Annotated in this window: 57 protein-coding genes, 4 tRNA genes and 1 other RNA gene (1 of these 62 running past the window's edge); 42 read left to right on the forward strand and 20 right to left on the reverse strand. The window is 41.6% G+C overall.

All coding sequences use genetic code 11. From position 1 onward, the window contains the following. The 6 genes from AN391_RS09805 to AN391_RS09830 all read left to right on the forward strand — a co-directional run bounded on the left by AN391_RS09805 (position 1) and on the right by AN391_RS09830 (position 7,211). Positions 1 to 68: transfer RNA gene (locus AN391_RS09805), tRNA-Thr, on the forward strand. Positions 69 to 192: 124 nt separating this feature from the next. Next, positions 193 to 268: transfer RNA gene (locus AN391_RS09810), tRNA-Phe, on the forward strand. Between the two features lie 295 nt (positions 269 to 563). After that, positions 564 to 1,196 carry a putative quinol monooxygenase gene (locus tag AN391_RS09815; protein ID WP_055015250.1) on the forward strand — a complete coding sequence of 211 codons (633 nt, stop codon included), beginning with the start codon at positions 564 to 566 and terminating at the stop codon, positions 1,194 to 1,196. Positions 1,197 to 1,418: 222 nt separating this feature from the next. Beyond that, positions 1,419 to 2,834 carry a TolC family protein gene (locus AN391_RS09820; protein ID WP_055015251.1) on the forward strand — a complete coding sequence of 472 codons (1,416 nt, stop codon included), beginning with the start codon at positions 1,419 to 1,421 and terminating at the stop codon, positions 2,832 to 2,834. Beyond that, positions 2,824 to 4,131 carry an efflux RND transporter periplasmic adaptor subunit gene (locus AN391_RS09825; protein ID WP_055015252.1) on the forward strand — a complete coding sequence of 436 codons (1,308 nt, stop codon included), beginning with the start codon at positions 2,824 to 2,826 and terminating at the stop codon, positions 4,129 to 4,131. Before AN391_RS09820 ends, AN391_RS09825 begins: the two co-directional genes overlap by 11 nt. After that, positions 4,128 to 7,211, forward strand: coding sequence for an efflux RND transporter permease subunit (locus tag AN391_RS09830; protein ID WP_055015253.1), 3,084 nt, complete (start codon positions 4,128 to 4,130; stop codon positions 7,209 to 7,211). Before AN391_RS09825 ends, AN391_RS09830 begins: the two co-directional genes overlap by 4 nt. A 139-nt stretch (positions 7,212 to 7,350) precedes the next feature. Here AN391_RS09830 and ssrS read toward each other — a convergent pair. After that, a non-coding RNA gene (gene ssrS, locus AN391_RS20390) (6S RNA) lies at positions 7,351 to 7,534 on the reverse strand. A 193-nt stretch (positions 7,535 to 7,727) separates the two neighbouring features. Here ssrS and AN391_RS09835 point away from each other — a divergent pair. The 4 genes from AN391_RS09835 to AN391_RS09850 are packed head-to-tail and all read left to right on the forward strand — an operon-like array spanning position 7,728 to position 11,996. Further along, on the forward strand, positions 7,728 to 8,282 hold the full coding sequence (locus AN391_RS09835) for a UPF0149 family protein (protein WP_004589599.1): 555 nt from the start codon (positions 7,728 to 7,730) through the stop codon (positions 8,280 to 8,282). 26 nt (positions 8,283 to 8,308) lie between these two features. After that, a complete protein-coding gene (gene pepP / locus AN391_RS09840; RefSeq protein WP_055015254.1) occupies positions 8,309 to 9,631 on the forward strand; it encodes a Xaa-Pro aminopeptidase in 1,323 nt (440 codons plus the stop codon). A 14-nt stretch (positions 9,632 to 9,645) separates the two neighbouring features. Then, on the forward strand, positions 9,646 to 10,833 hold the full coding sequence (gene ubiH / locus AN391_RS09845) for a 2-octaprenyl-6-methoxyphenyl hydroxylase (RefSeq protein WP_055015334.1): 1,188 nt from the start codon (positions 9,646 to 9,648) through the stop codon (positions 10,831 to 10,833). Further along, positions 10,830 to 11,996, forward strand: coding sequence for an FAD-dependent monooxygenase (locus AN391_RS09850; RefSeq protein WP_055015255.1), 1,167 nt, complete (start codon positions 10,830 to 10,832; stop codon positions 11,994 to 11,996). The genes ubiH and AN391_RS09850 overlap by 4 nt, the downstream gene beginning before the upstream one ends. Positions 11,997 to 12,279: 283 nt before the next feature. Here AN391_RS09850 and AN391_RS09855 read toward each other — a convergent pair whose 3' ends face one another. Continuing rightward, the gene (locus tag AN391_RS09855) at positions 12,280 to 13,479 is read right to left on the reverse strand and encodes an alpha/beta hydrolase-fold protein (protein WP_055015256.1); all 1,200 of its coding nucleotides are present in this window, start codon (positions 13,477 to 13,479) and stop codon (positions 12,280 to 12,282) included. A 361-nt stretch (positions 13,480 to 13,840) separates the two neighbouring features. Between AN391_RS09855 and rpsF the strand changes: the two genes are divergently transcribed. From rpsF to alr, 9 genes are all read left to right on the forward strand, one after another. Beyond that, positions 13,841 to 14,182 carry a 30S ribosomal protein S6 gene (gene rpsF, locus AN391_RS09865; protein ID WP_004588455.1) on the forward strand — a complete coding sequence of 114 codons (342 nt, stop codon included), beginning with the start codon at positions 13,841 to 13,843 and terminating at the stop codon, positions 14,180 to 14,182. Between the two features lie 43 nt (positions 14,183 to 14,225). Further along, positions 14,226 to 14,543, forward strand: coding sequence for a primosomal replication protein N (gene priB / locus AN391_RS09870; RefSeq protein WP_004588456.1), 318 nt, complete (start codon positions 14,226 to 14,228; stop codon positions 14,541 to 14,543). Positions 14,544 to 14,555: 12 nt separating this feature from the next. Then, positions 14,556 to 14,783, forward strand: coding sequence for a 30S ribosomal protein S18 (gene rpsR / locus AN391_RS09875; protein WP_002962753.1), 228 nt, complete (start codon positions 14,556 to 14,558; stop codon positions 14,781 to 14,783). Positions 14,784 to 14,818: 35 nt separating this feature from the next. Then, the gene (gene rplI, locus AN391_RS09880) at positions 14,819 to 15,271 is read left to right on the forward strand and encodes a 50S ribosomal protein L9 (protein WP_004588457.1); all 453 of its coding nucleotides are present in this window, start codon (positions 14,819 to 14,821) and stop codon (positions 15,269 to 15,271) included. Between the two features lie 210 nt (positions 15,272 to 15,481). Next, positions 15,482 to 16,030, forward strand: a complete 549-nt coding sequence (locus tag AN391_RS09885; RefSeq protein WP_055015258.1) for an RNA polymerase sigma factor — start codon at positions 15,482 to 15,484, stop codon at positions 16,028 to 16,030. Continuing rightward, the gene (locus AN391_RS09890) at positions 16,023 to 16,499 is read left to right on the forward strand and encodes a hypothetical protein (protein WP_055015259.1); all 477 of its coding nucleotides are present in this window, start codon (positions 16,023 to 16,025) and stop codon (positions 16,497 to 16,499) included. Before AN391_RS09885 ends, AN391_RS09890 begins: the two co-directional genes overlap by 8 nt. 9 nt (positions 16,500 to 16,508) lie before the next feature. Continuing rightward, on the forward strand, positions 16,509 to 17,447 hold the full coding sequence (locus AN391_RS09895; protein WP_055015260.1) for a DUF4097 family beta strand repeat-containing protein: 939 nt from the start codon (positions 16,509 to 16,511) through the stop codon (positions 17,445 to 17,447). Between the two features lie 113 nt (positions 17,448 to 17,560). Beyond that, positions 17,561 to 18,940, forward strand: a complete 1,380-nt coding sequence (dnaB, locus tag AN391_RS09900) for a replicative DNA helicase (protein WP_055015261.1) — start codon at positions 17,561 to 17,563, stop codon at positions 18,938 to 18,940. Further along, positions 18,940 to 20,019 carry an alanine racemase gene (gene alr / locus AN391_RS09905; protein ID WP_055015262.1) on the forward strand — a complete coding sequence of 360 codons (1,080 nt, stop codon included), beginning with the start codon at positions 18,940 to 18,942 and terminating at the stop codon, positions 20,017 to 20,019. Before dnaB ends, alr begins: the two co-directional genes overlap by 1 nt. Before the next feature lie 14 nt (positions 20,020 to 20,033). Here the strand turns inward: alr and AN391_RS09910 are convergent, their stop codons facing one another. Beyond that, positions 20,034 to 20,273: a DUF2960 domain-containing protein gene (locus AN391_RS09910; protein WP_004588463.1), complete on the reverse strand. Its 240-nt coding sequence runs from the start codon at positions 20,271 to 20,273 to the stop codon at positions 20,034 to 20,036. A gap of 98 nt (positions 20,274 to 20,371) precedes the next feature. Between AN391_RS09910 and AN391_RS09915 the strand changes: the two genes are divergently transcribed. The 3 genes from AN391_RS09915 to AN391_RS09925 are packed head-to-tail and all read left to right on the forward strand — an operon-like array spanning position 20,372 to position 22,092. After that, positions 20,372 to 20,623 carry a hypothetical protein gene (locus tag AN391_RS09915; RefSeq protein ID WP_055015263.1) on the forward strand — a complete coding sequence of 84 codons (252 nt, stop codon included), beginning with the start codon at positions 20,372 to 20,374 and terminating at the stop codon, positions 20,621 to 20,623. 41 nt (positions 20,624 to 20,664) lie between these two features. Then, positions 20,665 to 21,282, forward strand: coding sequence for a nicotinamide riboside transporter PnuC (gene pnuC, locus AN391_RS09920; protein ID WP_055015264.1), 618 nt, complete (start codon positions 20,665 to 20,667; stop codon positions 21,280 to 21,282). Positions 21,283 to 21,285: 3 nt separating this feature from the next. Further along, on the forward strand, positions 21,286 to 22,092 hold the full coding sequence (locus AN391_RS09925) for a phosphotransferase family protein (RefSeq protein ID WP_055015265.1): 807 nt from the start codon (positions 21,286 to 21,288) through the stop codon (positions 22,090 to 22,092). Here the strand turns inward: AN391_RS09925 and AN391_RS09930 are convergent. Further along, entirely contained in the window at positions 22,089 to 22,271 is a 183-nt protein-coding gene (locus AN391_RS09930; protein ID WP_055015266.1) for a hypothetical protein, read from the reverse strand. The genes AN391_RS09925 and AN391_RS09930 overlap by 4 nt on opposite strands. 233 nt (positions 22,272 to 22,504) lie before the next feature. Here AN391_RS09930 and AN391_RS09935 point away from each other — a divergent pair. Both AN391_RS09935 and AN391_RS09940 read left to right on the forward strand, forming a co-directional pair. Continuing rightward, positions 22,505 to 22,579: transfer RNA gene (locus AN391_RS09935), tRNA-Arg, on the forward strand. 149 nt (positions 22,580 to 22,728) lie between these two features. Next, complete coding sequence (locus AN391_RS09940; protein WP_055015267.1) at positions 22,729 to 23,955, forward strand: HD domain-containing phosphohydrolase; 1,227 nt, start codon at positions 22,729 to 22,731, stop codon at positions 23,953 to 23,955. Here AN391_RS09940 and AN391_RS09945 read toward each other — a convergent pair. After that, entirely contained in the window at positions 23,915 to 24,238 is a 324-nt protein-coding gene (locus tag AN391_RS09945; protein WP_055015268.1) for a hypothetical protein, read from the reverse strand. The two genes, AN391_RS09940 and AN391_RS09945, sit on opposite strands and share 41 nt — an antisense overlap. Before the next feature lie 281 nt (positions 24,239 to 24,519). On the opposite strand from AN391_RS09945, the gene AN391_RS09950 reads away from it, so the two are divergent. Continuing rightward, positions 24,520 to 25,788 (forward strand): outer membrane protein transport protein, encoded by a 1,269-nt coding sequence (locus AN391_RS09950; protein ID WP_055015269.1) that lies wholly within the window; start codon positions 24,520 to 24,522, stop codon positions 25,786 to 25,788. A gap of 112 nt (positions 25,789 to 25,900) precedes the next feature. On the opposite strand, the gene AN391_RS09955 is transcribed toward AN391_RS09950, so the two are convergent. The 3 genes from AN391_RS09955 to pepA form a co-directional block, all read right to left on the reverse strand. Further along, positions 25,901 to 28,753 (reverse strand): valine--tRNA ligase, encoded by a 2,853-nt coding sequence (locus AN391_RS09955; RefSeq protein WP_055015270.1) that lies wholly within the window; start codon positions 28,751 to 28,753, stop codon positions 25,901 to 25,903. 55 nt (positions 28,754 to 28,808) lie between these two features. After that, positions 28,809 to 29,255: a DNA polymerase III subunit chi gene (locus AN391_RS09960; RefSeq protein ID WP_055015271.1), complete on the reverse strand. Its 447-nt coding sequence runs from the start codon at positions 29,253 to 29,255 to the stop codon at positions 28,809 to 28,811. 160 nt (positions 29,256 to 29,415) lie between these two features. After that, complete coding sequence (gene pepA / locus AN391_RS09965) at positions 29,416 to 30,927, reverse strand: leucyl aminopeptidase (RefSeq protein WP_055015272.1); 1,512 nt, start codon at positions 30,925 to 30,927, stop codon at positions 29,416 to 29,418. Positions 30,928 to 31,235: 308 nt separating this feature from the next. Here pepA and lptF point away from each other — a divergent pair, with 308 nt between their 5' ends. Together lptF and lptG are read left to right on the forward strand one after the other, a co-directional pair. Next, positions 31,236 to 32,348 (forward strand): LPS export ABC transporter permease LptF, encoded by a 1,113-nt coding sequence (gene lptF / locus AN391_RS09970; protein WP_055015273.1) that lies wholly within the window; start codon positions 31,236 to 31,238, stop codon positions 32,346 to 32,348. Beyond that, positions 32,345 to 33,412: an LPS export ABC transporter permease LptG gene (gene lptG, locus AN391_RS09975; protein WP_055015274.1), complete on the forward strand. Its 1,068-nt coding sequence runs from the start codon at positions 32,345 to 32,347 to the stop codon at positions 33,410 to 33,412. Before lptF ends, lptG begins: the two co-directional genes overlap by 4 nt. 54 nt (positions 33,413 to 33,466) lie before the next feature. On the opposite strand, the gene AN391_RS09980 is transcribed toward lptG, so the two are convergent. Further along, positions 33,467 to 33,967, reverse strand: coding sequence for an RDD family protein (locus AN391_RS09980; protein WP_055015275.1), 501 nt, complete (start codon positions 33,965 to 33,967; stop codon positions 33,467 to 33,469). 293 nt (positions 33,968 to 34,260) lie between these two features. Here AN391_RS09980 and AN391_RS09985 point away from each other — a divergent pair. Continuing rightward, positions 34,261 to 34,345, forward strand: a tRNA-Leu gene (locus tag AN391_RS09985). A 92-nt stretch (positions 34,346 to 34,437) separates the two neighbouring features. On the opposite strand, the gene AN391_RS09990 is transcribed toward AN391_RS09985, so the two are convergent. From AN391_RS09990 to AN391_RS10020, 7 genes are all read right to left on the reverse strand, one after another. Beyond that, positions 34,438 to 35,211, reverse strand: a complete 774-nt coding sequence (locus tag AN391_RS09990) for a polysaccharide deacetylase family protein (protein WP_055015276.1) — start codon at positions 35,209 to 35,211, stop codon at positions 34,438 to 34,440. Beyond that, positions 35,208 to 35,927 (reverse strand): GDSL-type esterase/lipase family protein, encoded by a 720-nt coding sequence (locus AN391_RS09995; RefSeq protein ID WP_055015277.1) that lies wholly within the window; start codon positions 35,925 to 35,927, stop codon positions 35,208 to 35,210. Before AN391_RS09995 ends, AN391_RS09990 begins: the two co-directional genes overlap by 4 nt. A gap of 78 nt (positions 35,928 to 36,005) precedes the next feature. Beyond that, complete coding sequence (locus AN391_RS10000; protein WP_055015278.1) at positions 36,006 to 36,299, reverse strand: hypothetical protein; 294 nt, start codon at positions 36,297 to 36,299, stop codon at positions 36,006 to 36,008. Beyond that, positions 36,299 to 36,766 carry a DUF4405 domain-containing protein gene (locus AN391_RS10005; RefSeq protein WP_055015279.1) on the reverse strand — a complete coding sequence of 156 codons (468 nt, stop codon included), beginning with the start codon at positions 36,764 to 36,766 and terminating at the stop codon, positions 36,299 to 36,301. Before AN391_RS10005 ends, AN391_RS10000 begins: the two co-directional genes overlap by 1 nt. Before the next feature lie 119 nt (positions 36,767 to 36,885). After that, entirely contained in the window at positions 36,886 to 38,832 is a 1,947-nt protein-coding gene (locus AN391_RS10010; RefSeq protein WP_161804106.1) for a TonB-dependent receptor domain-containing protein, read from the reverse strand. Between the two features lie 117 nt (positions 38,833 to 38,949). Beyond that, a complete protein-coding gene (locus AN391_RS10015; protein ID WP_055015281.1) occupies positions 38,950 to 39,864 on the reverse strand; it encodes a LysR family transcriptional regulator in 915 nt (304 codons plus the stop codon). Positions 39,865 to 40,026: 162 nt separating this feature from the next. Then, on the reverse strand, positions 40,027 to 42,096 hold the full coding sequence (locus AN391_RS10020; RefSeq protein WP_082429322.1) for a bifunctional 2',3'-cyclic-nucleotide 2'-phosphodiesterase/3'-nucleotidase: 2,070 nt from the start codon (positions 42,094 to 42,096) through the stop codon (positions 40,027 to 40,029). Between the two features lie 258 nt (positions 42,097 to 42,354). On the opposite strand from AN391_RS10020, the gene AN391_RS10025 reads away from it, so the two are divergent. The 10 genes from AN391_RS10025 to AN391_RS10070 all read left to right on the forward strand — a co-directional run bounded on the left by AN391_RS10025 (position 42,355) and on the right by AN391_RS10070 (position 50,568). After that, positions 42,355 to 43,644, forward strand: coding sequence for a M20 family metallopeptidase (locus tag AN391_RS10025; protein WP_055015282.1), 1,290 nt, complete (start codon positions 42,355 to 42,357; stop codon positions 43,642 to 43,644). Between the two features lie 102 nt (positions 43,645 to 43,746). Further along, positions 43,747 to 44,370, forward strand: coding sequence for a TetR/AcrR family transcriptional regulator (locus tag AN391_RS10030; RefSeq protein ID WP_055015283.1), 624 nt, complete (start codon positions 43,747 to 43,749; stop codon positions 44,368 to 44,370). 380 nt (positions 44,371 to 44,750) lie between these two features. Continuing rightward, positions 44,751 to 45,164: a GFA family protein gene (locus AN391_RS10035; protein ID WP_055015284.1), complete on the forward strand. Its 414-nt coding sequence runs from the start codon at positions 44,751 to 44,753 to the stop codon at positions 45,162 to 45,164. 326 nt (positions 45,165 to 45,490) lie between these two features. Further along, entirely contained in the window at positions 45,491 to 45,643 is a 153-nt protein-coding gene (locus tag AN391_RS20610; RefSeq protein WP_160318638.1) for a hypothetical protein, read from the forward strand. An 81-nt stretch (positions 45,644 to 45,724) separates the two neighbouring features. Further along, on the forward strand, positions 45,725 to 46,309 hold the full coding sequence (locus tag AN391_RS10045; RefSeq protein ID WP_055015286.1) for a glycosyltransferase: 585 nt from the start codon (positions 45,725 to 45,727) through the stop codon (positions 46,307 to 46,309). Beyond that, positions 46,306 to 47,325, forward strand: a complete 1,020-nt coding sequence (locus AN391_RS10050; protein ID WP_055015287.1) for a glycosyltransferase — start codon at positions 46,306 to 46,308, stop codon at positions 47,323 to 47,325. The genes AN391_RS10045 and AN391_RS10050 overlap by 4 nt, the downstream gene beginning before the upstream one ends. Further along, on the forward strand, positions 47,322 to 48,356 hold the full coding sequence (locus tag AN391_RS10055; RefSeq protein ID WP_055015288.1) for a glycosyltransferase: 1,035 nt from the start codon (positions 47,322 to 47,324) through the stop codon (positions 48,354 to 48,356). Before AN391_RS10050 ends, AN391_RS10055 begins: the two co-directional genes overlap by 4 nt. Beyond that, positions 48,340 to 49,398: a glycosyltransferase gene (locus AN391_RS10060; protein ID WP_055015289.1), complete on the forward strand. Its 1,059-nt coding sequence runs from the start codon at positions 48,340 to 48,342 to the stop codon at positions 49,396 to 49,398. The genes AN391_RS10055 and AN391_RS10060 overlap by 17 nt, the downstream gene beginning before the upstream one ends. Further along, the gene (locus tag AN391_RS10065; protein ID WP_055015290.1) at positions 49,388 to 50,230 is read left to right on the forward strand and encodes a glycosyltransferase family 2 protein; all 843 of its coding nucleotides are present in this window, start codon (positions 49,388 to 49,390) and stop codon (positions 50,228 to 50,230) included. Before AN391_RS10060 ends, AN391_RS10065 begins: the two co-directional genes overlap by 11 nt. A 113-nt stretch (positions 50,231 to 50,343) precedes the next feature. After that, positions 50,344 to 50,568, forward strand: a complete 225-nt coding sequence (locus tag AN391_RS10070) for a hypothetical protein (RefSeq protein ID WP_055015291.1) — start codon at positions 50,344 to 50,346, stop codon at positions 50,566 to 50,568. Here AN391_RS10070 and AN391_RS10075 read toward each other — a convergent pair. Then, positions 50,565 to 51,767 (reverse strand): MFS transporter, encoded by a 1,203-nt coding sequence (locus tag AN391_RS10075; RefSeq protein ID WP_055015292.1) that lies wholly within the window; start codon positions 51,765 to 51,767, stop codon positions 50,565 to 50,567. The two genes, AN391_RS10070 and AN391_RS10075, sit on opposite strands and share 4 nt — an antisense overlap. Before the next feature lie 101 nt (positions 51,768 to 51,868). Here AN391_RS10075 and AN391_RS10080 point away from each other — a divergent pair, with 101 nt between their 5' ends. After that, positions 51,869 to 52,651, forward strand: a complete 783-nt coding sequence (locus AN391_RS10080) for a helix-turn-helix domain-containing protein (protein ID WP_055015293.1) — start codon at positions 51,869 to 51,871, stop codon at positions 52,649 to 52,651. Positions 52,652 to 52,672: 21 nt separating this feature from the next. Here the strand turns inward: AN391_RS10080 and AN391_RS10085 are convergent, their stop codons facing one another. The 3 genes from AN391_RS10085 to AN391_RS10095 form a co-directional block, all read right to left on the reverse strand. After that, the gene (locus AN391_RS10085; RefSeq protein ID WP_055015294.1) at positions 52,673 to 54,733 is read right to left on the reverse strand and encodes a TonB-dependent receptor; all 2,061 of its coding nucleotides are present in this window, start codon (positions 54,731 to 54,733) and stop codon (positions 52,673 to 52,675) included. Between the two features lie 74 nt (positions 54,734 to 54,807). After that, entirely contained in the window at positions 54,808 to 55,464 is a 657-nt protein-coding gene (locus AN391_RS10090) for a YoaK family protein (RefSeq protein WP_055015295.1), read from the reverse strand. An 11-nt stretch (positions 55,465 to 55,475) separates the two neighbouring features. After that, positions 55,476 to 56,171: an ABC transporter substrate-binding protein gene (locus AN391_RS10095; RefSeq protein ID WP_055015296.1), complete on the reverse strand. Its 696-nt coding sequence runs from the start codon at positions 56,169 to 56,171 to the stop codon at positions 55,476 to 55,478. 119 nt (positions 56,172 to 56,290) lie between these two features. Between AN391_RS10095 and AN391_RS10100 the strand changes: the two genes are divergently transcribed. From AN391_RS10100 to AN391_RS10110, 3 genes are all read left to right on the forward strand, one after another. Further along, complete coding sequence (locus tag AN391_RS10100) at positions 56,291 to 56,539, forward strand: TIGR03643 family protein (RefSeq protein WP_055015297.1); 249 nt, start codon at positions 56,291 to 56,293, stop codon at positions 56,537 to 56,539. Positions 56,540 to 56,615: 76 nt separating this feature from the next. Continuing rightward, positions 56,616 to 56,978, forward strand: coding sequence for a hypothetical protein (locus tag AN391_RS10105; protein ID WP_055015298.1), 363 nt, complete (start codon positions 56,616 to 56,618; stop codon positions 56,976 to 56,978). Between the two features lie 23 nt (positions 56,979 to 57,001). Then, a protein-coding gene (locus tag AN391_RS10110) for an endonuclease/exonuclease/phosphatase family protein (protein ID WP_055015299.1) crosses the window boundary here: on the forward strand, positions 57,002 to 57,410 show its 5' portion. 671 nt of this gene lie beyond the right edge of the window; the window shows 409 of its 1,080 coding nt (coding positions 1–409); its start codon is at positions 57,002 to 57,004; its stop codon lies off the right edge, out of view.

Genomic DNA, 57,410 nt, shown 5'->3' on the forward strand with positions numbered 1-57,410 from the left:
AGCTCAGCTGGTAGAGCAACTGACTTGTAATCAGTAGGTCAACCGTTCGACTCGGTTAGTCGGCACCATTTATTTTAGTAATTTGAAAAAGAAACTGTAATCAGTAGCCTGTTCAAGTTACCCGTCGACTCGGTTAGTCGGCACCATTTATTTAAATTAAATGTTTTAAATGTTTAATTGCACTGTTTAAGTGCCTCGATAGCTCAGTTGGTAGAGCAGAGGATTGAAAATCCTCGTGTCCCTGGTTCGATTCCGGGTCGAGGCACCATTTATATTAAAGCCCTGCATACACATGCAGGGCTTTTTTTTGCTTAAAATTTATTATGGACAAAAAAGTCCATATTAATTGGGTATATCCTCTCTTTTTCTCCCTTGTTTGCATGCGCATAATGACCTCATCAAAAGGTTGGGTGCTGTTATTACTCACTCCATTTATTTACTCATCAATATGATTGATTTTAGTAATAAAATGCAGGGCACTTTTAGCCTAAATAATACTAATCCGCAAAATAGATCACTTAATTAAGCGTATTGGTATAAGTAATTTAAAGCTGGAGCTAATTATGATCACGCAAATTGTTAAGTTTGATATTAAAGACGAGCACATCGCACAATTTAAAGTGCTACTAGAAGAAGACAAGCAAGGCGCTAAGGCCGAAACAGGTCTTTTAGAGATGCGTTTATATCAAGATAAAAACGAGCCAGGCGTCTTTTTTGCTTATGAGCGTTTTGAAGATCAAAATGCAGTTGATTACCATGGCGCACAGGATTACACACAAACGTTATTAAATGCGCTGCCTGAAATTAGTCAATCGGCGCCAGAGGTCATGCTGCTTGAAAATACAGTGCCAGCTCCGCTGCATGAGCGTAATACAAAAGTTATTAACCCTGAAGACGATATATGTATTGTGTTTTTTATTTTTAAGATTAAGCCAAGCTTTAAAAATAAAGTAATAGAACGTTTTGCAACGCATGTAGAGCAAACGCGCAGCCAAGAGCCGGGTAACTTAGTGTTTGATTTATATAGTATTGAAAATAACGACGATACATTAGTTGTTTATGAACATTGGCGCAATGAATCTGCGCTGTGGGACATTCACTTTAAGCAGCCGTACGCAGCCGAAACAAGCGAATTACTAGCACAAACAGTTGTCGGCGATATGCAGCAATACATGAGCTTCGTTAAAGAAATTTAAAGGTTTGTGTTTAACAATATAGCTTATCTCGTTTAGCAAATAGTGTATTACACGCTATTTGCTTTTTTGTATAAATACCCTCCAAATTTCCTGCCGGTTTTTATAATAACTGACTATTATGTTAATTCATCGCAACGTATGTAATGTTATGTAAAGTAAGTTGAGCAAAATTTGCCAAAGTGCTTGAATTACATTCATAAATGGCAGTAATTTAGGTTAACTATGATTTGGCAACATAAGCCAACTTTATTGGCACTCAGCTTAGTGTTGCTTGGTGGTTGTGCGGGCAACTTAAACCCGCAGCAGCGCCAACAAACACCAAGCGATATAGCAACCGCATGGCAACACGGCGCAGCACAAAATACACTTGCAGTAGAGCAGCAATGGCTACAAACATTAGAAAACCCCTACATTGAAAAGCTTGTTAATAAGGCGCTGAATAATAACCAAGCTTTGTTACAAAGTGCCTACGATGTACAAATACAAAAGCAACAATTAATAATTTCAGGCTCTGCGCTTTGGCCCGATCTTGATATATCTGGGCAAACTAGGCGTAGTAAAAACAATCGACCTGTAAGTTATGATAATGCTAGCTCTGTCACTCTAGATCTAAGCTATGAAGTCGATGTGTGGGGCAAGTTATCTGATGCTAAACGCCAAGCCAACCTAAACTACTTGGCGCAACAAGCTAGTTTTGAGCAAGCCAAGCAGCAATTGGTGGCCGATGTGGTCACTGGCTGGTTTGATTTAGTCACCGCCCAGCAGTTGCTCGATTTATATAAACGCCGAGAAGAAAACGCTCAGCAAAACTTAGATATTATTGAATCGGGCTACCGCCAAGGTATTAATGAAGCACTCGATGTATATTTAGCCCGTAATGAGCTTAATAACGAGCGTACGCGTATTGCCAATCAGCAAGCCACGCTTGTAAGCGCGTCGCGTTCTTTAGAGCGCTTATTAGGCGGTTACCCCAAAGGTGATATATCAGCAGAGGTTGAACTGCCTGTTTTTCTTGCGCCAATTAATATCGGTATTCCCTCTGAGCTTATAACCCGCAAGCCCCAACTGCGCGCAAGCTGGTACCAGTTATTAGCGAGCGATGCGGGCCTAGCCTTTGCACATAAGCAGCGCTTCCCTAGTTTAAACTTATCAGCAAGCGTGAGTGATAGCACCGATAGAGTGGGCGATTTATTCTCGCCATCAAGCTTAGCGTGGTCCTTATTAGGCAGTATCTCTGCGCCAATATTTAATGGTGGCCAGCTAAAAGCAAATGAAGAAATAGCGCGCTTAAATGCACAAAAACAAGAGCAAGCATATTTAGACACCTTGTACGATGCATTCAGTGATGTTGAAAATGCAATTACTCAGCAGCAGTCGCTGCAAGCCAGTTATAAAAGCACCCTAGAAGCACAAGAAAACGCCCTTGCAGCGGAGCAACTGTCGTTTGAGCAATACCAAAGTGGCTTAGTAACTTACACTACAGTGCTGGATGCACAGTCGCGCTCTTTTGATGCGCAAAGCTCACTCATAGAAACAAAAAACCAGCTAATTGCTAACCGAATAAACCTATACGTTGCCCTTGGCGGCGATTTTAACGCCCCAACAAGCGAACCTAAGAGCAATAACGATGAAAACTAAATCAGCAAAACTTTTAATTCCAGCCGTAGTGGTGGTGGCCACCATTTTAATTGTTATGTTTATTAAGGGTAACCCGCCTGAAGCAAAACGTTTTGGCTCACCCCCTAAAGCCACCGTGAGCGTATCGGTAAAAAAGATTGAGCCACAAGATTACTTAATTTTTATTGATAGCTATGGCACGGTAAAGCCACGTACTCAAAGTTTGTTAGTGGCTCAAGCATCTGGGCAAATTAATAAAGTAAGTGATGATTTTAGAGAAGGCGGTTTTTTTGAAAAAGGCGATGTACTGCTACAGCTCGACGATAGAGATCATCAGGCTGAGGTCAAATCGGCGCAGGCAGCATTACTGACTGCAGAGCAAAGCTTATTAGAAGAAAAAGCCCGCGGCCAACAAGCTATTACTGATTGGAAGCGCTTAGGTGGCTCATCCCAAGCGAGCAGCTTAGTGCTTCGCGAGCCCCAACTAGCGGCTGCACAAGCACAAGTACTTTCAGCACAAGCCGCACTTGAAAAAGCACAGCTTGATTTAGAGCGCACCAAAATTACTGCGCCTTACGCTGGGCGTGTGCTTAGTCGTAATGTAGACCTTGGCCAAGTGGTAAGTGAAAACACGGAGCTTGCAACTATTTATGCCATAGACAGCGTTGAAGTGCGCTTACCAATTAAAAATAAAGACCTTTCGTATATTAGTTTGCCAGAGCAATACAGAGATGGCAGTAAAAACCAAGCAGGCTCACTCGTTAAGTTTAAATCTGACTTAGTGGGCGAGCAAACATGGCAAGGACAAATAATACGCACTGAAGGCGCTATCGATGAAGATGCACAGCAATTGTATATTGTTGCGCAGATAAATGACCCTTACAAAGCCACAGCAAATAACCAATACCCTATTAAAATTGGCCAATACATCACTGCGCAAATTAGCGGTAAAACAGTGCCTGATGCGTTAATAATCCCTAATAGTACTATTTACCAAGGCAGCTACGTGTATGTGGTTGAAGGGGGGCTGTTAAAGCGTAAAAACATTACGCTTGCATGGCAAAATGCTACACAAGCTATGATAAAAACAGGTCTTAATGCAGGCGATAAGTTAGTAATTACACCGCTTGGGCAAGTGAGCTCAGGCACAGCAGTAAGCATTTTAGGCGAAACTGATAAGCAAAATATGCGAGCAAAAGGCCCAGGCAAAGGTAAGCGTCCATCGCGTGAGCAGCTAGAAAAAAAAGCGCAAGAGCTGGGGATTAGTGTTCAAGAGCTAATACAAAAACGTCGCGCTGCACAAGGAGATAAGCCATGATCGCTTGGTTTACAAAAAACCACGTAGCGGCAAACTTGTTACTCGTCACTTTACTGTTATCGGGTTTATTTAGTTTATCGACTCAAATACCGCTTGAGGTGTTTCCATCGTTTGAAACAGATCGCATAAGTGTAAGCGTTACTTTGCGAGGCTCAACCCCAGAAGATGTAGAGCAAGGGGTAACTATTCGAATAGAAGAAGCTGTTCAAGATTTAGAAGGTATAGAGCAAATTTCTAGCCGCTCATCTGAGGGCTCTGCGTCAGTAACCATAGAAGTTGAAAGTGGCTACGACCCACGCGAATTATTAGCCGATATAAAAAGCCGTGTAGATGCTATAAATACCTTTCCGGCGGATGCTGAAAAGCCCATTGTGGCGCTTGCCGAGCGAAAACGTGAAGTAATAGCTGTTACCGTAGCGAGCGATTACGGTGAAAAAGAAACCTTAGAATACGCCGAGCAAGTACGCGACGATATTTTACGCCTTCCTAATGTAACGCAGGTTGAGCTAAGTGGTGTACGAGATTACGAGCTCGCCATAGAAGTAAGCCAAGACACCCTTCGCCAATACAATTTAACCCTTGCGCAAATATCTACTGCTGTGGCTAAGTCGAGCTCTGATATTTCGGCTGGTAATTTAAAAACAGAAGGGGGCGATGTACTTATAAGCTCAAAAGGGCAAGCTTACCGAAAAGATGAATTTGCTAACATTGTAGTTAAAAATCAAAGCGACGGTACAGTAATACGTTTAGGTGATATAGCAAACATCAATGATGACTTTGAAGAGACCCCAGTACGTACACGCTTTAATGGTAAACAGGCGGCCTTTATAGATGTATACCGCATAGGGCCGCAAAGTGCGATAGATGTCGCAGATGATGTAAAAAACTACATAGAGTCCAAGCAAAGCTCGCTACCACAAGGTTTTGAATTAAGTTACTGGGATGACGACTCTCAGGTTGTAAAAAGCCGTATTGCTACGCTAACAAGTAGCGCCCTACAAGGGGGGATTTTAGTACTGGCTTTGCTAACTCTATTTTTACGCCCAGCTATCGCATTTTGGGTGTTTATTGGTATTCCGGTTTCGTTTATGGGCGCATTTATTGCGATGCCTATTTTTGGTGTAACCCTTAATATTATGAGCTTATTTGGCTTTATTTTAGTACTAGGTATTGTAGTGGACGATGCCATAGTAACGGGGGAGAACGTTTATACCCATTTAAAAACCGCAGAGTCGGGCGAGCAAGCCGCCATTTTAGGCACGCAAGAAGTAGCAACCCCTGTTACCTTTGGCGTACTAACAACCGTAGCGGCCTTTTTACCTTTAGCATTTATTGAAGGCGCACGGGGTGCCTTGTTTGCACAAATTCCGGTGGTGGTTATTCCGGTATTACTGTTCTCATTAATTGAGTCTAAGTTTGTGCTGCCAGCTCATTTAAAGTACATAAAACTTCGTAATCAAAAAACAAAATCTTCAAAGCTTGAAGTACTTCAGCAGCGTTTTGCAGACGGATTTGAAAGCGCTATTTTAAAATACTACCAGCCCATTTTAGCAAAAGCATTGCGCTATAAATTAGCAACGGTGAGTTTGTTTGTTGGTGTGTTTTTTATAATTTTAACTTTAATAACCAGTGGTTGGACTAAGTTTGTATTTTTTCCACGTATCCCAAGCGAAACCGTACGAGTAACATTAACCTTGCCAACAGGCACGCCGTTTGAAGTGACCAATAAGTATGTAATGGATATGTCGCAAAAAGCGCAGTTATTGCAAGACAAATACCGCGATGAAGATACCGACGAAAGCGTTATATTAAATATTTTAGCCTCAACCGGCGGGCGTGGCGGTGTGTCTAACTCAGGTAGTGTACGCTTTGAAATAACCCCAGCAGAGAGCCGCGACTCAGACATTGGCTCACGCGAGCTGGTAAGTGAGTGGCGCGATTTAATAGGAATTATTCCTGGCGCCGAAAGCGTCACCTTTAGGGCCGAAATAGGACGCAGCTCAGACCCTATAGATGTGCAGTTAAGTGGTACATCGCTCGATACGCTACAAAAAATTGCCGAAAGCGTTAAAACGCGTTTAAGCACGTACCCAACCGTATTTGATATTGCCGATAGCATGTCTGATGGTAAAGAGGAATTGCAAATAGAGCTTACCGAGCAAGGCTTTGCTTTAGGCTTAAACCGAGTTGATGTAGCAAACCAAGTACGTAACTCGTTTTTTGGCTCGCAGGTGCAGCGTATACAACGCGGACGTGACGATGTACGTGTTATGGTACGCCTACCTATTGAAGAGCGCCGCTCTGTAGCCGACTTACAAAATATACTTATTACTACGCCTACGGGCGGCTCGGTGCCACTTTCGCATGTAGCCACATTAATTGCAGGGCAAAGCCCATCTACTATTAACCGAATAGACCGCTACCGCACACTTAACGTGACCGCCGACATAGAAAAAAGTAATACCAACATGACCGCGCTGCAAGCCGACCTAACTGAGTATTTAGATGAGCTAATGCAGCAATATCCAGGTGTTGATTACAAGCTAGAAGGTGAAGCTAAAGAGCAAAGAGAGTCGTTTGGCTCGCTTGCTTGGGCATTGTTATTTGTATTTTTTATTATTTATTCTCTATTAGCGATACCGCTTAAATCGTACATGCAGCCAATTATTGTAATGAGCGTAATACCGTTTGGCATGATTGGTGCCGTGGTTGGGCATTGGGTCATGGGCATGGATTTAACCATTATGAGTTTGTTAGGTATGCTTGCACTCATTGGTGTTGTGGTAAATGACTCGCTGGTTTTAGTTGATTTTATTAATAAAAAATGCAGTGAAGGCGGCAAAATTATTGATGCGGTTAAACTTGCAGGGGCTGCACGTTTTCGCCCAGTAATGCTAACCAGTTTAACCACCTTTATTGGTTTAATGCCGCTACTATTTGAAAAGGCGACACAAGCACAGTTTTTAATTCCAATGGCAGTAAGCCTTGGCTTTGGTATTGTGTTTGCTACGTTTATTACACTTATATTAGTGCCAGTAAACTATATGCTGATGGAGCGCTTTCAAAGTTGGTTTAGATAAATACCGAAATGTGTTCTAGGGCTAAGCTGTGGTTGATTAATGTCAAGTGCAGCTTTTTTTTGCCAAAAATTATAAAAATAATGTACGAAGGTATAGTAAAAAATGATTAGGTAATAAGAGGGAATATAAAAATAAGAAGGTGTTCCCCAAGCGTGTGGTGTCCGGCGTCAGTCCTGAAACCAGAAGGTTTCAGGGCGGAAAGCTGCGGTCTACCGTAGGCTTCTCGGTACATGCCGAGCTTGCACAATAGTAGACGAACAGAAATCCTGGTATAAAATTTATCGGCTCAGGGACTTAACCAAACTCCGACACCCCAGGGAACAAGTTCAGTATATAAGACATAATCCATTCCTTAAACCCCAAACGAAAAAAATTCAATCGTTCGAGCAGTTTTTGCCCGCTGGTAACGCGCTATTTACTTATCGTACTACTTTTTGAGCGGGATCATACAATTAATTGGAGTTGCTTTTTATCGAGTGGTAGCATTGCCATAACTTGCAAAGCGAAGATATAAACATGAGCGACTTACCAGATTACCAAAAAGCCCAGCTGCTTTTGGAAAAAAACGAAATTTTTGTCTCACCGGCAGAAGCGCATGGTGTAATTAGCGGACTACTGGCCTGTGGTTTAAGTATTGATGATAAAGAATACTTAGGTCTATTAAGTGATGTATTTAATGATGGCCAAGCGTTTAGCAACGACTTAAAACAATTTTTTGGCACCATTTATAAGCAAGTCGTTGCTAGCTTTAACGATGAAGCTTTTGCGTTCGACTTATTTTTACCAAGCGATGATGAAACACTCATCGATCAAGCTAATGGCCTCGTATCATGGGTTGCAGGTTTTATGCTTGGTTTTGGTTTAAAACAAAAAGATTACGGTAAGTTATCGGCAGATGTAAAAGAAGTGATTAGCGATTTTAGCGAAATTACACGCCTAGATACCATGTTTGACGAAACCGAAGAAGACAGCCAAGCCCTTCATGAAGTAATTGAATATGTACGTGTGTCGGCATTGCTTTGTTTTGCCGAACTTGGCAAAGAAAAAGCACCTAAAAAAACACTACATTAATTTAAAATATAACGGGTTGTTAAAGCATGGTTGAAATACAAAAGTCAGAATTTAAAGCTCGCCGTGAGCGCTTACTTGCACAAATGGATGCAAACAGTGTGGCCATCATTCCTGCTGCCAGTGAAGTAACGCGCAGCCGCGACACCGAATATGCCTTTAGACAAGACAGCGACTTTTTTTACTTAACCGGCTTTAACGAACCCGATGCTGTTTTAGTGTTGTGTAATAACAGTGATACACCCAGTACCTTATTTTGCCTTGATAAAGACAAACAAGCCGAAATTTGGCATGGCCGCAGAATTGGCTTCGAAAAAGCTAAAAGTGAGTACTTATTCGACGAAACTTACGCATTAAGTGAGCTAACTGAACAATTATTAGATTTGGTTAACGGTCAGCAGATTTTATTTTATGCACAAGGCGCTTACCCACGCTTTGATAGCAAAGTATTTACCTTGTTAAGTACACTTAGAAGTGGCTCGAGAAAAGGCCTCAAAGCACCAAGTACCATTAAAGAAATACGCGGCCTAATTCATGAAATGCGTTTGTTTAAATCGCCCAGCGAGGTAAACATTATGCGCGAAGGCTGCGAGCTAAGTGCCCGCGGACATATGCGCGCAATGCGCTATTCACACCCCGGCGCTACTGAATTTCAGTTAGAGGCTGAGCTGCATCATCATTATGCAATGCACGGTGCCCGACACCCAGCGTACGGCACCATTGTGGGTAGTGGCGATAACGCTAATATTTTGCATTACACGCAAAATAGTGATGTGTTAAAAGCGGGCGATTTAGTATTGATTGACTCTGGTTGTGAGCTACAAGGCTACGCCGCCGATATTACACGTACTTTTCCGGTTAATGGCAAATTTAGCGAGGCGCAAGCCGCACTTTATAACATTGTACTTAAAGCGCAAGAAGTGGCTTTTGAAGAAGTTAAACCCGGTGGTTTTATGTCGCACGCCAATAAACGAGCCATGGAAGTAATGACCCAAGGGTTACTCGATTTAGGTATTTTAACTGGCAACTTTGATGAGCTAATGGCAAAAGGTGCTTGCAAAGAATATTACATGCACGGGCTTGGGCACTGGTTAGGCCTTGATGTTCACGATGTGGGCGATTACAAACAAAATAACGTTGAGCGCGCATTTGAGCCAGGCATGGTTTTAACCATAGAGCCTGGGCTTTATATAAGTGAAGATTCAAACGCACCGCAGCAATATAAAGGCATTGGTATTCGTATTGAAGATAACCTTTTGATCACCGAATCAGGGCACGAAAACCTCACACAAAGCGTGCCTAAAACCATAAACGATATAGAAGCGCTAATGCAAAGCGCTAAAAGCGCATAAGCTTGGAGAGTAAAGTGGCTAAGCAGTTTGATGTCGTTGTTATTGGGGGCGGGCTTGCAGGGGCAAGTTGTGCGCTAAGCATTGCTAAAACAAATCCTTCACTGACTATTGCGGTGGTAGAGGCAAACCAAGTATCGGGCGATTACCACCCAAGTTTTGATGACAGAAGTATTGCTCTTGCACAGCAATCGGTTGAATATTTACAGCAGTTAAATTTATTTGAGCCAAGTGCGCCATACACAGCAGCAATAAAAAAAGTAAGCGTGTCGGATCGTGGTCACTTTGGTAAAGCACATATACATTGCGACGAATTTGCTAAACCTTCATTAGGTTATGTAGTTGAAGTAAACCCGTTTGGCCGTGCACTGTATCAGCGTTTAACACAAGCGAGTATTACACTTTATTGCCCCGATAGCGTAAACAGTATTAAGCAAGGCTTAAACAATAATGAAGTAAGCTTGCAAAGTGGTAAAAAATTAAACGCTAAGCTACTTGTTATTGCCGACGGCGCACAATCACCAACCCGAAAATTACTTGGTTTACGTTTTAATACTCAGCCTTATGAGCAAGACGCTATTATTGCCAATGTTGAAGTTGCAGGTGGGCATAACAACCATGCCTATGAGCGCTTTACCGAGCACGGCCCTATGGCACTTTTACCGATGAGCAATAACCGTTATTCATTAGTATGGTGCATGGCAAAGCCGCAAGTTGAGCTGCATACAGCCTTAAACGAAAGCGATTTTTTAAATACGTTACAACATGCATTTGGTTACCGAGCAGGGCAATTTACAAAAGTGGGCACACGTACAAGCTACCCGCTTGTTTATGGCCAAGCAGAATCATTAACGGCGCATCGCACGGTAGTTATTGGTAACGCTGCGCATGCTATTCACCCCATTGCAGGGCAGGGCTTTAATTTAGGCCTGCGTGATGTGCAGGTACTTAGTCATTTAATCGCAACAAGTAAAAACGAGTTAGGCGGTTATGCGTTTACACGTGAGTATTCACTAAAGCGTAGTAGCGATATAAAAACGGTAATGACATTAACCGATGCACTGGTAAGGCTTTTTTCAAACTCGTCACGGGTTTTAGCATTTGGGCGCAGCATTGGGCTTTTCTCAATGGATTTATTTCCTGCATTAAAAGCACCGTTGGCAAAGCAGCTAATGGGGCAAGTTAAACAAGGTACACGTTTATGAAGCAAGCACAGGTTTGTATAGTGGGTGGCGGCTGCGTAGGGTTAACCCTCGCGTTAGGACTCGCTAAAGCCAATGTAAGTGTTGTGGTGTTAGATGCCGCGCCAGAGCAATTACCGCCAAGTGATGAGTACGGATTACGCGTAAGTGCGTTGAGCATAGCAAGCCAAACTTTGTTTGAGCAATTAAACGTGTGGCCACACATAATGGCAGAGCGAGCGTGTGCATATACGCATATGGACGTACGCGACGCCGACAGTTTTGGTAAAATAACCTTTAATAATGAGCAACTTGAGATTGATCACTTAGGTCACATAGTAGAAAACGATATTATTCGTTTTGCACTTATAAAAGAGCTCGCGCAACAAGCAAGTGCCACACTCATGTTTGATACGCAGTATCAACAAATACACCAAAGTGAGTCCGACGTATTTATAACCCTTAAAAGTGGTGAGCCTATTATTGCTAAACTGCTGGTGGCAGCCGATGGCGCAAATTCGGCTATTCGTAAGCAATTTAATATGGCGCTAAGCTTTAAAGATTACGACCACCATGCACTCGTTGCTACGGTTAAAACCAAAGAGCCACATGCAAACACCGCTCGCCAAGTGTTTTTACCAACAGGGCCTCTGGCATTTTTACCACTAAGCGATGCCAACACCCATTCTATAGTGTGGTCTACCAGCCCTAATCACTGCGATGAATTGCTCGCAATGGACGATACTACTTTTAATAAAGCCGTAATGGCAGCCATCGATGGCCAATGCGGACTGTGCGAAGTGCAAAGTAAACGCGCAGCATTTCCACTTAAAATGCGCTACGCCCAGCAATGGGTTAACGGCAAAGTGGTGCTAATAGGCGATGCAGCACACACCATTCACCCATTGGCAGGACTGGGTATGAACCTAGGCCTAAAAGACGCCGCGTATTTAATTGAGCTACTGACAAGTGATAATAAAGAGTTTGCGAGTACCCGTACACTTCGCGATTACGAGCGTACCCGCAAGCTCGACGCGCAAAAGCACATAGCCATGATGCAAGGGCTCAAAGAGTTATTTGAAGGTACAAATCCGGTTAAAAAACTGATTCGCGGAGTAGGGCTGTCACTCGTTGATAATCTGGGGCCAATAAAACACCTGTTCGCCAAAGAAGCGATTGGTAAATAAGTAGGTTGGCAAGAGCGAAGCGAAACCCAACGAGAAAGTAAAGTAGTCAGTTTTTAGCTGTCAGCTTTCAGTCAGAGAAAAACCGATGTTTAGTTTAAACATCGGTTTTTTGTTTTTAAGCGGCTTTAAATAGATTAAAAGCTGCGCTTTTCACGCGAGCAAGCTCTGCGTCTACATGCAAAGTTTAACACTGCGCTTAATTTTAACTGTAGGCGCTTAGTTTGATGACGCGATGAGTGTCGCTCGTATTTATAGTTAGTTAAAATGCTTAGCGCTAAATCAATTATAAATTGGCTTGGGCTTCCTTCACCATATCTTGTAGTGCATCAATTAACAGTGGGTCTCGTGAGTTTTGTTTAGCAAGCTTTAGTGCGTGTTTCATGCTAGTAACAGCTTCTTTAAACTGTTTGTCAGCCGTGTAGCCTTGTGACAATCGCATGTGGGAGTATGCCGCATTAGGGTAGTCGCGAGTAAAGTGTTTAAGCGTAGTTATCGCTTTTTTAGTATTACCAAATTTTTGCTGGCGATGGGCAAATTCTACGTACACATCTTGTGGAATTTTAAGCTTAAATCCGTACTTATCGCTCAATGCTTGGTAGTAACCGGTAATAAGTGATACATCGGCAAACTTTCCGTGCTCGTCAGTCACTTTAAATATTAGGTCGCTAAATAAATGAATTAGGCTATCACTTAGGGCTGGTAGTATGGTGCCCATATGAGTAAATGCAGGGTAATGCTTATATTCCCATTTTAGCTGCGTAGGTATTTGTTGTTCTAAATTTACTAACGTATTTAATACGCCGGTATAAAAACGTGCGCCCTCACTTGCTACACTAATAAATAACTCTTGAGCGCCTTTAGGGTGTTTAGTGTATTTAATAATATTATTTTTTAACTCTTCATCACCCCACCAACCATTTGGGCTTATAGCAATGTAGTTGTTAAATAATTCAGGCTGATTAACTAAAGTATAAAGCGCTAATGTACCTGCGTTAGAGTGACCAATTAATGTAGTGTAGCCGTTAGTTGAGTAGTTAGAGTTTATGTATGGCATGAGTTCGTCAGACACAAAATTTAAAAAATTGTCGGTTTGCCCAGCGTCAGGCCACTTATTTTTTACAAAGGTTTGAAACTCAGTTTTTGGCTCACCTTGTACTTTAGGTAAATAATCACGAACACGGTTAGTTGTATCAACACCAACAAGCATGGCATTAGGTATCTGCTCGTAATCAACAAGGGATTTTATAACGCCAGATGCTGTATGAAAGTGCTCAACACCATCAAGTAAATAAATAACATAAAGCGGTTGATCATCTTTTACGGTGTCAGGTATGAAAATTCTGATTGGCCTGTCTTCGTTAAGTATTTTGGATTGTAAAATGACTTTTTTACCAACGGTTATGTCGGTTGTAGCGGTGTTTGCGTAGCTTAAAAAAGAGGTACTAAAGGTAAGTGCAAACACGAGTGATAGTAAGAGCTTCATAAATATCCTTATTAAATAATGTGTTGTTTAATAATTGCACGCCTTTAGGTTTGAGTAAATGTTTATATTTTAGGGGCATATGGTGGGGGGAAGTAATTAAAAGCTGCGCTTTTTACGCAAGCAAGCTTTGCATCTACATACAAACCCAATGCACTTATCGTAATTCTGCTTGTTGATATAAAGCGGATACATATTAATATCATCCTGATAGCTGCTCTTATAAAAGCCTAAAAAACCTGCTTGCTTAATTATCCATCTAAGCGTAAAATGCGCGCTCATTTCGGCTTTTACACTATTAATTCCTTGCCTTAAACCGACCGGCCGAAACGGTAGAAGGCTCTATTAACCGTAAGGAATATCCATGCGTCATTACGAAATCGTATTCATGGTTCACCCTGATCAGAGTGAGCAAGTATCTGGTATGATCGAACGTTATACTGGTTCTATCACTGAAGCGGGTGGTACTATCCACCGTCTTGAAGACTGGGGCCGTCGTCAACTGGCTTACCCAATCAACAAGCTTCACAAAGCTCATTATGTTCTTATGAACGTTGAAGCACCTACTGAAGTAATCAGCGAGCTAGAAACTACTTTCCGCTACAACGATGCAGTGCTTCGTAACTTAGTTATGCGTACTAAAAATGCAGTAACTGAAGCGTCTCCTCTTGCAAGAGAAGAGAAGAAAGAAGCACCAGCTGCTTAATTGTTTTGAGTCCTAGCATGGCACGTAGTCAGCAGTTAGTGTAATGGTTAGCCCATATATGAATCAGCTGGTTATATCGGGGGTTGTTTGTAAAACACCCAAGTTTAGCCAAAGCCCTGCAGGCATACCGCATTGTATTTTTGTTGTAGAACATAAATCGATGCAAACCGAGGCAGATCTTAACCGTAATAGTTACGTTAGGCTTCAGGTTGTTGCCAGTGGTAAGCAAATGCAACAACAGACTCAACATTTGCACGTTGGGCAGGCATTGCAAGTGAGTGGTTTTTTAAATCGCCACGAAGGTCGTAACGGCCTTAGCCAATTGGTTTTGCATGCTCAGCATATAGAAAGAATTATTTGAGGAATTAATCTCATGGCACGTTATTTCAGACGTCGTAAGTTCTGCCGCTTTAAAGCGGAAGGCGTACAACAAATCGATTACAAAGATCTAGCTACTCTTAGAAACTATGTTACAGAAAGTGGCAAAATCGTACCTAGCCGTATTACAGGTACTAGCGCTAAATACCAGCGCCAGCTAGCAACTGCTATTAAGCGTGCTCGCTACTTAGCCCTTCTTCCATACACTGACTTACATAAGTAAGCAGCGGATTAACAGTTTTTAAAAGGTGTAGAAACATGCAAGTTATTCTACTAGATAAGATCGCTAACCTAGGTGGCCTAGGTGACCAGGTTGTTGTTAAATCTGGCTTCGCACGTAACTTCCTTTTCCCGCAAGGTAAGGCAGTTCCTGCAACTAAAGCAAACATTGAAACGTTTGATGCTCGTCGCGCAGACTTAGAAGCGAAAATCGCTGAACAGTTAACTGCAGCACAAGCACGCGCTGACAAACTAGAAGCATTAGCAGAAGTTACTTTAGTATCTAAAGCTGGTGACGAAGGTAAGCTATTCGGTTCAATCGGTACTCGTGACATCGCTGACGCTATCTCAGCTGTTGGTGTTGAAGTTGCTAAATCAGAAGTTCGTTTACCTCACGGTACTATCCGTGAAACTGGCGAATTCGACGTTGCAATCGCAGTACACTCAGACGTAACAGCTACTATTAAAGTAATCGTTATTGCTGAAGCTTAATTTTTAATTAAGCCCAAAAAGCCGTGCTTTTAGCGCGGCTTTTTTGTATCTAACATTCCTCTTTAATACCCATCTAATCCCTCTTTATAAAATTATTAAACTATTTTTATTATTAGTTTAAACCTTTCTTGTCTGTCTTTGCGTCTTAGTAATCAATACACTCATTAATACACGTTTTTAAATAAAAATAATTAAAAGGCGACATCACGGATGTTACACACAAAACCCGAGCACACGCCCCTATGCGACCTTGCACTCATTGAGCGTGTTAAAGCGGGGGATCAAAATGCTTATAAAGCATTGTATGAGCTGCATATAAAGCGTGTTTACGGTTTATGTTTGCGCTTATTAGCTGATGAAGCGCACGCTGAAGATGCCGCTCAAGAAGTATTTGTGCAGGTGTGGCATAAAATAGCGCGGTTTGATGGACGCTCACAATTTTCTACTTGGTTATATAGCGTAGCGAGCAACATTGCCATTAGTTATGTGCGTAAGCACAAAAGCTGGTTAAACAAAGTAGTGAGCATAGAGCAAAGCGGTATGGATGAGCAAAGCGCCCAAAGCTGTAAAGGGTTAAACGGACTCGATAAATTAATAGTTCGTTTACCTGAGCGTGCCCGCATGGTGTTTGTTTTATATGCCATTGAAGGCTACCGCCACGAAGAAATAGCCAAGCAACTGGGTATGGCTGTAGGGTCGAGCAAGTCACAATATCATCGCGCAAGGCAGTTATTACAAGAGTGGTACGAACATGAGTAAACAAAATTTTGATGACTACTTAAACGAGTCTTTAAATAACTTAAATAAAGACATAGCGCCCAATAAAGCACTTTGGCAGGGCATTGAGCATGCCCTCGTTACAGCTAAGCCAAGTGCTGCTAAAGCGCCATTGTGGCCTAAATTAAGCGCTATTGCTGCGTGTAGCGCCGCGGCGTTATTAGTAATCAATATATTTATGAGCAACAACGAGCCAAGCCAAGTGGTTGCTATGAGTGATTACTTTAAAGCACAAAAGCAAAGTTTATTAGTACAGTACAAAAACCAGGATGCGCTTACCAATAACTGGCAAGCACAGTTACAAGAGCTTGAAGAAGCAGAGCAAGCAATTAAACAAGCACTTGAAAACGAGCCACAAAATCAGGCGTTACTGACCATGTTGGCGCAAGTTTACCAGCAACAACTCGACTTAATTAACAAGGTGCATGCACCGCGTTGGCAGCAAATATAGGGGAATAACATGAAAGCAATTTTACTTGGGCTAAGTCTATTACCACTGAGCGTTTTAGCGGGCGAAAAAATAGATAAGCAAATAGAGGTGCCAAATGGCGGCACTATTTTTATTGAAAACCAACGCGGCAATGTAAACATAACTGGCTGGGATAAAAACGAGTTTAAAGTCTCCGGCGAGCTTGATGACAAGGCCGAAGGGTTTGAGCTTAAAACGACAGGCGATAAAACCGAATTTATAGTAAAAATGCCACGTAATTTGGGGTGGGGTAACAATGGAGATGGCTCTAACTTAACGGTATTTATGCCAAAAAACAGTCATTTAGAGTTTGCTGGCGTAAATGTGTCGGTGACTGCACAAACCCTTGAAAAAGGCGCTGAGGTTGATGTTGTTAACGGTGAAATTACGGTAAATGACATTAGCGGCATTGTTAAATTAAGCACCGTAAATGGCGATGTAAACGCACAAAACTTAAGTGGTAATATTCAATTTGAAACCGTAAACGGTGAAATAAACGATAAGCAATCAAGCGGAGAGTTGCGCTTTAGCGCCGTAAATGGTGATATTAAATCAAGCACAACAGCAAACAATGTGCGATTAGAAAACGTAAATGGCGATATCGATTTTACATTATCAAGCATTAAAAGCTTACGTATCAATACTGTAAACGGCGAAGCTGAAATACACATCAGTGAGCTGCTAAAAGGGGCTGATGTACGCTATGAGTCGGTAAGTGGCGATGCGGATTTTTACTTTCCGCAAAGCGTGTCGGCTCAGTTTGAGATTAAAGCGCACGCCAATGGTAAAATTATTAATAAAATTACCAGCGATAAAGTAATTAAGGCTAAATATGGCCCTGCAAGCGATTTAGAGTTTAGTGCTAATGGTGGCAGCGCAAGTGTTGAAATGGATACCATAAGCGGGCGCATTGAGCTGCGTACTAAATAACGCTAATTAGTGTTGATGATTACAAAAAGCAGGAAAAGATTTCCTGCTTTGCTATTTGCACAGCCCCGCCAAGTCGATAGAATAGAGCCATTCAATTTTAGTACTGTGAAGTTATGGCCAAACCAGATAAGCAAGTCGATACCCTTAAAGTTCCTCCCCATTCAATAGAAGCTGAACAATCTGTTTTAGGTGGCTTAATGCTTGATAACCAAGCGTTTGACCGCGTAGCAGAGCTGGTTGTTGCGCAGGACTTTTATACCCGCACCCATAAGCTTATTTTTGAAGCCATGACCGCACTTGCTGAAGTGGGCGATCCGATAGATTTAATCACAATTTCAGAAAGCCTTGAAAAAAATAACCAACTGGCAGGTATTGGTGGTTTTGCGTATTTGGCAGAAATAGCTAAAAACACCCCAAGTGCTGCCAATATTGATGCGTACGCTAATATTGTGCGTGAGCGCGCGGTAGTGCGCGAAATGATTGGTGTAGCGAACGAAATAGCCGAAGCCGGTTTTAGCCCAGAAGGGCGCACCAGCCACGACTTATTAGACTTTGCCGAGAGTAAAGTATTTAAAATTGCTGAGCAACGTACAAAAAGTACAGAAGGCCCGCAAAGCATTCATAATATTCTTGAAAAAACCGTCGATAAAATCGAAGAGCTATACCAGTCGCCGCAAGACGGTGTAACTGGTGTAAGCACCGGGTATGCTGATTTAGATAAAATGACAGCAGGTATGCAACCTTCTGACTTAATTATTGTTGCAGCACGTCCTTCAATGGGTAAAACCACCTTTGCAATGAACCTTGCAGAGCACGCCGCAATGACGCAAGACAAGCCTGTGCTTATTTACTCACTAGAGATGCCCTCAGAACAAATTATGATGAGGATGCTTGCATCGCTTGGTCGTATTAACCAAACCAAGGTACGTACCGGCCAGTTAGATGATGACGACTGGGCACGCCTTTCATCAACCATGGGGTTGTTGATGGAAAAAGGCAAAATGTATGTTGATGATGCATCAGGATTAACACCTACCGATGTGCGTTCACGTGCAAGACGTATAGCGCGCGACCACGGTGGTATTAGTATGATCATGGTCGATTACCTACAGTTAATGCGCGTACCTAGCCTATCAGATAACCGTACTTTAGAGATTGCCGAAATATCGCGTTCATTAAAAGCGCTCGCAAAAGAATTACAGTGCCCGGTTATAGCGCTTTCGCAGCTAAACCGTACCCTAGAGCAACGTGCCGATAAGCGCCCAATCAACTCAGATTTACGTGAGTCGGGGTCGATAGAGCAAGATGCCGATTTGATCATGTTTATATACCGTGATGAGGTATACAACGAAGACAGTACAGAAAAAGGCATCGCCGAAATTATCATAGGTAAACAGCGTAATGGCCCCATTGGTAAAGTGCGTTTAACCTTCCAGGGTCAATTTTCTCGCTTTGATAATTACGCGGGGCCAGCAGTTGATGATGAATACTAATGCGCCTAGCCACAGCCGAAATTAACTTAACCGCCCTTGCGCATAACTTATCGCAGGTAAAACATTTTGCGCCAAATAGCAAAATAATGGCGGTATTAAAAGCCAATGCGTATGGGCATGGCTTAGTAAAAATTGCTCAGCACTTAAATAGTGCTGATGCTTTTGCTGTTGCTCGAATTGATGAAGCCCTTGCACTGCGCGCCGGTGGTTTAACAAAGCCAATAGTACTGCTTGAGGGTTTTTTTAATAAAGCCGACTTGCCTATTTTACTCGCGAATAATTTTCAAACCATTATTCATGATGAAAACCAATTAGCAGCACTTGAAAACGCCAAGCTTGATGCGCCAATAACATGCTGGCTAAAAGTAAATACTGGTATGCACCGTTTAGGTATAGCACCTGAGCAGTTTGAAGAATTTTATAGTCGCTTGCAGCGCACACCCAATGCTAAAAGCACCATTAATTTGATGACCCATTTTTCGTGTGCCGATGATACGGATAATACGAAAACGGCGCAGCAAATTAGCTTATTTGATTCGCTTGTAAAGGGGATAGAGCAAGCGCATTGTTTATCAAACTCGGCCGGTATTATAGCTTGGCCAGCAGGGCACGGTGATTGGATACGCCCAGGACTTATGCTTTATGGGGTGTCGCCAATGGCAGACTGCATAGGGCAGCAGCACAATTTAAAGCCGGTTATGCGTTTAACTACAAAGGTGATTGCAGTGCGTGATGTTGCTGCACATGAGCGAGTAGGGTACGGAGGCCGTTGGCAAAGTGACAAACCAACCCAATTAGCCGTTGTGGCTATGGGTTATGGCGATGGCTATCCGCGTCATGCCAAAGAAGGCACACCGGTTATGATTGCAGGGCAGCGCTACGGTATTGTAGGCAGTGTGTCTATGGATATGATAAGCATTGATATAGGCGCAAACGAGCATAATGTTAAAGTAGGCGACAGCGTTACCATGTGGGGGCCGGAGTTGCCAGTTGAAGAAATAGCCCACTGCGCTGATACTATCCCTTACGAATTACTATGTAATATTACACCGCGCGTAAGTTATGAGTATCAGCGGTAGTTAATAAGTGATATTTATTCTTTAATAAAGTAAATGTCACTAAAGCCCATACGGGCAAATTCTTGATCACGAAAGTTACGTACAGCGGAAGAGCCTTTTGAGGTCATTTCTATTTGGCGTACCATGTTTAAGTAGTTCGTTAAATCAATACCTTCGGCAGCGGCAATAGCCTGATACATGTCGTGGTATTTGTCTTTTGCGAAGTTAATTTCGCGCGGTTGGTTTTTAAATGTATAGGTTATTCTGCGTGCCATAATAAGCTCAGCTAATTGAGTGTGAGTGTAATTTTACACTGTATTGAACTGGCATTGAACGATTTGTTGAAATCAAATAATTAAAAGTAGAGTTTAAAATGAAATTATCAGTAGAGATCAGTAAATACCCACTTCATCAAGATTATATCCCGTTTATTAAAGGTTTTATTGACCGCTTAAACGAATACGACAACTTAAAAGTGATCACCAATACCCTTTCTACGCAAATTTTTGGTGATTACGATTTAGTAATGCAAGTGCTAAACACCGAGATTAAACGCTCGTACGAAGAGTTTGGTAAGGCTATTTTTGTATGTAAGTTTTTATCTGGCGATTTGTCTCCAGCGTAATCGCCTTTATTTAACGTGTATTAAAAACGGTAACCTCACACATGGATTTTTTAACACAAACCTTAAGTGGTTTTACAGCAATGTCGCATTGGGAATATATTGCGGTAGGGCTGTCTATTGCTTATTTATTACTGGCAATAAAAGAAAGCCTATGGTGCTGGCCTGCCGCTTTTTTTAGCACGCTTATTTACACCATAATGTACTGGAATGGCGCGCTGCTTATGGAGTCGCTACTCAATTTTTATTACATGTACATGGCTGTATTTGGCTGGATGGTATGGCGCAAAGGCAAAGCAGATAATATTAGTATTACCTCGTGGTCTTCACAACGCCACGCCATTCTTATAGCCGCTACAAGCTTAGCGGCCATTATTATTGGCTATGTAATGCAAAACTACACCCATGCCGATTTTGCCTACCTAGATAGCTTTACAACCTGTTTTGCGGTGGTAACTACGTATTTAGTTGCTAAAAAAGTGCTCGAAAACTGGCTATATTGGATTGTTATTGATGCGGCCTCTATGTATTTGTATTACGAAAAAGGCTATTACCCAACGCTCGCGCTATTTATTTTTTACACTATTATGGCCGCGTGGGGATTTAAAACCTGGTACGAAGAGTACGAGCAAAGCCAAGCTAAGCCATTAGCGCAATTATAACGCATGCACCGTAATCCAAATATTGCCGCGTTGTGTAGTGAGTTTGTGGCACCTGAGCAGGTGCTACAAACCACTAAATTAGTGAATGGTTTAAGTAACGACAATTACCTAATAAAAACTGCACAGCAAAACTACTTATTAAAATGCTACAAATCGCATTGGCCTAAAATAGGGCTACAAGCCCAAACTGCACTTAGCCAGCATAACGTTTGCCCTAAACCCATTTGGCTCAATAAGGCTAACAGGCGAGCTGCATTTCGCTATATTTGTGGTGATATTGCTACTAATAGCTACAGTATTGACCTAGTTGAAAAATTGGCACGCGTTCATAGTTACCCTCTAGCTACACAGCCAATGGATATTGCAAAAGAGCTTATGTATTACGCTAATAGCAATATATATCAACAGTACAGCCGCTCAATTGAGGATACACTAAATGCCATTAGTGACATGCCCTACAACAGTGGCTTTTGTCATAACGACTTAGTTAAAGATAATCTAATAGTCAATTCAAGCGGTATGTATTTGATTGACTTTGAATATGCGCAAACTAATGACGTGTATTTTGACTTAGCGGCGCTTGCGGTCAGCTTAGAGTTAAATACGCACGCAGAGCAAGCCTTGCTTGAGCAATATAGCGCCCAGCAAGCAACCCCCAGTGATTTTTATAGCGCTTATGACAAGCTATGTCACTTTAAAGTGGTATTTTTGGTACTGTGTATAGGGTGGTATGAGCAGCGCGACATAAATAATAAGGCAAGCACATTACGCGCGCAGCTAAATAAATTATTGAGCGATATGCACGGTTAAAGGCCGCCAAAACGTGCAGCAAGCTCTTTGTATTTTGCTACCTCGTCAGCATCAAATTGCGGTTCACCGTTTTCATCTTCAGACTTGGCAATAAGTAAGCTCTCTCGAGCAAGACGTTTTACACGCTCGGTTTTTACACCTAAAAACTCAGCCACTTGCTCAGTCGACATTAAACTCATAATTACATCCTCTATATAATCCGTAAGCATCCATAATATGTTGCTAAACGGTTACTATTTTTTATTGAATACCAATAAATAGCTTGTTTTTTGCAAGTTGTGAAGTGTTTTATCAAAAACAGTTTGATTTATAGGCATATAACTCAATGATGCTGGTATTTATTTAAAGATCTCTTTATTATTGCCAGTGCTAAAGCATTGATATCGCGAGTTAGTGTTTTAGCAACAAATGTGCTCTTGTGGTGAAATGGATATCACGTGGCCCTCCGGAGGCTAAGTTCTAGGTTCGATCCCTAGCAAGAGCGCCATTTGCTTTTTATCATTTTCCTGTTTACGCCTAATCAAATTTAGTAGTCCTTTATAGTTATATAGTATTATCCTCAACTCAAAAAGTAGACTTTTATGCTTAAATAGTGCTATTTAGTAGGCATATTTAATTGTAAAAAACGCTTTTACCATGCTCATCGCGTTACCCATTTCAGAGCTTACCCCAGGTATGTTTGTTGACAGTGTTACCAAACAGCAGGAAGGGCTCAATAGTATAAAAATAAAAACCAGTGGTTTAGTGCGAAACCAAGCAATTATAAAGCGCTTAGTAACAGAAGGCGTTTTAGAGCTGCTTATCGACTTTACTAAAGGCGATGCAGCCGTACCTGATAAGTACAGACCCAAGGTTGCTGTAGTAAAAGAGCCTGTTACATCCAGCAGCAAAGCTAAGCCGCCAGCGGTAAAACCTGCAATTACCCTTGAGCAAGAATTTGCTAAAGCCAGCATTAACTTTGAGCAGCATAATCGCAAGCTGCAAGCTTTGTATGGTGATGTAACCACAGGGTTATCGGTTAATTTAACGGTAATTGACGAAATGGCTAACGATATAGTCAGCTCGGTATTTAGAAATACTAGCGCAATGACCATTTTAACCCGCATAAAAGACAAACATAGTTACAATTGGCGCCACATGGTTAACTGCGCTATTTTCACCGCTGTGTTCGCTAAATATTTAGGGTACAAAGAAGAAGCCGTACAGCAGCTTGCTATGGGCGCGCTACTTCACGATTTAGGGCAGGCTAAACTCCCGCAGGGGATTATTTCTAGACCAAGTAAGCTCACTAGCAGTGAAATGGATATTATTAAACGTCATGTCGCCCAAGGTTTAGGCCTGGTCAAAGGTGAAAAGGGCATTACCCCTCTAATGCTCGACATGATAGTTAACCACCATGAACGATTAGATGGCTCAGGCTATCCACGTGGTATTACAGCTGAAAAGCTTAGTCGCCCAGCGCGCATTATGGCAATTGTTGATGTGTACGATGCGCTAACAGCCGACAGACCTCATCAGGAGGGAGATGAACCCATTAATGCATTACGTTATTTGTTAGCGCATAAAGAGCTATTTGATGCAGAGCTTGTTCAACATTTTATAAAATGCTTAGGTGTACATCCGGTAGGTACTATAGTCAAATTAACCAATGAGCGTTTAGCCTTGGTACTTGAAGGTAATAAGCTAAACCCAATAAAGCCAAAGGTTAAACTATTTTATAATGCAAAGCATGGCCATCACGTCACCCCTAAAGATCTCGATTTAAGCGAGCCAGATCAAAGTATAAAAATTGTATCGAGCATTAAGCCCCATGATTATCAAATTAATTTGGCTCGTTTGTTAAAAGAGCATTTGTTGAATTAGCTTTTTTACAGCGTTTAAGTTTTTCGCGCTTGGCAGAAATGTAAGCGCCTAAAAAACAGCTCGCCATTAACGTAAGCCATAGTAATGTTCCTTGCTCTACATGCAGTGCAATACAGCAAAAAGCTAACGACACTAATGCATTTAGCATGGCCCCCAACCAGTAATGGTTTACGGGGTTATCGCATTGGCCGGCCTGTGTGCAAGCACAATAGTTTGCTTTATAAAAACAATACACACTGGCGCCACAAAAAATGAGCCCCGCAATAATAAGTAATATGATCACCTATTTGCTTCCTTTGTGATTTTGTAACGAGTTTAAAATGCACGGAATTACAAGTCAATCTAAATGATAATTAATTACAATTAGAGTATAAGCTCTAATAACACATTTCTGCTCCGATGAGTTTTAAATAGTTGTTAAAATGTAGTTAAAAAACGTGTTTTTTGGTGTTTTTTGTCGCTTTGTTACAGTTTTTTATAAAAAATTAAGGTAGTGTAGCCAAGTTTAAAATCCTAATAACAACACATAGATACCCAAACGCCTGTTTGGTTAAGGACACAACAATGAAATTTTCTAAAACTCTAATCGCAGCTTCGCTTGCGTTAGTATCTGCAGATACATTTGCTGCTGCGTTTCAGTTAGCTGAGCAAAACGCATCAGGCCTTGGCCGTGCATACGCCGGTGAAGCATCTATCGCTGACGACGCCTCTGTTGTTGCTCGTAACCCCGCATTAATGACTTTATTTAAAGATAAGCAATTGAGTGTTGCAGCTATTGCTGTAGTGCCAGATGTAAGCATTGAAGGTGAGTCTACTAACAATGGTATAGACCCAAGTGCGTTAGATGACGACAGCATTGCGCCAAGCGCAGTGGTACCAGCCGCTTACTTTACTATGCCTTACAACGATAAAGTATCAGTAGGTGTTGGTGCGTTTTCTAATTTTGGCCTATCTACAGAATTTAACGATGACTACGTAGCGGGCCAAATTGCTGGTGAAACAGAAATTTTGACCGTTAACTTTAATGCAAGCGTTGCATACAAAGTAACAGAGCAATTTAGCTTTGGTGTTGGCTTAAACTATATTTATGCTGATGCAACAGTAATTCGTAAAGTAGGCGCTAATGCAAGTGGTATTGATTTTGGTGCAGATGCAGTAAACCTTCAAGGTGATGACACCGGCCTAGGCTTAAATGTGGGCTTAATGTACCAATTAGACGAAAACAGCCGCTTTGGTTTTAACTACCGCAGCGAAACAGATATTACATTTGAAGGTGATTTCTCTAATGATTTACCAGTAGCTGCAGGCGGCACTGGCGGTGCAAAACTACCGGGCTCTGTAGAGCTGACTTTACCTGCTATTGCTGAATTTTCTGGCTCACACCAGCTAGATGAAAAACTAGGCGTTCACTACAGTGTATTATGGACAGGCTGGAGCAGTTTTGAATCGTTAGAAGCGCAAGTAACAGCGCCTACTGGCGACAAGTTTGTTGCATTTGAAAAGCAAGAGCAGTTTGATGATGCATTCCGTTACTCTATCGGTGCTGATTACCAATACAACGAAGACTTACTTCTTCGTGCAGGTGTAGCGTTTGATGAGTCGCCAGTATCACAAACTCACCTTTCTATCTCTATTCCAGATACTGACCGTTTTTGGTTCTCGGTAGGTGGTAACTACGCAATCGATAAGCAATCAAATGTCGATTTAGGTGTAAGTGTTGTTCGCGGTAAAACACAAAACTTTACTGAAACTGATGACTCAGGCAGCCAGTGGGGCTTTGAATCAAAAGGCCATGCCGTTGTTATTGGCGCTCAGTACAACTACAAGTTTTAATGTAGAAATGCCTTGTAGTTAATCGCAGGGCACAAAAAAAGCCGCTCACTTTAACAGTGAGCGGCTTTTTTAATGCCTATTAAATGATGTTAATAGGCATTTTTATGAAAGTTTATAAGCTCTCTATTTTAGTTTTTTGCTCAAGTAGCTTGGTTTTAGCATCAGTGAACTCAGCTAATTTAGCATTTTCTTTTGCAAGTACGGCTTCAGGTGCGTTGTTAACAAACTTTTCGTTAGCCAGCTTGTTTTGCACTTGGGCTAGGCCTTTTTCTGCTTTTTCGAGTTGCTTATTAATACGAGCAAGTTCTGCTTCAACATCGATTAAGCCCGCCATAGGGATCATAATTTCAAGGTTGCCAACATAAGAGGTTGCACACGCGGGTGCATCGTCTTTGTTTTCAAGCAGGGTGAACGATTCAAGTTTAGCAAGCGAGGCAATAAATGACTCGTTCTCGTTAATACGGCGCACATCATCGCTTGATGCGTTAGCCAGTAACACGTTAAGTGGCTTACTTGGGCTAATGTCCATCTCACCACGAATAACACGAATTGCTAAAATAAACTGTTTAACCCACTCTAAGTCGTCCATAGCTTGGGCATCAACGTTTGCCTCATTATAAACAGGGAAGCCTTGTACCATGATGCTGGTGCCTGCTGTTTCAAGCCCTGCAAGTGGTGCAACGCGCTGCCAAATAGTTTCGGTAATGTATGGCATCATTGGGTGCATTAAGCGCAGTAAGCTTTCAAGCACGGTTATTAGCGTGTTACGAGTACCGCGTTGCTGTGCTTCATTGCCTTTAAATAATACCGGCTTAGTGAGCTCTAAATACCAATCACAGAACTGATTCCAAGTGAATTCGTAAAGCGTGTTAGCGGCTAAATCAAAGCGGTAGTTATCAAGGTGCTCAGTGTAGGTTTTAACCGTTGATTCAAATTGGCCTAAGATCCAACGATCGGCTAACGAAAACTCTTTTTCAGCATCGTTGAAGCCACAATCTTGCTCTTCTGTGTTCATTAATACGTAACGGCTTGCGTTCCATAGTTTATTACAGAAGTTACGGTAACCTTCTAGACGGTTCATATCCCAGTTAATATCACGACCGGTTGATGCCATTGCCGCAAGGGTAAAGCGAAGCGCATCGGTACCGTGTGCTTCAATACCATTTGCAAATACTTTGCGCGTGTCTTTTTCAATTTTAGCGGCAAGTTTAGGCTGCATCATGTTGCCAGTACGTTTTTGTACTAAATCTTCAAGCTCAATGCCGTCAATCATGTCCAGTGGGTCAAGTACGTTACCTTTTGACTTAGACATTTTATCGCCGTTGTCGTCACGTATAAGGCCCGTTACATACACTGTTTTAAACGGTACTTGCGGCTTACCATTTTCGTCTTTTATGAAGTGTAGCGTCATCATGATCATACGCGCAACCCAGAAGAAAATAATATCAAAGCCCGTTACTAACACGTCAGACGGGTGGAAGGTTTTTAAATCATCTGTGTTCTCCGGCCAACCTTGGGTTGAGAACGTCCACAGCGCAGATGAGAACCAAGTATCAAGTACATCTTCGTCTTGGCTTAGCGCAACATCATCGGCAATGTTGTTTTCACGGCGAACTTCTGCTTCATCGCGGCCAACGTAAACGTTGCCTTCGCTGTCGTACCAAGCCGGGATACGGTGACCCCACCAAAGCTGACGTGAAATACACCAATCTTGTACGTCGTTCATCCACGAGAAGTACATGTTCTCGTACTGTTTAGGCACAAACTGAATGTCGCCGTTTTTAACTGCATCTTTAGCAGGTTCTGCAAGTGGCGCAACACGTACATACCATTGGTCAGTAAGTAGTGGCTCAATAACCACACCAGAGCGGTCGCCGTAAGGTACAGTTAACGCATGGTCTTCGATTTTTTCAAGTAAACCAAGTTCTTCAAATTCTGCGATAATCGCTTTACGCGCAGCAAAACGGTCTAGACCGTGTAAGCGCTCAGGAATTGGTGCATCAAATTCAAGCTCTTTACCGTCAAAGGTGTATGTTTCACCTTGGCTAAGAATGGCAGCGTTTTTATCGAAAATATTGATCATTGGCATTTTGTGACGCTTGCCAACTTCGTTATCGTTAAAGTCGTGTGCAGGGGTGATTTTTACACAACCTGTGCCTTTGTCTTTATCAGCGTGCTCATCTGCAACAATGGTGATACGACGATTTACAATAGGCAGTAAAATCTCTTTACCAATTAAATCTTGGTAGCGCTCGTCATCTGGATTAACCGCAACACCTGAGTCACCTAACATGGTTTCTGGGCGAGTTGTTGCTACGACAATGTAATCTTTGCCGTCTTGTGTTTTAACGCCATCGGCAAGTGGGTAGCGCAGGTTCCACATGTGGCCTTGTTTGTCTTTGTTTTCAACTTCAAGGTCTGAGATAGCCGTGTGTAATTTTGGATCCCAGTTTACTAGGCGCTTACCGCGGTAAATTAGGTTTTCTTTGTGAAGACGAACAAAGACTTCTTTAACCGCTTCAGATAAGCCATCGTCCATCGTAAAGCGTTCACGGTCCCAATCAACCGATGCGCCAAGACGACGAAGCTGTTTAGTGATAGTACCGCCAGATTCGTTTTTCCATTCCCAAATTTTATTAATAAAATCTTCGCGGCCTAAATCGTGACGTGTTTTACCTTCTTCAGCGTGTAGTTTACGCTCAACCAACATTTGCGTTGCAATACCCGCGTGGTCAGTACCTACTTGCCATAATGTGTTGTTACCTTGCATACGCTTAAAACGCGTAAGGGTATCCATTATTGTATCTTGGAAGGCGTGGCCCATGTGCAAGCTACCGGTGACATTTGGCGGCGGGATCATAATTGAATACGGTACGCCTTGGCCAGATGGCTTAAAGTAGCCTTTTTGTTCCCAGTCTTGGTATAGCGACTGTTCAATATCTTGCGGATTGTAGGTTTTATCCATTACACAGAACCTTAAATAAGTACTTAAATTAGTTGGTTAGCTTTATCCTAAACGGCTAGCTATTAATCTCTTGCGTGCTGATATTGGCACCAAGTTGGCGCAGCTTTTTAAAGCGCTCACGAGCGGCTTGTTTAGCTACAGACTCTACTGGTACAAAATCAAAAACTTGGCTAAAGCGCCTAATAAAATCGGGCAGGTTATTAGCTAAGTTAATTAAAACGTTACGTTTGCCAACAGGAGGCGTGGTGCCTATTTCTACAGGCGCGCCGGCTTTTGGGCCTTCGCCTTGCAGGTTATGCGGCACAAAACTGTCGGGATCAAATGCCCAAATGGTTTCGTCAATGGCATAGGCGGTGTGTTCGTTATCAACAAAAATAAACACACGGTTCCCTAAACGATACTGCTCTGCGGCAATTTGAGCTGCTAAAGCAAAATGATCATCAGGCTTAGCTTTTGATTCATCCTCTTGCTTTAGAACGAAAAATTGGGCATTCATGTTCATTGTATCGGGGTTTCCCATGACATTGAATGTGCACATAGTTGATACACATAAATTAAGAGGCAGATTTTGCCATATAACGGGGTTTGCTTCAATTAATACGCAGATAATTAAGGCAATAAAAAGGCGCCAAACGGCGCCTTAAAACAAGCTAAGCAGATTATTAATCGTGTGCAGCTTCGCTTACTCCAGCTCGGTTTAATAAATACTGAGTAAGCATAGGAACAGGGCGCCCCGTTGCGCCTTTTTTAGCACCACTGCGCCACGCTGTACCGGCGACATCTAAGTGTGCCCAGTTATATTTTTTAGTAAACTTAGCTAAGAAACACGCTGCGGTAATAGTACCTGCAGAGCGCCCGCCTAAGTTTGTAAAATCGGCAAATGGGCTATCGAGTTGATCTTGATAGTCATCCCACAGTGGTAACTGCCATGCGCGGTCGCCACTTTGCTCAGACGCTTTTAATAAATCATGCGCCAGTGGATTGTGATTTGACAGTAAACCCGTAGCGTGTGCGCCAAGGGCAACAATACACGCACCGGTAAGTGTTGCTACGTCAATGACTGTATCTGGGTCAAAACGCTCAACGTACGTGAGTGCATCACATAATACTAAGCGGCCTTCAGCATCAGTATTAAGCACTTCAACTGTTTGTCCCGACATGGTTGTTAAAATATCACCAGGGCGATACGCATTAGAGCTTGGCATGTTTTCACAGCCAGCTAACACGCCAATTACGTTAATAGGCAGCTGCATTTGGGCCAGTGCACGCATAGCACCAATAACACCAGCTGCACCGCCCATGTCGTATTTCATTTCATCCATGGCTTCACCTGGCTTAATTGAAATACCGCCTGAATCAAACGTTAAACCTTTACCTACTAGCACAATAGGCGCTTGCTCATCGCTTGCACCTTTGTAGTTAATAACCGACATAACCGATTCGTTATCACTGCCGCGACCAACTGCTAAGTACGAGTTCATACCTAGCTCGGCCATTTTTTCTTCGCCAATAATATCAACGGTGATGTTGTCAAAATTGCTAGCCAGCTCTTGCGCTTGTTCGCCTAAGTAAGCGGGATTACAAATATTGGGTGGCATGTTGGCTACGTCTTTACATAGCTTACTACCTGCGGCAATGGCTAAACCATGCTCAATAGCGCTTTCACCAATGGTCAGCTCGCGACGCGTGGGTACGTTAAACACAATTTTACGAAGTGGACGACGAGGGTCTACTTTTTTGCTTTTTAGCTGGTTAAATGTGTATAAACAATCTTGTGTTGTTTCTACCGCTTGGCGAACCTTCCAGTAGGTATCACGGCCTTTAACGTGTTGCTCTGTTAAAAAGCATACCGCTTCCATTGAGCCGGTTTCGTTTAAGGTATTAATTGTTTTAGAAATTATTTGCTTATATTGCTTATCATCAAGCTCGCGCTCTTTACCACAGCCAACAAGCAATACGCGCTCGCTTAAAACGTTAGGTACATGATGCAATAATAAAACTTGCCCCGGCTTACCTTCTAAATCGCCACGGCGTAGTAAATTTGAGATATAACCATCGCTGATTTTATCGAGTTGTTCACCAATGGGGGATAACCTACGTGGTTCGTAAACACCAACGACAATACACGCGCTGCGCTGTTTTTCTGGGCTACCACTTTTTACGTTAAATTCCATTGTTACTCCTGGTTGTGAGTCATATACGTTATTAATAGGGGCTAAAAAAATAAAATCTAGTCTTAGCTACGTAACTTATGTAGGGATAATCTTAATTTTAGCTGATTTTTTCTGACTCTTACTGTGTAATTGAACTTTATATGTTTAAGGGCTACTAATGCAACAATATATCGTGCACTTAGGTAGGATAATTAATTTTGTTAGCTTATAATAACGACTTATTTACCAGATAAAACTGGGTAAAATAGCTACTTTATTATCAAATTATCACTATTGTAGTGAAATTCTATGTTTAACAGGGGCGAGCATTGCTTATTTTTCGTTATTTGACCGCTGAGGTTTTAAAATCGCAGGTCGCCGTATTTTTAACTTTAATGACCATTTTTGTGTCACAAAAGTTTGTGGTTATTTTAGGTGATGCCTCAGAAGGGAGCATTCCTGCCAAATTAGTATTATCGATGATTGCGCTTAAATTGCCGCAACTAGCCTCGCTGATCCTGCCATTAAGTATATTTTTGGGCATAATTTTAGCCTACAGCCGCATTTACGCCGACAGCGAAATGACTGTGCTCAAAGCGTGTGGGGTGAGCGAATGGTACGTGGTACGCGTCACTTTAATTTCGAGCGTGGGTTTGGCTATATTAGCAGCCTCACTGACCATGTACCTTGCGCCATGGGCCAGCGAGCAAGAGTACCAATTAAAAGAACAAGCTAAGGCCGATGCGGGTTTATCAGCCTTAAGAGCGGGGCGGTTTCAACAAACCGGTAACGAAAAAGCCGTGGTGTTTATTCATAACATTGAAAACGGCGGTAAAGAACTTAATAAAGTATTTGTAGCGCAGCTTCCCGATACTGAAAAAGATGACCTTGCACGTTTAGTATATGCCGAGCAAGGTGTGGTGGTAGAGGCTGTAAACGGTGAGCAGCAATTAGTGCTAACTGATGGCAAACGCTACGAAACCGATGGCCAAACACCGGCCCTTAATTTAACGCAGTTTGATGGCTACAGCGTACAAATACGCGAGCAAGAAATAGAGCATCAGCGCCGTAAATTAGAAGCGATACCTACTAATCAGTTATTACCACTTAACACCTCTGAGTCAATTGCTCAGTGGCAGTGGCGCATTGCCATACCGCTTTCTATTCCGTTACTCACCTTAATAGCAGTACCGCTAAGTGTGGTTAATCCGCGCCAAGGTAAGTTTGCTAAATTAGTGCCAGCCATTAGCTTGTACTTGGGTTATTTTATCTTACTCAATGCCGCAAAATTTGCTGTAGAAGATGGCAAAATACCGCCTTCAATCGGCTTGTGGTGGATTCACTTAAGTGCTTTGTTTATAGGCAGTTTATTAATTATAAAAGGTCGCCCACTAGGGGCCTGGCTTAAAGCCGTTGTAACAAAACGGGAGTTAAGCGCATGATGAAAACACTCGATTGGTACTTAGGCCGCAGCATTTTACAAACCACTGGATTTGCTTTGTTGGTGCTAGTAGGGATTAGTACATTAATTAAATTTATTGATCAGCTAAAGTCGGTAGGTCGTGGCAGTTACGATTTAATGACCGCTACTTTATATACTTTTTACAGTATGCCAGGCGACTTAGTTATATTTTTCCCGATGGCTGCGCTTATTGGTGGCTTAACTGGGCTTGGTGCACTGGCTTCAAATAGTGAGTTAGTGGTTATGCAAGCTGCGGGTATGTCGCGCTTACAAATTATAGGCTCGGTAATGAAAACCGCCGTGTTTATGGCTGTGTGCATGATGGCCCTTGGTGAATGGGGCGCACCCGAGGCGCAACAACACGCCAAAGAAATGCGTAATCAGGCAATACATGGTGGCGACGTGTTTAATGCACAAAAAGGCGTATGGGCTAAAGATGGCAATAACTTTATTAATATTGAAGATGTAGATCAAAGTGGCCGCTTAAACGGTGTACATATGTATCACTTTGACAAGTCACTCGATTTAACTCAAATCACTAAAGCTAAAGTTGCTATTGGCCGTGACGAAGGTTGGCTATTACGCGATGTAAATAAGGTTCATATTAGTGATGAGCAAATAAGCAGTGAGCACATAGATGAAGAGTTTTACCCATCGCAATTAACGGGCGAAAAGCTTGGGGTGGTATCGGTGAAACCTGAATCGCTTTCGTTTACAGGGCTTTGGTCATACTTAGGATACTTACAGCAAAATGAGCAAGATACCAGCACCTATGAGTTGGCTTTGTGGCGTAAGCTAATGCAGCCAGTCTCTGTTGCCGTTATGCTACTAGTTGCACTGTCGTTTATATTTGGCCCTTTACGTACCGTAACTATGGGCGCGCGCATCATTATGGGTGTAGTAACAGGGATTGTATTTCACTTAACAAATGAGATATTTGGTCCAGTCGTAATGGTTTATCAAATACCCGCAATTATAGGCGCGGTATTGCCAAGTGTATTGTTTATAGGCTTTGCTACATATTTAATGAATAAACGGGTATAGCCGTTTATACATTGCATTAAAAAGGGTGACCAAGGGTCACCCTTTTTGCTTTTACTAATCTAGCTCGCGGTAAATACGCTTGTTTTCTTCTTTTGTAAGGGTAACGACCTCTGTTTTTGAAATATAGTCTTGTAGCGCTTTTTTGTTTTTAAAATCAATTAATACCACCAGATTACCTAATCCAAGCAGGGCACTTAGGCTGCGAACAATAGACTGCGGCCAACTAATTAAACATCCTTCGTTAGTTTGTACTTTTAAACGCCATGCGCGCATGCCAATAGTTTGCCCGCTTTTAGTCCAAAAGTAGCCAAAAAATACCAAGGCAACTGTAACAAGTAGGGCGCTGCGAACGCTTGAGAGCAATAACGATTCTTGAATAAGTGCCGATACATCCTCAGCTCCATTTAAGCTAATCACATCAAGTGTAATAAGCCCTTGTACGGCAAATAAATAGAGCACAACCGTTAACATAGCAAATGCAATAATGGCTAACGTATCGTAAACTAAGGACGCAAAGCGACGCCAAAACCCAGCACGTGGAAACTCACCAGACATAAATATACTCTCACTATTAATATGCGCGCTAGTTTAGCAAAAAAGCATCTAAATACTAAGCGCTATAGTTTAGCCTAACTGTTTTATGTATTTAGGGGGGTATGGAGCTAACCTTATTTATTGTGGGCTGTCTAAATGTTAAGCGATTGATCAGGCTAATGTCATAAAACGCTTGCTGCCACCCCTATTGTTTGTATAATGCTTGGCATAGAGACGAAGGCACATAAATAATCCTTAGCTCTAAAGTGGTTTTTCTTTATCTTCTCGTGTTTAGAAGGTTAAAGAAAAATGATGCCAGCGTGATGAAATTGGTAGACATGGGGGATTCAAAATCCCCTGCAGCAATGCGTGGCGGTTCGAGTCCGCCCGCTGGTACCACTTTTTATAGCCTCTGCTAGTTTTAGCAGAGGCTTTTTTATGCCTGAAATTTGAATATGTTTACACGAGCGCCTACTTAGCGCTTTTCAGGCTTATTTACCCTCTAAAAACGCGATGAACTCTCCAGCCGATACATACCAAATATCATCTTTATTTGAGAGTGTTTGAATGAGCTTTTCGGCGTAATCCCAGTTGTTATTCTCTACGTTTTTATCAAACTCCCACGAATGGCCCCAAATCATCATTACGCTGAGTTCATTACTGTTTAGCGCTAAGTATTGCTCTATTAATGGCATTGCGTTTGAGTGGTGAACGGTTGGATTCCACGCCATGTAGTTGGTAGGGAGTTTAAAATTTAGAGTGTCGTTTACTGTTCGGGCGTTAGTAAAACCAGCTTGCTTTACTAGTGTCATCGCAGCTTTATCGTATGAGCCTAAAGGGTATGCAAATGAGTTTAGAGGGCTGCCTTTAATAGGCGATAGAATTTGCTTATCACGGGCTAGTTGTAATTTTAGCTCTGCTGTATCTAAGCCCGCAAAGCCTGGGTGTGAGTAACTATGGCTTGCTATTTCATGGCCTTTATAAAGTGCTTTTACTTCACTTTGTTTAATATATTCGCCTTCTTTACCGGTAAAGGCTTTCATCCACGGTAGCTTTTTAGCAAATAATCCTGAGTTTAAATTAAATGTGCCAACAACCTGGTACTTATTAAATAGTTCCACGAGTTTTCTGTCTTGTGTAACGCCATCGTCGTAACTAAAAATAACGGCTTTAGTTGCGCCGTTAGGGTAGCTTTTTACAGGCGCTTTACTGGCGGCACACGTAAAGCTTGCCGCCATTAATATAGTAATTAATAAACTCTTCACTTTAAGGTTTTCATTATTGGTGCAAGTTGCTTAGCCCAAAGGTCATAGCCTGCCTTGTTTAAATGGGTGCCATCGGTCGTGAGCGTTTCATTAAGCGTGCCTTGAGGGCCTAAAAATACGGGGTGTAAGTCTATATAGGTAAATTTTGCGTGCTTAATTGCTTTAATTTGCTGGTTAACGGTTTTCGCCATTTGCGTTATAAAATCGCGATGTTCGGGCAAAATACTTTGTACATAAATTTGTGTATTTGGGAGTGATTCGTTGAGCTGAGTCACTATTTTTTCTATATTTTCACTTACCGACGATAGGTTTTTAACTTGCTTAATATAATGAAAATTAAAAATATCGTTAACGCCAATTTTTAAAAATATAGCTTTAGGAGGGGCTGCTTTTAATTCGTTTAAACGCGCTAACACACCGTAGGTCATATCGCCACTAATACCGCGGTTTCTCACGCGCAGGTCGTTAAACCTAATGGCCCAATTTAATCCCTGCTCAGTAATGCTATCACCAATAAAAACAATATCGCCTTTGCGCAAAGGTTGCAGCTTAAAATGGGCTATACGCTCAGCATAGTGGTTTTTTAGCCATTGCGATTGAAAAGGAATCACCTTTTCGGCATTAGCTTTAAAGCTTATTAAAGTAGCCCATATAATGAATGTGCTTAATATAAAAATGCTGTATTGGTATGTGGTACTACTTGATTTATAACTCATAAAAAGCTGCGCTTATAGACATACTAACTTAACAATGTATCTATAAACGCCAGATTTTGATACGTGTTGCATTCGTATTCAGGCTTTGTTTTTAAACATTCCTTTTATTAAGCCTATTAATTTGGCTATCCCTAAAGTAAGTAACATAGGTACGCCTATTAAAATAAGCTCTTTTACAAAGGGTAAAATGTACATTAGCACGGGGGCTATATTTGGTTTTTCACCATCGGCGGCACCATGGGTGTAGCCTTGCTGATTTATTTGTGCCGCCCAGTCGGTGAGCTCTAAACTAACCAGTAGCAAGCTCACTAAAACAGATATAATTAACACTATGCTGGTGCGGCTTTGCCACTGTTGTTTTAGGTGCTTCATTATTTAGCCTCCTTGGCAAACATACGTTTAGTAAGTTTTACTATCCAAGAAAAGTTAAGCGCTAAATGCACACCTAGCATAGGCATAATAAAGGTGGCTGAATCGTGATGTATTTTCGACCAAAAATCTTGAATGTTTAAACTAATATTAAGTGCCGGTAGTAAAGCAACCGACACTAAAAAGCCGCTCACAAATACTAATAACATCATTATATAAAGTAGGTAATCCCAAACTATATTAAAGCGCTCACGTGCTGTTATGTTTGCAAATAAACGACTAAAGCTGCGTTTTACCCAATCCCAGTGCAGTAGTAAGTGAATAACAAAAGGAATAATAAAAAATAAGCTAAACCATTCGTGCAAAGGCACGCCCGTGGCCTGTGGTGCACTTACTAGCATAAAGCTAATAAGCAGTAAGGTGTCCATTACATAACGGAACTTTTGTAAGTTTTGTTTCCAATCAGACATTATTAACCCTGAAAAAGTTTATTTATTATTTATGATTGCCGCTATTTAAGGTACGCCCCCCTTAAACAACAAAAGGCTCAATAAAATATTGAGCCTTAAATCATGAGCAATTTATTAAATTAAAAAACGTAAGAGGCACTTAATTTAACATTACGGCCCGCTTCGTAATCTTGCACTGTATCGCTTGAGTATGAAGCGTGTGAGTAATATGTTTTATCAAAGATATTCTCGACACCTAAGGTCATGCTTAGTGCTTCAAGCTGACTTGGTAACCACTGCATACTGATGTTATGAACCTGGTAACCTACCTTATGAATATCAGCACCGCTTGATACCGAGTCATCAGTTCTGTTAACTAGGCTGGTCCAATTAAATTTTAAGTCGTACTGTGGTACTTCGTAGCCTAAGTTTAATGAAATACTATCGCCTACTTCATAACGAAGTTGCTCGCCTGTTTCTAGCTGTTCAGAGTCTGATTTAGAGTAACTTAAGCGCGCACTAAATAGCGCTTTACGCAGTGAAAGCGTTGATTCAAAACCATCAATATCGTAATCGCCTGAGTTTTCATAGGTGCCAATAGGGCGGCCTTTACCAATAGCCCAGTTGTCTATGTAATCTTCAATACGGGTTTTAAATAGGTTTAATGAAAAACCAAATGAGTCTAAGCCCATAATATTTTGGTCTTTAAAGGCAAAACCTATGGCGTTATTTACACCGGTTTCTGCTTTCAGGTCTTTATCAAAGTTAGTGCTGTAATCAACGTAGCTTTCACGCAGGCCAGGGCCCTGAAATAGCTCGGTAGAGCTTGCGTTAACACTCCAGTTATCGTTAATTAGGTATTTAGCCGCTAGGCCAAATGTTAGCTCGTTCCACGATTTATCTAACGAATCGTTAGTACCGGCAGAGTACATATCAACTTTAAAGTAGTTGTAACGCACGCCTGGCGTAACAAATAGCTGATCTGTTAACGCTACTTCATCTTCAATGTATACAGCATGAGAGTCGGCAGTGTCTTTATTGGTTTGTACGTGGTTTGCAATACGTTTTGATACTTGCTCATACCCTTCAGCGCCGTAGCGTAATGTATGGTTAAAACCAGCCAGTGCTAATTTTGATGCAGCAAGGGCTGTGTAGCCGGTATGCTCTGAGTTACCTTCTGTACCCAGTGCAATATAGCTTAGCTCGTTACGGTAAACGCTTGCACGTAGGGTGATTGCATCGCCTTTATCTAGTTCATAAGCAAGTGAAGTACTGCTACGTGTGTAGTCAATATCTTCTGTTTGCGCGTCTGAGTCTTCAGCAAAGCCTGCACCAAAGTTGGTTTTTACGTAGTAGTCGCCTTCATCATTGTATCTATCGTATGAAAATACGAAACGGTTACTCTCGTTTACATCCCAACCTAGCTTAAATATGCCATCTATCGTACGACCTTCGTTACCGGTGACTTCTTTACCGTTACCGTTTTCAAAGTTATTTCTGTCGGTGTAGGTGTAATAGGCAAGGGCGTCTATGTTATCTGTTAGTTGTCCATACACAGCTGCAGAGCCACCAGCGTAATCGTTAGTACCTAAGTTTGTGTATAAACGTGCGCCAAAGTCTTGGCCTGGCTCTAGTAAATCTTTTGCGTCTTTGGTTTCAAAAGCAACACCGCCTGAAAGACCGCCGGTAAGCACTGAGTTAGTACCTACTTTAATATCTACCGCTTTTAAAATATCAGCGTTAATTAATAAGTTACCCGAGTGATGAAACATGTTGTTGTTTTGGCTAATACCATCAACGGTAATATTTAAATCTAAGTCATCAACACCACGAATATTAATGCCTTGTACAATTGAGTGCGAGCCACCTACATCAATACCTGCTTGGTCGCGTAATAAGTCACTTAAATGGTTGGCTTGCTTTCTTTCTATGTCGTCTTGTAATAGCGAGTCGTTAGTAATAGTTGTGCCCCATACTTCAATTGTTTCTGATGTATCGGGAGCTTGTTCCGCTAAGCTTGCAAATGACATGCTAGTACACAAAGTACCAACAACAATAGTAAGTGAGTTCTTATTAAATGGGAGCATGTTTTTCATCGTGAGTATTATTATCTAACTTTAATATGATTAAGAATGATTCGTATTAGATAGATCGGCGGCACGAATGGCAATTTAAAATACATGCTCTAAATGAATAGCAATTATCTACGTTTTAAATACTTTGTTTTTTACAAGCTCCCTAAACCACTGGCATACAGGGTCGTTGTGATGACGTTGATGCCAATATAACGATACCTCAGCGTAACCTAAACCAAGCTCTTTTGGCGGTGTTTCGGCTATTACGTCGTGCTGCTGGCACACATCGGCAGCAAAGTGGTTGGGAACATAAAATATTAAGTCAGTATTTTCGGCAATGGTGCCAATACTATAAAAGTTTTTTAACCGTACAGGGGTCGCAATATTATCAATACCCAGTGCGGCAAAATTTTGTGCAATAGTTAAATCTTTTTCTCCCTGAATAGATATTTGTCCAAAGTTACAATCGCGCAATAGCTCAACACTTAGCTCACGATTGGCCAGTTTATGATTGCGTGCCATAACAAGTTTAAACTCTCGCTCAAACAATGGCTGGCAATAGAGCTTACCCTCTGAGTTAGCTGGTTTATGGCCTGTTATTACAAAATGGGCTTCGCCTTTTAGTAAATCAGAAAACTGTGGTTTAGGTAGGGTATCTATTTCAAGCGTTATATTAGGTGCTTGCTCGCGTACTTCTTTAATTATTGTTTTTATAAACAAATGCATTTGCGGCGGCAAACCAAATAGCTTTATGGTGGCTTCGCTGGTTTTAGGATCAAAGGTTTGCTTATTAACCAGCGTTTCTACCATATTTAAAATAGAATTTAAGTCTTGCTGAATCGACTGCGCTTTAGGTGTTAACTCGTAACCCCCTGCCATTCTTATTAATAACTGATCGTCAAACAGGGTGCGTAACTTACTCAAAGAACGGCTAATAGAAGGTTGGCTCATACCTAAAGTTAATGCGGTATTACTAATATGTTTTTCGTTTAATAGCTGTTTTAAAATAATAAGCAGGTTTAGGTCAAGCTGGTTTAAATTCATAGTTTGATTTGCAAGTTATCAGTATTTCGAGGCCTTATCCTAGCACTTAAAAAGAGCTTGGCGTAAATGTGTTTTTAATAAAAATAAGCCAGCACAACAAAATACACCGCTGTTAAAAAACAAAAACCAGCAATTAAGCTGGTTTTTGTAGGTTATGTGCTATTAGTTTTTTAAATCAATGGTGTATAGCGCAAAACCATTTTCGTCAGTTTTAAGTGGCGAGGTAGGCGCCACAGCTGGTAGTGTTTGGGCAATAGTCGCTACCTCCTCAAGCGGTGATGTTCTAAACACAACGTTTAGCTCTGTGCTGGTGGTCACGGGGCTAAAGCGCCAGTTATTATCGGCCGACGGGTCAATACTGCCTTTGCTACTTTTAGCGGCTTCGCTAATAATGTAACTACGCAGCACACCGCGGTTTTCATCTGGGCCTTCAAATGTTTCACGGCTGATGCCGTCAATCGCTGGGAAGTTTCCGCCGCCCGATGCACGATAGTTATTCGTTACAATTAAAAACTCTGCCTCTAAATCTATTGCTTCACCTTGGTATTGCAAGTTAGTGATGCGCGAATTGTTTTCACTTATTAATACGCCATCGTTGTTGTATCGCTTTGGCTGCGTTACGTCTATTTCAAAGGTAACACCGTCAATAATATCAAAGTTAAATGTAGGAAAAGTGGTATCGAGTAGGTTTTGCTCAGCACTGCTGTTTACATCAATTTGATTAAACTGACCTGCAGAGCGTTCAAGCCACTCTTTAACATCGTTACCTGTTACTTTTACCATACGAATAGTGTTTGGAAACACATACAAACTAACGGTATCTAGTAGGGTAATATCGCCTGCTTTTACATTGGTATAATCTTCAATACCATTGCGGCCAGCTCTAAATGGGGCTGCTGCCGAAAGTACCGGTAAGCCATCAAGCTCAGTGCCTTGAATAAACGCTTTGCCCCACGCTATTTGCGCATCTGATACTATTTGAATTGATGGGTCGTCTTGTACTAGTGCAAAAAAACTATAAATTGGGTTTGAAATTTCAGCAAATGGTTCGCTCACCCAATCAATCGTTGCTTGATGCTCAAGCTCAATTGCGGCAGCTACATCGGTATCTACAGCAGCTAAATCAACAAAGTCGCCGTTTTCGTCTGTACCACTAATGGCGCGGGTTTCTACTTTTGAGCTGGTCACTTCCCAGCCGCCTTCATCGTTTGGCTCAATAATTAAATCTATAACCCCTAAGTTATTGCCAAAAAAACCAGGCATAACAGCGGGTACACCATTAAGTTTTCCGTTTACGTTATCAATACCCGCCGACTCATAGCCATCGTACGACGCATCACCGGGAAACAAACGGTGGTTATGACCAAACAATATGGCGTCTACGTCATCTACTTTAGACAGGTAAAGGGCCGTATTTTCAGCAAGGTCCTCTTGGGCGCTGGCTGTTAACCCTGAGTGCGGAATGGCAATAATAATATCGGCGCCTTGTGCTTTCATTTGTGGAATGAACTTTTCAGCAGTAGCAACAATATCTTTTGCAATAACCTTACCTTGTAAGTGCGCGCTATCCCACTGCATAATTTGCGGTGGGGTAAGGCCTAAGTAACCAATTTTAATTGTTTGTTCGTTGCCGTTTATATCAAGTACGGCTTTGTCTTGAATGTAATACGGGGTGTAACGGTTTTCATCGTTGCTGTCGTCATCATCACCATCATCTACGTATACATTGGCATTAATATACGGGAAGTCGGCACCACTTAATGTGGCATCTAAAAACTCTAAGCCAAAATTAAATTCATGGTTTCCTAAGTTAGCTACATCGTAATCAAGCAAGTTCATCGCTTTAAAGGCGACATGGGTTGCACCATTTAAAATATCGTCTTTACGTACAATCGCTTCGTAATCGCCAAGCGGGCTGTTTTGAATTAAATCACCATTATCAACCAGTACACTGTTTTGCACTTCATTTCGGGCTTCTTTTATAAGGGTAGCAGTATTAACAAACCCTAAGGTTTCTGATGGGGCTTGTGCAAAGTAATCGTAGTTAGATAAATACATGTGTATGTCGGTTGTTTCCATTACACGCAAAGTAACCGGTGCAGGCTCTGGTGTTTCTACAACGACAGGGTCGTTATTATCGTCATCATCAATGTCGCAGCCACTCAATGCGAGTGCAATAGTTAGTGCCAATGTTGATTTTAAAACGTGCTTTTTAGTGATTCGATTTTTCATGGTCATTCCGTGTAATTTAAAAAGAGTACAGTAAAAAAGGTTTATTAAAGTATGATGAACTAAAATGTGAATCCATATTTACATTTTTAGGTGGTGCTATTACAGTAAACAGTGTTTTAGTATTACTTTCAAACTTGTGTGCCTTAGCGCTCGCAGTAAAAAATAAATTTAAAAATGGTGTAGGCTATAACTTGTCAGCACTTTTCGATAACACTAAATCGGTTGTTGGGCTTCATTAAAATAATAAAGGAAAACAGGATGAAAAAATCACTACTTTCAGTGGCATTAGGTTTTGCTGCACTTAGTGCGTTTAACGCACAGGCAAACCTTGATCAGCACGTTAAAAGTGTAGAGCAGCAGGTAATTGAATGGCGACGCGACTTTCACCAAAATCCTGAGCTTGGTAACCGCGAAACGCGTACCGCAGGCATTGTGGCTAAACACTTAAAGTCGTTAGGTATGCAAGTACAAACCGATATTGCTTACACTGGTGTTGTCGGTATTTTAAAAGGTGCAAAGCCCGGCCCTACGGTTATGCTTCGCGCTGATATGGATGCACTACCGGTAACAGAAAAAACAGATGTGCCATTTAAATCAACCAAAACCACCACTTACCGAGGCGTTGATGTAGGTATAATGCATGCCTGTGGTCACGATACGCACGTAGCTATGCTAATGGGCGCTGCACAGGTACTGGCAAACATGAAAGATGAGCTGCATGGCAACATTATGTTTGTGTTTCAGCCTGCTGAAGAGGGCGCACCTTTAGGCGAAGAGGGCGGTGCAGAGCTAATGCTTAAAGAAGGCATTTTTACCAAATATAAGCCAGATGTTGCCTTTGGCCTGCATATTACTTCAAGTCTACATACAGGTAAAATTGGTTATCGAAGTGGGCCATTTATGGCCAGTGCTGACCGCTTTGAAATAACTGTACATGGTCGCCAAGCGCATGGCTCAGCACCCTGGACTGGCGTTGATCCAATTGCTGCCGCTGCGCAAATTGTAACGGGTATTAACCACATTGTAAGCCGCCAAGTAAATATAACCAAAGAGCCGGCTATTGTGTCGTTTGGTAAAATTGCCGGTGGTGTGCGTAATAATATTATTCCTGAAGAAGTTGAAATGGTTGGTACTATTCGTAATTTTGATATGGATAATCGCGCGCAAATCTTTGAAAATATTAAAACAACCGCTACGCATATTGCCAAGTCGTCGGGGGCAACGGCCGATGTACATATACACGAAGGTTACCCTGTAACGGTTAATAACCCTGAGCTTACAGCGCAAATGTTGCCGAGCCTTGAAAAAGCAGCCGGTAAACAAAACGTGCAAGAAATGGGTAAAATAACCGGCGCAGAAGATTTTTCGTTTTATGCATTAGAAATACCCAGTGTATTTGTATTTTTAGGTGGTACACCAGCAAATCAAGACCTAAAAACGGTAGCAAGTAACCACTCACCGTATTTTTACGCCGATGAATCGTCGTTTAAAGTGGGGACCAAAGCGCTTAGCCAATTAGCGGTAGATTATTTAAATAGCCAAAAATAACGAAATAACTACCCAGTGAGTTAAGTAATTGCTGGTTAGGTTTTACTATTTATATTTACAAGCTGCACAGTGCGTGCGCTTTAAACCAATATGGTTGAATGTATGTCTGAACACCCTTTTTTGGTGCCCAAGCAACAACGTAGCCAACACACCCAAAAAAAACTATTAAAAGCGCTAAATCACAGTTTAAAAAGTAAGTTTTTTGAACACATAAGTATAAAAGAGCTGGCTGATTACGCCGAGGTGTCGGTTGGTACGTTTTACCGTCGCTTTAAAAACAAAGAGTCGCTGTTGCCTATGCTGTATCAAGACTTTGGTATTGCATTAGATAATTGGGTAACCGAGCTTGAGGTACAGCACTATGAAAACTTAGATGCTGTAGTTAACTCTTTATGCCATAAAACGTATGTGTTTTTATTATCACAACAGGGGGTATTTAGAACGCTACATTTAAATTCGCGTTTGCATAGTGAGTTATTAGGCAGTGATAAACACATAAATAGGCGAGTAATTTATCAGCGGTTAGCGCAATTACTTAGCCAAACAGATAGCAAAGTGAGCGATACGGCTGCAGGTACTGCGGTATTTTTAATTGTCAGCTCATTGCTTGATAAAGTACTGTATCACGATTTAACCCCTGCGATTGCGTGTGATTTATCGGCGCATCAATACGCGCAAGAGCTGCCTAAAATTATTTTAGCTTATTTAGGGCGTGTTGATCTTTGATGGTTGAATTTACAGCAGTATGTTTGGTTTTTAGGCAAGGCAGAGCCTATGAAGTGTGGTTATTCCCCATAAATAGGCGATAACGCTACATAAATGCCAAACATGCGCTGCCCTGCGGGTTCTGCCTAGGGGCGATAAACTCTTTGTTGTCTACATGGATGTAGGTAAGGGGCGTGAGCAGGACGCGGAAGCTTTGCTCGGTTTTTACTTATTCTTACATTGATGTAAGTCATTAGAATAACGCAGGAGCAGTTATCGAGCCCACTAGGTTACAAACCCCGCGCCGCGATTTTAATCGCCCCTAGATTGAACAAATTTCAATCCGCAAAGGTCAACACGCCCTAGGTTAAACACCTTTAAACATACTCAAGGAGAGTAAAATGAAAATTACTGGAAGCTGCTACTGTGGTGAAATTAAATACCAAGCCCAGTCGCAAAATAATAACGTACTTGTATGTCATTGTAGCGATTGCCAACGCATGTCGAGCGGGCCATTTAGGGCGGTAATAATGGCTGAGCCTAACTCGGTAGTATTTACCAAGGGCGAGCCAAAAGAGTATGTTAAAACAGCACAGAGCGGCAATAAACGTGCGCAAGGCTTTTGTGGTACGTGCGGCACTACACTTTACGCAACTAATGAAGCTAAAGCCGATAGAGTGTACGGCCTGCGTATAGGTGCTGTTGATCAGCGAGATGAATTTACCCCAGCTGCGCAAATTTGGTCGCAATCAACGCTTAAATGGCTAAACGATTTACACCAGGTGCCTGCTTTTGAAACTACACCTCAATCATAAGTGCTGTGAGCGTTGAGAAAAATAAAACAGCTAATTAGCTATGCTTTGCTAGCGGGAAAAATCTCGCTAGCTGCATTTTACTCCCTCCTTTTACCCCCTCTTTATATAAAAATTAAAATATTTGTAGGCTAAATGACTTTGTGAATTATTTTCATATTTTATTGAAATATATGCCTATATGCTCATTTGTAGTAATACCTCACCTCAGCTTTTGTATTTAAGTTTATGATATTTATAAAAATAAAGTTTATTTTTATATGTACCTATTTGGCTTGTTAATTGCTGATAAACACCACGGACTACATATTAATGATGAGGTGAAACGAATGAGAATTTTATCCACGAGCGAAGTAGGGGCTGAATTAGAAGCAGCCAAATCACGTTTAAAAAAATTACCCCATTGGAAACTCTCTGAAAAGTTAGCCTTAGAGCTGCGCTTAAAACAACTAAGCGCTTACTTTAACGAATACAAAAGTTAGCGTTTGATTTATTAGCGTAGTAGATATGGAAATTAATCCCCTTGTTTAAGCGGTTTTAAATAATATGGCTAAGGAAAAACAATGAAAAGCAAAAGGTACTGTAAAACGGCCATCGTGCTAGTAACTTACCACTGCAATGAAGGTGTTATAGAGCGCGTTAAAGAAATACAAAAATACGCCAGTAATTACATCATCACGATTGTTGATAACTCAACACAAAAGTACAAACAAAGGTATAACTTACGCCTGAGATTAAAGGCGATTGACCCCAACATTATTTATATTGATCACACACTAAACTGTCGGTTTACGGCTTATAACGTGGGGCTGCAAACAACGTTGAGTGATTTTGTTGTTTTTCGTACTGACGACGATGTATTTGATGAAAAGCACACTTTTAAACTAATAAACGAAGGCTTTGAAGAGGACTTTGTTTTTACTCCCTATTACTTTGATAATACAAAAAAAGTAGAGCGCACTTATCAAAGACCGATAGAAACCCTAGTATTTAAAAAGAATTCATTATTAGCGTTTTTACCTTTTAAAACAGCCCCAAGCAGCGATTGGCAGCTAATGAAAAAGATGTTTGCTACAAAAAGCAAAAAGGAAGTGCCACTCGTTCTTTTGTATAAAAAACCGCATGGTCGCGAGGAGCTTGCTGTATGAAACTAGCAATTATAGCGCATCCCCGATTTCCTATTAAATCTCCCTATGCTGGTGGGCTAGAAGCTTTTACTGGCGCATTAGTTGAATACTACCAATCAGTTTATGAGGTTACTTTATATGCTCACCCAGACAGTGAGGTTAACTGTAAATTAAAATCGTTCCCGATAGATAACAGCCAATATCAACAATACCCCGATATAGTTGAAAACGATTTTATGCTCAAGGTAATGGACGATATAGCTAAAGAGCAGTTTGACGTAGTGCATAACAACTCCCTTAACCCGATTCCCATACTGTGGGCCAGTAAACATAATATTCCTATGTTAACCACGTTGCACACACCGCCTTACTCAAAATTAAAAGCGGTGGTAGGGCTGGCTTCTTACTCGCCATTTATACACTTTACCGCAGTGTCGCACTCTTTAGCAGAAGCGTGGGAGCCTTTTATAAACGATAAAGTAGAAGTGACCTACAATGGTATAGACCTTAAGCGCTGGCAGGTAACAAAAAAGCCGCAAGATTATGTGTTTACGTATGGTCGAATATTACCAAGTAAGGGCATTGATATAGCAATATCTACAGCGCAACAAATGGGGATTGCTATTAAATTTGCCGGCCCCATAGCCGATCAACACTATATGGATGACGTAGTGCGGCCTTTACTAAAACCCTGCGATACCTATTTAGGGCACCTTGATCACCATAGTATCAAACACCAATTGGCTCATGCCAAAGCTGCAGTATTTGGCACCCGATGGGATGAGCCTTTTGGGCTTTCTACTTTAGAAGCTATGGCAACAGGTACGCCAGTGGTGTCGTTTAATCGCGGTGCATTTGCCGAAATAGTCAGTGAAGGCGCAGGCGTGCTTGCTAAGGGCAATAATGTAAATAGTTTAGCCGCCGCGCTTGAAGCTTCATTCTCACTAAATCAAAGCGATGTAATTAAAAGCGCTCGTAATTTTCCTATTGCAAAAATGTGTAGCGAATATAGCAATATACTGGGGAGGATTGCATGAGAATACTGATGGTCGCAAGCCCAATAGTCTCTTTAAGGCAGCCCTTTAAAGGGGGCACAGAAGCCTTTGTTGCTAATTTAGCTAACGCATTGTGTAAAAAAGGCCACACTGTTGATGTGTTGTGTAAAGATGCTGATGAAGAAAACGAGTTTAACATTTTACAGTTAGACGAATCCCCACTGCGTATGAAAGACAACATAACCACAGAGGAAGAAGGCCAAAAGCTGTACCAGGCTGCCCAATTTGCGCTAATCGATAATTCGTATTACGACGTTGTGCATTACCACAGTTACTACCATGCACTCTATGATGTGGCATTACTTCATAATATAAAAAGCGTAATTACTTTACATGCCCCAGTATCACCAAAGTTAGGTTTAATACATAAGCTGCATAAAGCGCGTAGCGATCACTGCTATATTGCTGTATCTAACAGGTTATGCAAAGAGTGGGAGGCTCACCTTGGTAGTGCCATTAAAGTGATTTCAAATGGCGTTACTCTACCCAAAAGTGAGTATGTGCAAAAAATTAATAAAACCCACGATTTATTTTGGATGGGACGTATTAACGCCGAAAAAGACCCAGTATCGGCGATTAAAATAGCGCAAAAATTACAGCGCAAATTATGCATAGCTGGCCCCGTTGAGGATAGGGAATACTTTAATGCTCACGTCGAACCGCTACTTACAGACTCCATTTATTATATTGGGCATTTAAAACACGATGAATTGTTTACACAGCTTGCTAAATCTTGTTTGTTTTTAGCTACCTCTAAGTGGAACGAACCTTTTGGCCTAACCACCATTGAAGCGCTTGCTCATGGTATACCTGTTGTAGGCTTTAAAACAGCCATACCAGAAGAGCTACGATTTTCTAACGTGTGTACTGCACTAAACAATGTGGATGAAGCTGTATCAGCCATTAAAAAGCTAGGCAAAGTGTCGCCGCAAGCGTGCCAATCTTTTGCTAAAAACTTCGACTTTAACGTGACTGTTTCAAATTATGAGGCCGAATATGCAGCACTTATATGAGCCAAATTTACCGACTGTATTTTTTTATGTTCACCATCATGGCGCGGGCCACATTACACGTGCTGAGTTACTTATTACTAAGTTACAAAATAGCTATAACGTAGTGGTGCTTTATGGTGATTTAAACGTAAAAATTGCTTTGAATAAAGTGTGTAAGCGAAGCATTTTTGAAAAGCTACCTTCTAAATGGGCAGGCCAAAGCGCTGTACAAAGAAGCTATAACACTGCATTTGAAGGAATCGAATACAGCGAAGCGCCACTTGAACGCTCCATAACCTTTAACCTATTGGCGCAGCAATACAAACCGGTACTATTTATCAGTGATGTATCGGCCGAACTGACTATTATGGCCAGAAGCATTGGTTTACCTGTTTTAATGCAGCGCCATTCGGGTGATATCAGTGGCGATCCCACGCAAGTGTTTGCTTACGAATGCGCGACTAAACTATATGCCCCGTACCCAAAGCAGCTTGAAACACCTCACTACAGCTATTTTAATAAAACTCATTATTTAGGATTTATATCAAAATACACAGGTTGTGAAAGCGCCACCAATACAGATTTTGGCAGCTGTATTACTTTGCTAATGACCGATGCCCAAAGCGCGGCATTAATTGCCCGTACACTGATTAAGTACACCGAACACGTTGAGGTTATTGGTTGCCAAGGTGAAGCCATTGAAGGAGTAACCTACAAAGGCAAAGTGAGCAATATAGATCAAGCGATTTCAGCAAATGTGGTTGTATCAAGTGGTGGCAATAACGCAGTATCACAGTTGTTATCACTGGGGAAAAAGCTGATTGTTATACCCGAAAACAGACCCTACCAAGAGCAAGATGAAAAAGCGCGCATGTTAGCTAAAAATAACCTCGCAGTGCATTTGCCTTTTTCAGCGTTTTTACAGCACAACAATGCTCAAATAGAGGCTGCGTTGGTTAATGTAAGAAAAACCCAAACAAATAAAACACAAATAATAAATGCTACAGAACAGTTTACCAGCGAGTTTGTAGAATTAGTTAAGGAGGTTGCAATTGAGTCGTAATTTTTCAATCGTTACTATTGTTAAAGGCCGCCACCAGCAGCTTGCTAACCTTATCCACAGTATAGAAAATAGCACGCTTCGCCCATCTGATATGGTGGTGGTGTGGATGGATGAAAAAAACAGCCATAATGTTACCCCAAACACGTCTTTTGTGACCAAAAATGTGTACATACAAGAAAACGGCTTACCCCTTGCTAAAGCGCGCAACACGGGGGTTAAAAATGCGCAGCAAAACGACGTTATATTTATAGACGTAGATTGCATTTGCTCCCCAACACTTTTTGAAAGTTTACTTGCTAAACTAACCCACGGATTAGTGGTCAGTGCTAAAGCAAAGTATTTACCGTATGTGCCCAAAATCGGTAACTATGAATTATTAGTGGAGGAAGCTGTTGATCACCCTAAACGCAAAAACTTACCTACAAACGAAGAGGTAGACTTTTTAACTTTTTGGTCTTTAATTTTTGTGATTAACAAACGTGACTTTAATAAAGTTAATGGTTTTGATGAGCAGTTTATTGGTTACGGCGCAGAAGACACCGACTTTGCAATGCAGTGCAAAGTAAGCAATATAAAGCTTAATTACATTGATGATTGGGTATTGCACCAGTACCACGATAAGTTTACGCCACCTATAAACTACGCTGAAGATATTTGTAATAACGCCAACACCTTTGCAAAAAAATGGCAGTTTTTACCTATGTTTGGTTGGCTAAAAAAAATGGCCGTTATGGATATAGTTAAAATTGACGAAAAGAACCACAGCGTTAAATTTTTAAAAAAGCCGACCCGCGATGAGATAGAAGCATGCCGCTCTACCTCGCCGTATTAAATGAGGTGTGCTGCATGCTAAAAGCGAAACAAGCAATGGATATGACAAACGATTATTGAAATTTTTTTAACTACATGACTGTCTATTTATAAGACCGTCGTGTGGAGAAATATATGTGTAGTTCACCTAAAAGTAGCCGAGCCGTTAAAAAGTCAGCCATTAACTTTAATGACGACCTAACTCAAGAGCAGCGCCTGCGTTTTGCTGCAAAAGCTAATTTAGCACAAGAGCGCCGCGCACAACGTGAAGCCACAAATAAGCGCTTTGAGAAAAAGCACTCATCAGTAAAAAAGCCAGCGACAGGCTTGTTAGCATGGTTACGCCAGTTGATAAGCTAGCTATTATTAAGCGTGGTATTTTTTCCGCTAAACCAGCCACATGTAGCACATAGCACACCCGCACCTGCACATAGCCAAAGTGGCGCACTCCAGCTGCCGGCACTTGTATGTAGCGCTCCAGCTATCATAGGGCCAATAGCCGCCAGTAAATAGCCAATACTTTGTGACATACCCGACAGTGAGGCCGCTTGTGTTGAGTTATCGGTACGTAAGCTAATAAACGATAGCCCTAAAATAAAACATGCCCCAGAGCTAAAACCTAGTAGAAGTGTCCATACTAATGCAAAACTTGGCATATATAACAAACCAAGCGCACAGGTTGCACTGAGTGATGCAAGTATAAAACTAAGCGCACTTTGATCTTTGAGCTTGGCAAGTAACGGTATAAGTACCAGCCCAGGTATGGCGGTCGCAATTTGAAAAGCCCCATGATAGGCACCTGCTTGCGTTGCACTTTGCCCCGCTTCGGTGAGTATGCTGGGTAGCCACGTAATGATGATGTAGTTTAAAAACGAATTTAAACCTAACAATAGTGTAATTTGCCATGCAAGTGCATAACGCCAAATGCTTTTAGTAAGTACTGAGGTATGCGCTGTTTGCGTCGGTTTTGTGTGTTTATTTAATTGCGCCATCCATATAACTAACGTGCTAAGTGTAATAAGTGCACTTGCGCCTAAAGCAAACTGCCAGCCTAAGCCTTCATATTGGCTAAGCGGATAAACTATCGTTGAAAAACCACCAGATACAACGCCCATGGTGAGTACATAAGCAGAAGTCATTACCGCAACTTTTGCTGGAAAGTCGCGTTTTATTAAACTCGGTAGGAGTACATTAGCTATGGCAATACCGGCGCCTATTATGGCGGTGCCAACAAATAGCATAATGGCTGAATCAATCACGCGCCCAGCAATACCCAGTAATATTAAAAATACAGCAAAAAACAATGTGCGCTCAAGCCCTTGGCGCTTAGCCAGGCTTGCAGCCATAGGCGATATAATGGCAAAAGCAATTAGCGGTAACGTGGTAATAAAGCCTGCTTGCGAAGCGGTTAAATTAAAGTGCGCGATTATTTGTTCAAGCACAGGGGCAACCCCTGTAAAAGGCGCACGTAAATTGGCAGCAATAAGTAAAATACCGATTACAAGTAATACGCCTGAAAAGCGAGACATACCGCTATTACTGTTAGGTGTGTGGGTCATTATTACAAAATTTGTTAGCTAATTATGGGCGCTAGTATAAACAAATCAGCAGTATTATAATTTAGCTATACTGACATTAAATAACTAAAAACTGACAAAATATGTTTGAGCCTAAAGGGTGGGGATACCTACAAAACTACGAGCACATGGTACAGCCCATAATCGCCAAAGTAGATACCGCACAAGGCAGTAAAGAATACCCTTTACATACACACCCAAAAGGGCAATTAATATTAGCGCTTGATGGTTATGTAACCTGTGAAGCAGCAAATAAAATGTGGATGGTGCCAACACACAGCGCTATTTGGGTACCTGCAAACACCTTACACAGTAACCGCGCATCTGATAACGCCAAATTATGTTTTGTATTTATTGATGCCAATAAGCACGGTATGCCACAGCATACCTGTACATTAGCAATAACGGGGCTGGTAAAAAGTTTAATGCTTAAACTCGCCAGCGAGCACCAAGCCTATAATGAAGACTCTAAAACAGCACGTTTAGCTCAGGTACTGTTTGATTTGCTTATAGAAATGCCCGCCCAACCGCTTGATTTTGTGTTATCTAAGCATGCGGTTATTCAAGCAATGGGGCAGCAGTTACTCGCACAGCCAAATAATCGCAAAACCCTTGCACAATGGGCACACGATTTTGCTTTAACTGAGCGTACGTTGGCACGGCTTATAAAAAAGCAAACCGGCATGACCTTTGGTAAGTGGCGAATGCAATTACATGTAATTAACGCGCTGCAGGCATTGTCAGATGGGCAAAGCGTACAGCAAGTGTCGGCGTTATTAGGGTATGAGTCGGTGAGTGCGTTTATAACTATGTTTAAAAAGGTTATGGGCAAATCGCCCACTAAATACATGGGCGATTTAAATTAGTTAAATCTTTAAGTTAACGCCTTACCACGTGTACGTAGCTGAAATCATAGCGTTACGGGGTTTACCAGGAAAGTACCTATCGCCAGTAAAGCTGGTGTAATCAGCACGCTCAGCGTAAGCTTCGTCGGTCAGGTTAATTATACGTGCAAGCACTTCTAGATTATTGGTAACTTGCCACTTTGCCCGCAAGCTTAAAATATCATGCCCCTCGTAGCTATGTAGGTTTTCTGGGTCGGTATAGTAACTACTTACGCTATGCCATTGCAGTGCAAGCGCTAGGTTATTAAAGGCTTGCCAGGTTAAATCAAGGTTAGCTACATTTCGAGGCGCGGTGTCTACGTTGTTACCGTTTATATTTAGCCCATTAATTAACTGGTTATTGGTATATGTGTGCTTTGCATGTGTACCTGCAAATTGTAAGTTAAGCGTTTTGCTTAATGCGTAGTCTACTTCAAGCTCAATCCCTCGGTGGCGTGAACTGCCATCATTAACGTTATAAAAGTCGCTATCGCGATAAATAGTGTTGTGTTTACTCATGGCATACACAGCCAATGCATAATTCACATCGCTGTAATACCCTTTTAAGCCAAGCTCGGCATTATTGGCTATTTCCGGGTTTAAATTAGCGGTAGTTTGCTCGCGTTGTAATTGGTAAAGCTCTGCCGCTTGCGGCGCTCGGTAGCCACGTGAAAAGTTAGCGTATAGCGTATTGTTTTTGTTGACCTTGTAGCTTACACCAAGCTTAGGTGAGGTATTGCTAAAGCTATTTTTACCACTGGCCGGGCGACTATAACGGCATCCGCCAAAACCACATTCAGTGCCATCATCTTTTGTGCGGCCAGTCAGCATATTATTAGTGTAGTCGTACTGCATGTGCTCATATCTTAGGCCGGCGCTAATAAACCATTTATTTAATTGCCACTCAACTGATGCAAACGGTGCATACAGGGTTGCGTTTACATCGTAATCGTAATGTTTGCCTTGTGGTACTGTGGCTACTAAAAATGCAGAGCCCTGAGTTGGCTCGTTTTGGCTTTGTGTAAAGTCGCTGCGAGTGTATTCGCCATCAAGCCCTAGGTTTACTTTTATATTACTTTGCAAGTTATGTTGATACAGCGATTGCACACCTATGCCTGTTTGACTGTTGGTTTCAAGCGGGGTGCCAGGTAAAAAATGCTTAAAAAAGTCCATGCTTTGGTCGCGCACATAAGGCGTTATAGAAAGCACATTGCTATTTTTTAATTGCCACTGGGCGTTGCTCCACGCTCTAAATGAGCGGGCTTTTCTAAAGGCATCGGGATCAAAGTTTTGCTGTGCTATGTCTTCGTTTTTATAGCTTTTAAAACCCGTTATAAAGCCTGCAGTTTGCTGATCTAAATTTGTGTATGTAAGGCCGGAGGTCAGTAACAGGTTATCGTTTTCAAAGCGGTGGCGAATATTTACTTTTTGCTGTTTAACGCTTTCATCATCACGGTAACCAGTATCGTCGGTAACACTTGCATTAATGCCAATCCCACTGTTGCCGTAGTCTTTCCCTGCGCGTAATTTATAACGAGCATACCCGTATGAGCCATAATCAAGCCCAACAAGTCCGCCGCCTTGGGTGGTGTCTGGCGTTATTACATTAATTACACCATGCACGGCGTTTGAGCCATAAAGTGCAGAGCCCGGGCCTTTTAATACTTCAATGCGCTTTGCCATTTCGCTATGCGCTTCAAATAGCTCGTTTATATTACAAAAGCCCGCAGCACGTAGCGGTATGCCATCTTCAAGGGTGAGTATGCCGCCACAGGCTGCCGCGCCCGAGAGCACCGGTGAGCGAAGTGCCGGTAAGTATTCTTGCCCATTTCCGCGCTGTACATTAGCACCTGCAATACGTTGTAACGACTCTTCAACATGAGTAGGCGCAATGCTATTTAATTGCGCCTCAGATAAGGTACTAATAGTAAGCGGATAGGGTGTAGCCAGTGCTTCTGTACGTGATGCGGTGGTTGTTATGGTTTCTATTGCATCATTGTTTTGATTGTCGGCAATTGCAACATGGCTGAGTGGCAATAGCAGCGGCAAAATATAAGGTTTCATACATTCCTTTAAGGTGAATAACGCTTTATTAACACCATGGTAAGGTGTTTTAAACCGTTTTTAAACCGCGTGCGTTAAAGTGTGCGAACTCTGTAAATTTTATACGTTACAGATAATACAAAGCACGCCAGCGCAGGCACCACTAAAGCAAGTATTGAGTAATACTCAAATAAAATAAACCCAGTAATACCGCCAAGTAAAAAACCAAAAATAATAAGTAAAAACATAACGCCTTTGCGGGTATCAAAGGGTTCACCTTTTAGCGCTTTGCCTATCATTAGGCCAAGGTCGGTAAAAATTCCGGTTAAGTGAGTAGTACGCACTACTGCGCCGCTGTAGTTAGTGGCAAGGGCGTTTTGTAAACCACACGCAGCGCTGGCAAGCGTAATACCATAAACATGGGCGCGGCTAAGTAAATAGGCGCTTAAAAGTAGTAATAGGCCTTCAATAAATAATAGGGTGTCGTAATGTCGCCCAAGCTTTAACGAGCCGCCAGTGAGTAAAAAGCCAGAAAGCGCCGAGCCCAGCATAAAGCTTACAATTATACTTACAAGTAGTAACGCAACAGAGGTACTGTTCATTAGTTTTATACCAAGTAAAGTAACGCTGCCTGAAAGGTGAGAGATGGCCTGATGCTCAAATCCTAATAACCCTACCGCATTCACAATGCCAGCAATAAAAGCGAGCGTAAACGCGCCGTACTCAACCCATTTTGGTAATTTAGTTAACATCGCCTACCTTATTAATGCACACCGAATTGCGCTTTGTAGCGTTTTATTTGCTCATCAACCAATTTGGTGTTTATTACGCCGTGCTTAAAAGCAATATAAACAGGTAGGGTGTAGTCTTCAAGTTGCTTTGCACGTATGTTTTTATAACCTTTTGAGTACCATAAACCGGCTTGATAATTAGTAATTGCGTAGTCAACACGCTGTTTATCCAGCAAATCAAACGTGGCTTTCGTTGAGAGTGAACGCATTAAATTACTATCATCAATATTATAATGCGCAGCAATAATATTAGGTAAAGCAACGCCTCTTAACATAGCTATACGCGCAGTTGATAAGTCATCTGTAAATTGTTTTTCCTTATTTGTTGTAAATAAACCAAATTGGGTGGTGTGCAGAGGCTCACTGGTAAAGTCTAAATATTGCGCACGCTCGGTATTATTAGCCAACGCAAAGTAACAATCGTAGTAGCCTAATTTCATTTCTTTTTTTATACGTGCCCACGGTAAATGTACCACCTCAATGGTTACACCTAAATTACGCTCTATAAAAGTTAAATAGTCTATATCTATGCCTGTAAAAGTGCGCGTTTGGGTATCGTAAATTGTAAAAGGCGGGTAGTGAGTCGTTGCACAGCGTAGCGTTTTATTTGGCGCGGCTAATAATAGCGAAGAAAAACTAAAAGCTAAAAGCAGCAGTAATGTGCGCATAAATATAAATCCAATTTTTTCTTATGTTAGTGTGTTTATTATACAGTGATATTCGCCCTCGAGGTGATGATCTATGTATTTTTTCTTCTCGTATAAGTTTAAATTTTTAAGAGATAACCATGTTTAACGCAGAGCAACAATCGCGAATCATAGAAATGGCGTGGGAAGACAGAACTCCCTTTGAGGCTATAGAGCAGTTATACGGACTTAATTATTCACAGCTTGTATCGTTTATGAGGGGGCACATTTCAAAGGGCAGTTTTAAAGTGTGGCGTAAACGTCATGCAGGGCGTAAAACAAAGCATTTAAAATTACGAGACCCAGCCATAATGCGCAGCCACTGTAAAACACAGTATAAGCAGCGATAAAAGCTATTTTTAAGTTTCATACGATGTTCAGCCGTGTTTGATAATCTTTAGTCATTAACTTTATTAGAGATTATTTATGAAAGCGTTTTTATTCACTGTATTTTTAGCAGGCGCCTTGGTTAGCATTAATGCCCAGGCAAAGCCCAATAAAGACAATCACGGCCATAAAAACGGCCACCATAAACATCAGCAGCACAACTATAAAAGCAGCAATAAACTATCTAAAAAGCAGCACAAAAAATTAGTACGTGCTGGTTGGACACCACCAGGGCTAAGTAAGCGTTACCACAAAGGCGATTACCTAGATCGCAATGTATATAAAAAAGGCCGCGTTATTGAACGCTCCAGAGATAATGGTACAGTAAGTATAAAAATTGACCGTACAATTATTCATATGGTGCACGACACCCGAGAAATACTTTCAATTCTAACTCGTTAAGTACACTTTATAAGGATATTTAAATGCTCATTGCACTGGCTCTAATCATTGGCTTTTTTTTATTAGTGACCTTGTTACCTATGTCGTACAGTCAGCACTATTTAGTGCGCAGCTGCGACTTTGTCCGACTTCAGGTATTTTATATAGCTAGCGCTGTTGCAGTCGTGTCGTTGTATTTACTGTGGCAAAGCGGCAATAGCGGGTACTTGTATACTGCTTTAACCGCATTACTAACCATGATATTACAAGGGAAATGGATATTTCCTTACACTTGGCTTGCTAAAAAAGAAGTTAAAACCGCCTCAGTGAGCGAAGATCACAGTGTAAGAATCATGTCGGCTAATGTACTTATGTCAAACCACAATAGTGAGCAACTAATCTCACTAGTTGATAAGCACCAGCCTGATTTGTTGATAACTCTTGAAAGCGATA

Source organism: Pseudoalteromonas sp. P1-13-1a (genome assembly GCF_001401875.1).
In the GTDB taxonomy this organism is placed as follows: Bacteria; Pseudomonadota; Gammaproteobacteria; order Enterobacterales; family Alteromonadaceae; genus Pseudoalteromonas.

Bases quoted from the DNA above. Each gene is read 5' to 3' on its own strand.
- AN391_RS09815 (WP_055015250.1), top strand. From the start codon at position 564: ATGATCACGCAAATTGTTAAGTTTGATATTAAAGACGAGCACATCGCA.
- AN391_RS09820 (WP_055015251.1), top strand. From the start codon at position 1,419: ATGATTTGGCAACATAAGCCAACTTTATTGGCACTCAGCTTAGTGTTG.
- AN391_RS09825 (WP_055015252.1), top strand. From the start codon at position 2,824: ATGAAAACTAAATCAGCAAAACTTTTAATTCCAGCCGTAGTGGTGGTG.
- AN391_RS09830 (WP_055015253.1), top strand. From the start codon at position 4,128: ATGATCGCTTGGTTTACAAAAAACCACGTAGCGGCAAACTTGTTACTC.
- AN391_RS09835 (WP_004589599.1), top strand. From the start codon at position 7,728: ATGAGCGACTTACCAGATTACCAAAAAGCCCAGCTGCTTTTGGAAAAA.
- pepP (WP_055015254.1), top strand. From the start codon at position 8,309: ATGGTTGAAATACAAAAGTCAGAATTTAAAGCTCGCCGTGAGCGCTTA.
- AN391_RS09850 (WP_055015255.1), top strand. From the start codon at position 10,830: ATGAAGCAAGCACAGGTTTGTATAGTGGGTGGCGGCTGCGTAGGGTTA.
- AN391_RS09855 (WP_055015256.1), bottom strand. From the start codon at position 13,479: ATGAAGCTCTTACTATCACTCGTGTTTGCACTTACCTTTAGTACCTCT.
- rpsF (WP_004588455.1), top strand. From the start codon at position 13,841: ATGCGTCATTACGAAATCGTATTCATGGTTCACCCTGATCAGAGTGAG.
- priB (WP_004588456.1), top strand. From the start codon at position 14,226: ATGGTTAGCCCATATATGAATCAGCTGGTTATATCGGGGGTTGTTTGT.
- rpsR (WP_002962753.1), top strand. From the start codon at position 14,556: ATGGCACGTTATTTCAGACGTCGTAAGTTCTGCCGCTTTAAAGCGGAA.
- rplI (WP_004588457.1), top strand. From the start codon at position 14,819: ATGCAAGTTATTCTACTAGATAAGATCGCTAACCTAGGTGGCCTAGGT.
- AN391_RS09885 (WP_055015258.1), top strand. From the start codon at position 15,482: ATGTTACACACAAAACCCGAGCACACGCCCCTATGCGACCTTGCACTC.
- AN391_RS09890 (WP_055015259.1), top strand. From the start codon at position 16,023: ATGAGTAAACAAAATTTTGATGACTACTTAAACGAGTCTTTAAATAAC.
- AN391_RS09895 (WP_055015260.1), top strand. From the start codon at position 16,509: ATGAAAGCAATTTTACTTGGGCTAAGTCTATTACCACTGAGCGTTTTA.
- dnaB (WP_055015261.1), top strand. From the start codon at position 17,561: ATGGCCAAACCAGATAAGCAAGTCGATACCCTTAAAGTTCCTCCCCAT.
- alr (WP_055015262.1), top strand. From the start codon at position 18,940: ATGCGCCTAGCCACAGCCGAAATTAACTTAACCGCCCTTGCGCATAAC.
- AN391_RS09910 (WP_004588463.1), bottom strand. From the start codon at position 20,273: ATGGCACGCAGAATAACCTATACATTTAAAAACCAACCGCGCGAAATT.
- AN391_RS09915 (WP_055015263.1), top strand. From the start codon at position 20,372: ATGAAATTATCAGTAGAGATCAGTAAATACCCACTTCATCAAGATTAT.
- pnuC (WP_055015264.1), top strand. From the start codon at position 20,665: ATGGATTTTTTAACACAAACCTTAAGTGGTTTTACAGCAATGTCGCAT.
- AN391_RS09925 (WP_055015265.1), top strand. From the start codon at position 21,286: ATGCACCGTAATCCAAATATTGCCGCGTTGTGTAGTGAGTTTGTGGCA.
- AN391_RS09930 (WP_055015266.1), bottom strand. From the start codon at position 22,271: ATGAGTTTAATGTCGACTGAGCAAGTGGCTGAGTTTTTAGGTGTAAAA.
- AN391_RS09940 (WP_055015267.1), top strand. From the start codon at position 22,729: ATGCTCATCGCGTTACCCATTTCAGAGCTTACCCCAGGTATGTTTGTT.
- AN391_RS09950 (WP_055015269.1), top strand. From the start codon at position 24,520: ATGAAATTTTCTAAAACTCTAATCGCAGCTTCGCTTGCGTTAGTATCT.
- AN391_RS09955 (WP_055015270.1), bottom strand. From the start codon at position 28,753: ATGGATAAAACCTACAATCCGCAAGATATTGAACAGTCGCTATACCAA.
- AN391_RS09960 (WP_055015271.1), bottom strand. From the start codon at position 29,255: ATGAACATGAATGCCCAATTTTTCGTTCTAAAGCAAGAGGATGAATCA.
- pepA (WP_055015272.1), bottom strand. From the start codon at position 30,927: ATGGAATTTAACGTAAAAAGTGGTAGCCCAGAAAAACAGCGCAGCGCG.
- lptG (WP_055015274.1), top strand. From the start codon at position 32,345: ATGATGAAAACACTCGATTGGTACTTAGGCCGCAGCATTTTACAAACC.
- AN391_RS09980 (WP_055015275.1), bottom strand. From the start codon at position 33,967: ATGTCTGGTGAGTTTCCACGTGCTGGGTTTTGGCGTCGCTTTGCGTCC.
- AN391_RS09995 (WP_055015277.1), bottom strand. From the start codon at position 35,927: ATGAGTTATAAATCAAGTAGTACCACATACCAATACAGCATTTTTATA.
- AN391_RS10000 (WP_055015278.1), bottom strand. From the start codon at position 36,299: ATGAAGCACCTAAAACAACAGTGGCAAAGCCGCACCAGCATAGTGTTA.
- AN391_RS10005 (WP_055015279.1), bottom strand. From the start codon at position 36,766: ATGTCTGATTGGAAACAAAACTTACAAAAGTTCCGTTATGTAATGGAC.
- AN391_RS10010 (WP_161804106.1), bottom strand. From the start codon at position 38,832: ATGCTCCCATTTAATAAGAACTCACTTACTATTGTTGTTGGTACTTTG.
- AN391_RS10015 (WP_055015281.1), bottom strand. From the start codon at position 39,864: ATGAATTTAAACCAGCTTGACCTAAACCTGCTTATTATTTTAAAACAG.
- AN391_RS10020 (WP_082429322.1), bottom strand. From the start codon at position 42,096: ATGAAAAATCGAATCACTAAAAAGCACGTTTTAAAATCAACATTGGCA.
- AN391_RS10025 (WP_055015282.1), top strand. From the start codon at position 42,355: ATGAAAAAATCACTACTTTCAGTGGCATTAGGTTTTGCTGCACTTAGT.
- AN391_RS10030 (WP_055015283.1), top strand. From the start codon at position 43,747: ATGTCTGAACACCCTTTTTTGGTGCCCAAGCAACAACGTAGCCAACAC.
- AN391_RS10035 (WP_055015284.1), top strand. From the start codon at position 44,751: ATGAAAATTACTGGAAGCTGCTACTGTGGTGAAATTAAATACCAAGCC.
- AN391_RS20610 (WP_160318638.1), top strand. From the start codon at position 45,491: ATGAGAATTTTATCCACGAGCGAAGTAGGGGCTGAATTAGAAGCAGCC.
- AN391_RS10045 (WP_055015286.1), top strand. From the start codon at position 45,725: ATGAAAAGCAAAAGGTACTGTAAAACGGCCATCGTGCTAGTAACTTAC.
- AN391_RS10050 (WP_055015287.1), top strand. From the start codon at position 46,306: ATGAAACTAGCAATTATAGCGCATCCCCGATTTCCTATTAAATCTCCC.
- AN391_RS10055 (WP_055015288.1), top strand. From the start codon at position 47,322: ATGAGAATACTGATGGTCGCAAGCCCAATAGTCTCTTTAAGGCAGCCC.
- AN391_RS10060 (WP_055015289.1), top strand. From the start codon at position 48,340: ATGCAGCACTTATATGAGCCAAATTTACCGACTGTATTTTTTTATGTT.
- AN391_RS10070 (WP_055015291.1), top strand. From the start codon at position 50,344: ATGTGTAGTTCACCTAAAAGTAGCCGAGCCGTTAAAAAGTCAGCCATT.
- AN391_RS10075 (WP_055015292.1), bottom strand. From the start codon at position 51,767: ATGACCCACACACCTAACAGTAATAGCGGTATGTCTCGCTTTTCAGGC.
- AN391_RS10080 (WP_055015293.1), top strand. From the start codon at position 51,869: ATGTTTGAGCCTAAAGGGTGGGGATACCTACAAAACTACGAGCACATG.
- AN391_RS10085 (WP_055015294.1), bottom strand. From the start codon at position 54,733: ATGAAACCTTATATTTTGCCGCTGCTATTGCCACTCAGCCATGTTGCA.
- AN391_RS10090 (WP_055015295.1), bottom strand. From the start codon at position 55,464: ATGTTAACTAAATTACCAAAATGGGTTGAGTACGGCGCGTTTACGCTC.
- AN391_RS10095 (WP_055015296.1), bottom strand. From the start codon at position 56,171: ATGCGCACATTACTGCTGCTTTTAGCTTTTAGTTTTTCTTCGCTATTA.
- AN391_RS10100 (WP_055015297.1), top strand. From the start codon at position 56,291: ATGTTTAACGCAGAGCAACAATCGCGAATCATAGAAATGGCGTGGGAA.
- AN391_RS10105 (WP_055015298.1), top strand. From the start codon at position 56,616: ATGAAAGCGTTTTTATTCACTGTATTTTTAGCAGGCGCCTTGGTTAGC.